The organism is Photobacterium indicum (genome assembly GCF_003026215.1).
Taxonomy (GTDB): Bacteria; Pseudomonadota; Gammaproteobacteria; order Enterobacterales; family Vibrionaceae; genus Photobacterium; species Photobacterium indicum.
Genome location: NZ_PYOC01000020.1, coordinates 1 through 52,158 on the forward strand (window position 1 = coordinate 1; position 52,158 = coordinate 52,158).

The 52,158-nt window shown below is 42.6% G+C and carries 47 protein-coding genes and 3 tRNA genes; 10 read left to right on the forward strand and 40 right to left on the reverse strand.

All coding sequences use genetic code 11. From position 1 onward, the window contains the following. Positions 1-698: 698 nt before the first annotated feature. Genes cysQ through cysG form a run of 6 tightly spaced genes read right to left on the reverse strand, consistent with a single transcriptional unit; the run spans position 699 to position 7,633 of the window. Entirely contained in the window at positions 699-1,442 is a 744-nt protein-coding gene (cysQ, locus tag C9J47_RS26170) for a 3'(2'),5'-bisphosphate nucleotidase CysQ (protein ID WP_107256894.1), read from the reverse strand. Next, the gene (gene cysC / locus C9J47_RS26175; RefSeq protein ID WP_107256895.1) at positions 1,443-2,078 is read right to left on the reverse strand and encodes an adenylyl-sulfate kinase; all 636 of its coding nucleotides are present in this window, start codon (positions 2,076-2,078) and stop codon (positions 1,443-1,445) included. Positions 2,079-2,113: 35 nt separating this feature from the next. After that, positions 2,114-3,841 (reverse strand): SLC13 family permease, encoded by a 1,728-nt coding sequence (locus C9J47_RS26180; RefSeq protein WP_107256896.1) that lies wholly within the window; start codon positions 3,839-3,841, stop codon positions 2,114-2,116. A 4-nt stretch (positions 3,842-3,845) separates the two neighbouring features. Continuing rightward, on the reverse strand, positions 3,846-5,276 hold the full coding sequence (gene cysN / locus C9J47_RS26185; protein ID WP_107256898.1) for a sulfate adenylyltransferase subunit CysN: 1,431 nt from the start codon (positions 5,274-5,276) through the stop codon (positions 3,846-3,848). A gap of 10 nt (positions 5,277-5,286) precedes the next feature. Further along, positions 5,287-6,195 carry a sulfate adenylyltransferase subunit CysD gene (cysD, locus tag C9J47_RS26190; RefSeq protein ID WP_107256900.1) on the reverse strand — a complete coding sequence of 303 codons (909 nt, stop codon included), beginning with the start codon at positions 6,193-6,195 and terminating at the stop codon, positions 5,287-5,289. Between the two features lie 13 nt (positions 6,196-6,208). After that, entirely contained in the window at positions 6,209-7,633 is a 1,425-nt protein-coding gene (gene cysG, locus C9J47_RS26195; protein WP_107256903.1) for a siroheme synthase CysG, read from the reverse strand. A 411-nt stretch (positions 7,634-8,044) separates the two neighbouring features. On the opposite strand from cysG, the gene C9J47_RS26200 reads away from it, so the two are divergent. The 3 genes from C9J47_RS26200 to C9J47_RS26210 all read left to right on the forward strand — a co-directional run bounded on the left by C9J47_RS26200 (position 8,045) and on the right by C9J47_RS26210 (position 11,233). Further along, positions 8,045-10,009: a bifunctional 2',3'-cyclic-nucleotide 2'-phosphodiesterase/3'-nucleotidase gene (locus tag C9J47_RS26200; protein WP_107256905.1), complete on the forward strand. Its 1,965-nt coding sequence runs from the start codon at positions 8,045-8,047 to the stop codon at positions 10,007-10,009. 100 nt (positions 10,010-10,109) lie between these two features. After that, positions 10,110-10,676 carry a Crp/Fnr family transcriptional regulator gene (locus tag C9J47_RS26205; protein ID WP_107256907.1) on the forward strand — a complete coding sequence of 189 codons (567 nt, stop codon included), beginning with the start codon at positions 10,110-10,112 and terminating at the stop codon, positions 10,674-10,676. Positions 10,677-10,780: 104 nt separating this feature from the next. Beyond that, positions 10,781-11,233: a GNAT family N-acetyltransferase gene (locus C9J47_RS26210; protein WP_107256910.1), complete on the forward strand. Its 453-nt coding sequence runs from the start codon at positions 10,781-10,783 to the stop codon at positions 11,231-11,233. 91 nt (positions 11,234-11,324) lie between these two features. Here the strand turns inward: C9J47_RS26210 and C9J47_RS26215 are convergent, their stop codons facing one another. Next, entirely contained in the window at positions 11,325-12,032 is a 708-nt protein-coding gene (locus tag C9J47_RS26215; protein ID WP_107256912.1) for a LysM-like peptidoglycan-binding domain-containing protein, read from the reverse strand. 122 nt (positions 12,033-12,154) lie between these two features. Between C9J47_RS26215 and bamJ the strand changes: the two genes are divergently transcribed. Both bamJ and C9J47_RS26225 read left to right on the forward strand, forming a co-directional pair. Continuing rightward, the gene (bamJ, locus tag C9J47_RS26220) at positions 12,155-12,775 is read left to right on the forward strand and encodes a BamJ family beta-barrel-assembly machinery protein (protein ID WP_006233778.1); all 621 of its coding nucleotides are present in this window, start codon (positions 12,155-12,157) and stop codon (positions 12,773-12,775) included. Positions 12,776-12,955: 180 nt separating this feature from the next. Next, positions 12,956-13,447, forward strand: a complete 492-nt coding sequence (locus tag C9J47_RS26225) for a DUF2780 domain-containing protein (protein ID WP_107256915.1) — start codon at positions 12,956-12,958, stop codon at positions 13,445-13,447. Positions 13,448-13,610: 163 nt separating this feature from the next. Here C9J47_RS26225 and C9J47_RS26230 read toward each other — a convergent pair whose 3' ends face one another. The 7 genes from C9J47_RS26230 to dusA all read right to left on the reverse strand — a co-directional run bounded on the left by C9J47_RS26230 (position 13,611) and on the right by dusA (position 20,671). Then, positions 13,611-14,372, reverse strand: coding sequence for a phosphoadenylyl-sulfate reductase (locus tag C9J47_RS26230; RefSeq protein WP_107256917.1), 762 nt, complete (start codon positions 14,370-14,372; stop codon positions 13,611-13,613). Beyond that, a complete protein-coding gene (gene cysI, locus C9J47_RS26235) occupies positions 14,365-16,056 on the reverse strand; it encodes an assimilatory sulfite reductase (NADPH) hemoprotein subunit (protein WP_107256919.1) in 1,692 nt (563 codons plus the stop codon). The genes C9J47_RS26230 and cysI overlap by 8 nt, the downstream gene beginning before the upstream one ends. Then, a complete protein-coding gene (locus C9J47_RS26240; RefSeq protein WP_107256921.1) occupies positions 16,056-17,873 on the reverse strand; it encodes an assimilatory sulfite reductase (NADPH) flavoprotein subunit in 1,818 nt (605 codons plus the stop codon). Before C9J47_RS26240 ends, cysI begins: the two co-directional genes overlap by 1 nt. Positions 17,874-18,041: 168 nt before the next feature. After that, entirely contained in the window at positions 18,042-18,275 is a 234-nt protein-coding gene (locus C9J47_RS26245) for a hypothetical protein (RefSeq protein WP_006233784.1), read from the reverse strand. Positions 18,276-18,391: 116 nt separating this feature from the next. After that, positions 18,392-19,042: a TIGR04219 family outer membrane beta-barrel protein gene (locus tag C9J47_RS26250; RefSeq protein WP_107256923.1), complete on the reverse strand. Its 651-nt coding sequence runs from the start codon at positions 19,040-19,042 to the stop codon at positions 18,392-18,394. A 142-nt stretch (positions 19,043-19,184) separates the two neighbouring features. Beyond that, a complete protein-coding gene (pspG, locus tag C9J47_RS26255; protein WP_107256925.1) occupies positions 19,185-19,427 on the reverse strand; it encodes an envelope stress response protein PspG in 243 nt (80 codons plus the stop codon). A gap of 203 nt (positions 19,428-19,630) precedes the next feature. Then, positions 19,631-20,671: a tRNA dihydrouridine(20/20a) synthase DusA gene (gene dusA, locus C9J47_RS26260; RefSeq protein ID WP_107256927.1), complete on the reverse strand. Its 1,041-nt coding sequence runs from the start codon at positions 20,669-20,671 to the stop codon at positions 19,631-19,633. A gap of 501 nt (positions 20,672-21,172) precedes the next feature. Here dusA and zur point away from each other — a divergent pair. Next, complete coding sequence (zur, locus tag C9J47_RS26265; RefSeq protein WP_107256929.1) at positions 21,173-21,619, forward strand: zinc uptake transcriptional repressor Zur; 447 nt, start codon at positions 21,173-21,175, stop codon at positions 21,617-21,619. A 33-nt stretch (positions 21,620-21,652) separates the two neighbouring features. Beyond that, entirely contained in the window at positions 21,653-22,114 is a 462-nt protein-coding gene (locus tag C9J47_RS26270; protein ID WP_107245159.1) for a chemotaxis protein CheX, read from the forward strand. A gap of 97 nt (positions 22,115-22,211) precedes the next feature. Here the strand turns inward: C9J47_RS26270 and pgi are convergent, their stop codons facing one another. The 4 genes from pgi to C9J47_RS26290 form a co-directional block, all read right to left on the reverse strand. Next, the gene (gene pgi, locus C9J47_RS26275; protein WP_107256931.1) at positions 22,212-23,864 is read right to left on the reverse strand and encodes a glucose-6-phosphate isomerase; all 1,653 of its coding nucleotides are present in this window, start codon (positions 23,862-23,864) and stop codon (positions 22,212-22,214) included. Positions 23,865-24,333: 469 nt separating this feature from the next. Next, the gene (locus C9J47_RS26280) at positions 24,334-25,584 is read right to left on the reverse strand and encodes a BamA/TamA family outer membrane protein (RefSeq protein ID WP_107256933.1); all 1,251 of its coding nucleotides are present in this window, start codon (positions 25,582-25,584) and stop codon (positions 24,334-24,336) included. Between the two features lie 24 nt (positions 25,585-25,608). Beyond that, positions 25,609-26,688: an alanine racemase gene (gene alr, locus C9J47_RS26285; RefSeq protein WP_107256935.1), complete on the reverse strand. Its 1,080-nt coding sequence runs from the start codon at positions 26,686-26,688 to the stop codon at positions 25,609-25,611. A 28-nt stretch (positions 26,689-26,716) separates the two neighbouring features. Further along, positions 26,717-28,114 carry a replicative DNA helicase gene (locus C9J47_RS26290; RefSeq protein WP_006233795.1) on the reverse strand — a complete coding sequence of 466 codons (1,398 nt, stop codon included), beginning with the start codon at positions 28,112-28,114 and terminating at the stop codon, positions 26,717-26,719. A 246-nt stretch (positions 28,115-28,360) separates the two neighbouring features. On the opposite strand from C9J47_RS26290, the gene C9J47_RS26295 reads away from it, so the two are divergent. Continuing rightward, the gene (locus C9J47_RS26295) at positions 28,361-29,113 is read left to right on the forward strand and encodes a DUF481 domain-containing protein (protein ID WP_107256937.1); all 753 of its coding nucleotides are present in this window, start codon (positions 28,361-28,363) and stop codon (positions 29,111-29,113) included. Positions 29,114-29,230: 117 nt separating this feature from the next. Here the strand turns inward: C9J47_RS26295 and rplI are convergent, their stop codons facing one another. The 7 genes from rplI to nsrR form a co-directional block, all read right to left on the reverse strand. Further along, on the reverse strand, positions 29,231-29,683 hold the full coding sequence (gene rplI, locus C9J47_RS26300) for a 50S ribosomal protein L9 (protein ID WP_006233797.1): 453 nt from the start codon (positions 29,681-29,683) through the stop codon (positions 29,231-29,233). A gap of 37 nt (positions 29,684-29,720) precedes the next feature. Further along, the gene (rpsR, locus tag C9J47_RS26305; RefSeq protein ID WP_006233798.1) at positions 29,721-29,948 is read right to left on the reverse strand and encodes a 30S ribosomal protein S18; all 228 of its coding nucleotides are present in this window, start codon (positions 29,946-29,948) and stop codon (positions 29,721-29,723) included. 3 nt (positions 29,949-29,951) lie between these two features. Then, the gene (priB, locus tag C9J47_RS26310) at positions 29,952-30,266 is read right to left on the reverse strand and encodes a primosomal replication protein N (protein ID WP_107256939.1); all 315 of its coding nucleotides are present in this window, start codon (positions 30,264-30,266) and stop codon (positions 29,952-29,954) included. Between the two features lie 8 nt (positions 30,267-30,274). Continuing rightward, the gene (rpsF, locus tag C9J47_RS26315) at positions 30,275-30,700 is read right to left on the reverse strand and encodes a 30S ribosomal protein S6 (RefSeq protein ID WP_107256941.1); all 426 of its coding nucleotides are present in this window, start codon (positions 30,698-30,700) and stop codon (positions 30,275-30,277) included. Between the two features lie 230 nt (positions 30,701-30,930). Beyond that, positions 30,931-31,668, reverse strand: a complete 738-nt coding sequence (gene rlmB, locus C9J47_RS26320; RefSeq protein WP_006233801.1) for a 23S rRNA (guanosine(2251)-2'-O)-methyltransferase RlmB — start codon at positions 31,666-31,668, stop codon at positions 30,931-30,933. Beyond that, positions 31,668-34,229, reverse strand: a complete 2,562-nt coding sequence (gene rnr, locus C9J47_RS26325) for a ribonuclease R (RefSeq protein WP_107256943.1) — start codon at positions 34,227-34,229, stop codon at positions 31,668-31,670. Before rnr ends, rlmB begins: the two co-directional genes overlap by 1 nt. A 117-nt stretch (positions 34,230-34,346) precedes the next feature. Then, positions 34,347-34,781 (reverse strand): nitric oxide-sensing transcriptional repressor NsrR, encoded by a 435-nt coding sequence (nsrR, locus tag C9J47_RS26330; protein ID WP_107256945.1) that lies wholly within the window; start codon positions 34,779-34,781, stop codon positions 34,347-34,349. Positions 34,782-34,883: 102 nt separating this feature from the next. Here nsrR and hmpA point away from each other — a divergent pair, with 102 nt between their 5' ends. Beyond that, the gene (gene hmpA, locus C9J47_RS26335) at positions 34,884-36,068 is read left to right on the forward strand and encodes an NO-inducible flavohemoprotein (protein WP_107256947.1); all 1,185 of its coding nucleotides are present in this window, start codon (positions 34,884-34,886) and stop codon (positions 36,066-36,068) included. 155 nt (positions 36,069-36,223) lie between these two features. Here hmpA and motX read toward each other — a convergent pair whose 3' ends face one another. The 12 genes from motX to C9J47_RS26395 form a co-directional block, all read right to left on the reverse strand. Next, positions 36,224-36,850 carry a flagellar protein MotX gene (gene motX / locus C9J47_RS26340; protein ID WP_107256969.1) on the reverse strand — a complete coding sequence of 209 codons (627 nt, stop codon included), beginning with the start codon at positions 36,848-36,850 and terminating at the stop codon, positions 36,224-36,226. Between the two features lie 189 nt (positions 36,851-37,039). Next, positions 37,040-38,356 carry an adenylosuccinate synthase gene (locus C9J47_RS26345; RefSeq protein ID WP_107256949.1) on the reverse strand — a complete coding sequence of 439 codons (1,317 nt, stop codon included), beginning with the start codon at positions 38,354-38,356 and terminating at the stop codon, positions 37,040-37,042. A 121-nt stretch (positions 38,357-38,477) separates the two neighbouring features. Next, the gene (locus C9J47_RS26350; RefSeq protein WP_006233807.1) at positions 38,478-38,672 is read right to left on the reverse strand and encodes a DUF2065 domain-containing protein; all 195 of its coding nucleotides are present in this window, start codon (positions 38,670-38,672) and stop codon (positions 38,478-38,480) included. A 92-nt stretch (positions 38,673-38,764) separates the two neighbouring features. After that, entirely contained in the window at positions 38,765-39,760 is a 996-nt protein-coding gene (gene hflC, locus C9J47_RS26355; RefSeq protein ID WP_107256951.1) for a protease modulator HflC, read from the reverse strand. A gap of 2 nt (positions 39,761-39,762) precedes the next feature. Continuing rightward, positions 39,763-40,926: an FtsH protease activity modulator HflK gene (gene hflK / locus C9J47_RS26360; RefSeq protein WP_107256954.1), complete on the reverse strand. Its 1,164-nt coding sequence runs from the start codon at positions 40,924-40,926 to the stop codon at positions 39,763-39,765. A 42-nt stretch (positions 40,927-40,968) separates the two neighbouring features. Then, the gene (gene hflX / locus C9J47_RS26365; RefSeq protein ID WP_107256956.1) at positions 40,969-42,258 is read right to left on the reverse strand and encodes a ribosome rescue GTPase HflX; all 1,290 of its coding nucleotides are present in this window, start codon (positions 42,256-42,258) and stop codon (positions 40,969-40,971) included. 29 nt (positions 42,259-42,287) lie between these two features. Then, positions 42,288-42,545 carry an RNA chaperone Hfq gene (hfq, locus tag C9J47_RS26370; protein WP_107256958.1) on the reverse strand — a complete coding sequence of 86 codons (258 nt, stop codon included), beginning with the start codon at positions 42,543-42,545 and terminating at the stop codon, positions 42,288-42,290. A gap of 95 nt (positions 42,546-42,640) precedes the next feature. Next, positions 42,641-43,576, reverse strand: a complete 936-nt coding sequence (gene miaA / locus C9J47_RS26375; protein ID WP_107256960.1) for a tRNA (adenosine(37)-N6)-dimethylallyltransferase MiaA — start codon at positions 43,574-43,576, stop codon at positions 42,641-42,643. Beyond that, positions 43,569-45,722: a DNA mismatch repair endonuclease MutL gene (gene mutL, locus C9J47_RS26380; protein WP_107256963.1), complete on the reverse strand. Its 2,154-nt coding sequence runs from the start codon at positions 45,720-45,722 to the stop codon at positions 43,569-43,571. The genes miaA and mutL overlap by 8 nt, the downstream gene beginning before the upstream one ends. 2 nt (positions 45,723-45,724) lie before the next feature. Continuing rightward, complete coding sequence (locus C9J47_RS26385; RefSeq protein WP_107256971.1) at positions 45,725-47,404, reverse strand: N-acetylmuramoyl-L-alanine amidase; 1,680 nt, start codon at positions 47,402-47,404, stop codon at positions 45,725-45,727. Positions 47,405-47,448: 44 nt separating this feature from the next. Next, positions 47,449-47,913, reverse strand: a complete 465-nt coding sequence (gene tsaE, locus C9J47_RS26390; protein WP_006233815.1) for a tRNA (adenosine(37)-N6)-threonylcarbamoyltransferase complex ATPase subunit type 1 TsaE — start codon at positions 47,911-47,913, stop codon at positions 47,449-47,451. An 8-nt stretch (positions 47,914-47,921) separates the two neighbouring features. Beyond that, on the reverse strand, positions 47,922-49,412 hold the full coding sequence (locus C9J47_RS26395; RefSeq protein ID WP_107256965.1) for an NAD(P)H-hydrate dehydratase: 1,491 nt from the start codon (positions 49,410-49,412) through the stop codon (positions 47,922-47,924). Positions 49,413-49,858: 446 nt separating this feature from the next. Here C9J47_RS26395 and queG point away from each other — a divergent pair, with 446 nt between their 5' ends. Then, positions 49,859-50,992, forward strand: a complete 1,134-nt coding sequence (gene queG, locus C9J47_RS26400; RefSeq protein ID WP_107256967.1) for a tRNA epoxyqueuosine(34) reductase QueG — start codon at positions 49,859-49,861, stop codon at positions 50,990-50,992. 822 nt (positions 50,993-51,814) lie between these two features. On the opposite strand, the gene C9J47_RS26405 is transcribed toward queG, so the two are convergent. The 3 genes from C9J47_RS26405 to C9J47_RS26415 all read right to left on the reverse strand — a co-directional run bounded on the left by C9J47_RS26405 (position 51,815) and on the right by C9J47_RS26415 (position 52,145). Then, positions 51,815-51,891: transfer RNA gene (locus tag C9J47_RS26405), tRNA-Met, on the reverse strand. A gap of 70 nt (positions 51,892-51,961) precedes the next feature. After that, a tRNA-Gly gene (locus C9J47_RS26410) sits at positions 51,962-52,037 on the reverse strand. A gap of 31 nt (positions 52,038-52,068) precedes the next feature. Next, positions 52,069-52,145, reverse strand: a tRNA-Met gene (locus C9J47_RS26415). Positions 52,146-52,158: the final 13 nt, after the last annotated feature.

Genomic DNA, 52,158 nt, shown 5'->3' on the forward strand with positions numbered 1-52,158 from the left:
AAGAAATGAAGCATAAATTGACTGTGTCATCTTGCGATGATTAAGGTCACTCAGTTCATTGATAAATCTTTCGACTTAAAATTTCACGAGTGCCCACACAGATTGCATGGTCAAATTGTTAAAGAACGTTGACTTTCAATGCCTTGGCGTTGAACGCTTCAGCAAGTCAGGCTGCGTATAATACGCTGCAAATTTATTAAGTCAACAAGTATTTTCGAAATATAATTTCAAACCCTTGTAGACTCTAGCTTGAGTAAAGAAAAGTTAGAGTTTTAACACTTAAACCAACATTACTTGAGCTGGGCGGCAATTTTAGATAAAAACAAAAGCATGTCAAGCATCCTTTATGACGTTTTTATTTACCACCTTAAATATCGACAAGTTATACACAGCTTACAAATAGCTTACTAACCGTGATACATCCTGTTGATGTGGCTGTATTATAGGGAGCTCTGGCATGATAACAATAGTTTTATTGTCTTTTTTGCCTGTTTGCTGATTAATCAAACCAAAAGCATCAAAAGAAACAAAAAAGCAGCTATCAGCGAGCAGGCGAAACTCCACATATAGTGTTAAAAGACACAACCTTTGATTGAAAGGGACTTTAAGCTTAGTTGAATACGATAAAAGTAGCGTCTTAAGATAGAGGAAATAAGACAACTAACATTCTAGTTGCCTTACTTATTAACAGAAGGTGGTTAAATGATGGAAACTATAAAGGAGGGGTTTAGTAATTTGTCTCTATGGTACTGAAGCTCTTCGCCATCTAATTGTAAAACGGTCGCTCCCGCACTTTCAGCAACACATTGCCCAGCAGCTGTGTCCCACATCATCGTTGGACCTAAACGGGGATAAGACTGAGCTACCCCTTCAGCAATAAGACAAAATTTTAACGACGATCCTACTTCGACCATATTATGATCGCCCACCTCTTGTAGATAATTCGCCATGTCAGGGCTTGGATGAGATCGACTTCCAACAATGGTCGGTATAGTTGCTGCTATCGCTTTAATTTCATTGCGTCCAGATGCCGTGTCTAACCACGCTGTTGAGCCATCTGCGAGCCAACTTTTATTTAATGCTGGCGCATGAACAACGGAGAGAGTTGGTTTTCCCTCTTCTATTAAAGCAATGTTAACGGTGAACTCCCCATTTTGGCGTAAGAACTCTTTAGTGCCATCTAAAGGGTCCACCAGCCAAAATGCAGTCCAGCGTTGTCTTTCAGACCAAGACGTATGTGCTGACTCTTCAGATAAAACGGGAATATCAGGTGTTAGCGTCATTAATCGTTCAACGATAATATCATTCGCTGCTACATCAGCAGCAGTAACCGGACTGTGGTCCACTTTTTCTTCGACATAAACATCAGAGTGATAGTGATTCATGATCGCCTTGCCTGCATCCAAAGCAATTTCATAAATAGACTCAAGTAAAATACTCACTCATAACTCCTTTAAATCGCAAATGATCGATCGTTTCCGTAATGAATGTAGCGACAACTCAACTAGCTCCGAAACAGTTTTATCGCCGGCTGGTAAATGGATTTCAGGATTAGCAGGCGCTTGATACTCGGAATCAATACCGGTGAACTGTTTTATTTCCCCTGCACGTGCTTTTTTATACAGCCCTTTAGGGTCACGCTTTTCGCACACATCTAATGAAGCATCAACAAACACTTCAATAAACTCACCGTCTGGTAGCAAGTCTTTTACTAATTGACGTTCTGCTCTATGTGGTGAGATAAATGCACTTAATACAATAAGGCCCGCATCTGCCATTAGCTTAGCAACTTCCCCAATACGACGAATATTTTCACGACGATCTTCTGACGAAAAACCAAGATCACGACACAGTCCATGACGTACATTATCGCCATCCAATAAATAGGTATGATAGCCAAGCTCAACTAAGCGATTTTCAAGTGCGCCCGCAACGGTGGATTTACCTGCACCACTTAACCCGGTAAACCATAATACACATGGCTTCTGCTTTTTTTGCTCAGCGCGTGAAGACTTATTTACATTATGGCTATGCCAGACTATGTTTTCATTATCATGGGATTTAACAATCGTGGTCATAACAGACTCCGTTCCATCGTTTATGTTCATTCAATTCAAAAAGGAAATAAGATAGGGATTAAAGTGAGTACTACGATTGAGTAAACAATTGAAATCGGTAAGCCGATACGTAAGTAATCCCGTAATTTATAATTACCAACACTAAAAACTAATAAATTAGTTTGATAACCATAAGGAGAAATAAAACTTGCACTAGCACCAAACAACACAGCCATAATAAAAGGCATAGGATCTGAGCCATACCCTAGCGCCAAGCTATAGCTAATAGGAAATGACAAGGCGGCTGCGGCATTGTTTGTTACCAGCTCGGTCAATATTAGAGTCAACAGATATACAGCAATCAAAGCACCGTATATTCCCCACCCATTGAATGACACCATCAACATGGATCCCATTCGTTCAGATAAACCACTGGTGATCATTAATTGAGCAAGAGATAACGCCGAGCCAACAATGACAAAGATATCAATTGGAAACTGACGCCTTAATTCAGTAAAAGAAATGATCCCTGTCGCAAGCAATACCAATATATAAGCTGCTAAGCCTTTGATCAGCGGAAAAACACCAGATAATGCAGCAACAATTACCATTAAAAAGCCAATTAGAACGCCTAAGCTTTTTGTTCCATCTAAGCGAGCACTTGAATCTAAACCATTAACAAGAACAAACTCTCGATTAAGCTTCTGCTTTTTATCATGGAATTTTTTACCCGGAACAACCACTAACGTATCGCCAGCATGTAGCTCTATATTGCCTAAGCCACCAGCTAACCTTTCATGTCCTCGGCGTATTGCAACCACAACCGCATCAAAACGATCTCTGAATTCGACATCTTTTAGCGTCTTACCACGTATACCTGCAGAGTGGCTCACAATTACTTCCATCATTGATTGGCCATTAAGGTGGTGCTGACCAAACAAATGCAATCCGTTGATCTCTTGCAGAGTGGTAACACTTTCTACATCACCACAAAATAATAAGGTATCACCCGCTTGAAGCTTAGTATCTGGACACACTGGTGCAATAGTTTGTCCGTCTCGTAATAACTCAGCTAAAAAGAGACGACGTAAAGCGCGGAGCCCATTTTCTGTTACCGTTTTACCCGCTAAGGGAGAACCACCTTCGACTCTCGCTTCTAAAAAATACGGAAGTTCATCATCCGCACCGTCATCATAGCTAGGAAGGAGATGGCTAAGTGGGATCAGAATAATTAAACCAATAAACAGAACAGCAAGACCAATCATTGTAGGCGCAAAAAAACCGAGGCTAGGTAAACCCGCATCTTCAACAAAGCTATTTATGATTAGATTGGTTGATGTACCAATTAAAGTAAGTGTGCCACCTAATATCGCAGCGTATGACAGTGGGATAAGTAATTTTGACGGGGCATGTGTTTGATTGCGCTTAACGGCACCAATTAACGACACCACTACTGCGGTGTTATTCGTAAAAGAAGAGAGAAACGCCGTTGATAAACCAAGTTTTGCGACTACCAGAGAATGTCCTCCCTCAGAGATTTGTCGCCCAACCCAGCTTATCAAACGGGTTTTTTCTAAAGCAATAGAAGCAAGTACCAACAAAACTAACGTTAATAATGAAGAATTAGTAAAATTGCCTGCCAGTGTTGGCAAATCAATCATTCCCGTTTGAAATCCAATAAAAGCTGAACCTGCAAACAAATATGCGGGTTTAATTTTCGTGGTTATCAAACACGTCACTATCACCATTAGCATGGCCAGAACGACACCTTGCTCCCAGTTCATGCTGCTACCCCAGTAACTTACTAATGTCGTTGGCATTCCAATGAGGGAAGTGCTTACGAACTAATGCATTAAATTCAATTTCAAATGCACTGAAATCACCAGTAGATAATACGGTTTGATCAATTAATGCTTCACGAACCATGCCAGCACCAACCGTCACATTTGTTAAACGATCAATGATAATGAATCCACCAGTATCGATACTGTTTTGATAAGCATCTACCGCAATGGCTTCATTTAATACCACCTCACATAAACCAATACCGTTTAATGGCAATGCCTCGATAGTAAAAGTCTCAAGGTTATTGATATCGACTTGATGACGAATACCTTGTACTGAACCAACCGTCTTCTTACCTGCAACTTTGATATCGTACTGGCGACCAACCTCTAATGGTGCCTCTGCCATCCAGACAATGTCAGCCAACAAGTTATTACTTAATGGAACATCATCATCAGCGGCAACAATTGTATCGCCACGACTAATATCGATTTCATCTTTAAGTGTTAATGTTATCGCTTGCCCAAAGGACGCTTCAGGTAAATCACCATCAAATGTCACGATGCGATCAATCGTCGAGATTTTCCCTGACGGTAATGCTTTAACTTTATCGCCTACCTTCACAAGGCCTGACGCAATCGTACCTGCAAAACCTCGGAAATCTAGATTGGGACGATTAACATATTGCACAGGAAAACGAAAATTGCTGGAATCTTGCTCCTGAACAAAATCAACATCTTCAAGTAACGTTAGTAATGAGTCACCTTTATACCATGGCGTTTTCTCACTAAGACTCACTACGTTGTCGCCATCTAAGGCTGAAAGTGGTATTAATTTGATATCAATATGTTTATTTAGTTTTTCAGCAAATTCTAAATATTCATCGCGAATGGATGTAAAGCATTCTTCATCAAACTCCACAAGATCCATCTTATTAACTGCCACGATAAAATGGCGAATCCCTAAAAGGCTTGCGATATACGAGTGACGACGTGTTTGATCTAATACGCCTTTACGAGCATCGATCAAGATAACAGCGACATCACAGGTTGACGCCCCCGTGGCCATGTTTCGTGTGTACTGCTCGTGCCCAGGAGTATCAGCAATGATGAACTTACGCTTTTTCGTCGAGAAATAACGATATGCAACATCAATGGTAATCCCTTGTTCACGTTCTGCTTGCAGCCCATCAACCAATAATGCGAGGTCGGGTTTATCACCCGTGGTCCCTACCTTTTGGCTATCGGTATGAATAGCAGCTAACTGATCTTCATAAATTTGATGAGAATCATGGAGCAAACGCCCAATCAAGCTACTTTTTCCGTCGTCGACGGAACCACACGTCAAGAATCGAAGCAGTGATTTATGATGGTGTTGGTCTAGATAGGCTTCGATACCTATCTCTGCCACTTGTTGTTCAATAATACTGTTCATTCATCTTTCCTTAGAAGTAACCTTGACGCTTTTTCAATTCCATCGAGCCAGACTGATCGTGATCAATCGCTCGACCTTGACGCTCACTTGAGGTGGCCACCAGCATCTCTTCAATAATGCCGGGCAATGTATCGGCTTTCGATTCAATAGCACCAGTTAGCGGATAACATCCTAATGTTCGAAAGCGGACACTCTTGTGTTCAATCTTCTCACCCGGTTGCAATTCCAATCGGTCATCATCAGCCATGATCAACATACCGTCACGCTCAACAACAGGTCGTATATCCGACAAATAAAGCGGGACGATCTCGATATTTTCTAGATAGATATATTGCCAGATATCCAACTCGGTCCAATTTGACAACGGGAATACACGAATGCTTTCACCCTTTTTAATTTGACCGTTATAGGTTTTCCATAACTCAGGACGTTGATTTTTTGGATCCCAAGTATGATTTTTGTCACGGAATGAATAAATGCGTTCTTTGGCTCGTGATTTTTCTTCATCACGACGCGCACCACCGAATGCCGCATCAAAGCCGTATTTATTCAACGCCTGTTTCAAGCCTTGGGTTTTCATTACATCGGTATGTTTTGAAGAACCATGTTCAAACGGGCTAATCCCCATTGCCATACCTTCAGGGTTCTTATGAACCAGAAGCTCAAAACCATACTTTTCAGCGGTACGATCACGAAACTCGATCATCTCGCGAAACTTCCAATCGGTATCAACATGTAAAAGAGGAAATGGAATTTTCCCTGGATAAAATGCTTTCCGAGCTAAGTGCAACATGACTGATGAATCTTTCCCGATGGAATACATCATCACAGGGTTATCAAACTCAGCAGCTACTTCACGAAGAATATGAATACTTTCCGCTTCAAGTTGCTTGAGGTGAGTTAATCGTTTTGGATCCATGACTCTCTCCATGTTATGCCAGCTTTACAACAGCAGACTGCTGTAGAGACTGCTCCTGTTTTCCGAACCAATGTAACTTTTCTGATAAATTAACCACCTCACCGATAACAATTAGTGATGGTGACTCAGCGTTTTTAGCCAGTTGCTCAAGTTCACTTAACTGACCTTTGATAACTTTCTGATTTTTCTGTGTGCCTCTTACAATAATCGCGATCGGCGTATCACCTGAACGACCATTAATAAGCAGTTGTTGCTGAATATGACCCGATTTCATCAAGCCCATATAAATAATGAGAGTTTGTTTACCGCGCGCTAATGTCGACCAATCCATCTGATCGCTTTCAGCTTTTAAGTGACCAGTAACAAACATTGCGGTTTGGGCATAATCACGGTGAGTTAACGGAATACCGGCATAAGCTGTCGCCCCAGCCGCGGCGGTTATACCAGGCACAACTTGAAAAGGGATATTGGCGTCAAATAACACTTCAAGCTCTTCAGCGCCCCGACCAAAGACAAAAGGATCGCCCCCTTTCAAACGCACAACGCGTTTTCCTTGTTGAGCATATTTAACGATAAGCTGATTCGTCTCTTCTTGGGGCACACTGTGGAAGCCTGCTTTTTTCCCGACACAGACCAGCTCGGCATCTCGACGGACTAAATCCATCACCTCATCAGATACGAGGTAGTCATATAAAACCACATCGGCTTGTTGCATTAACTGCAATGCACGCAAAGTCAATAACCCTGCATCGCCAGGACCAGAACCAATCAGTGCAACTTGGCCTAGAGGTGAAGTAGATAGAGGTGAGATAGATTGTGTCAGGTTAATTAACTCTTGCTTGGCATCTTGCTCTTGCCCAGAAGCGACAAATTCAGCAAAGCGACCATCAAAAGCTTGTTCCCAAAATTGACGACGAGCAGAAAATGAGGTGACTGTTTTCGCTAAGCTAGCACGAAAATCACCCGCAATAGTCGCCATACGACCTAAATGCTGCGGTAATAACGCTTCTAGTTTTTCACGGATTAAACGCGCAAGAACAGGGGCTTTGCCTGATGAGGAAACCGCAACAATAATAGGAGAACGATCAATAATAGAAGGAATAATGAAACTACAACGCTGTGTATCATCCACCACGTTGACTAATACTTGACGCTGATTAGCCGATTGATACACCAGTGCATTAACGGCTTTGTATTCAGTCGCCGCTATAGCAAGAAAAATACCATCAAGATGTGAAGATTCAAATTCATCAGCAACATAGCTGACTTGCTGTTGCTCAATAGCTTGTTGAAACGCTTGATTCAACACTGGTGCAATAACACGAACATCCGCTCCGGCTTTCAATAGCATGCGAGCTTTACGCCATGCCACATCACCACCGCCCACCACGAGGCAAGGTCTACGCTTCAGATCCGTAAAAATTGGCAAATAATCCATTTCCAGTGCCCTACATTTATTAACTTAACTGCACTATAGCTGTAGGGTGATATTACTTGTAATTCTATAATCTAATCTTTTATTCCAAAAAGTTTGATCGAAAGCAAAAAAAGACATCGACGATGAAAATTGAACAATAAAAGCAGAATTTAGCTAAAAAGAGTCCTTATCACAGAACAATTTAGTAATAGAACTAAAATAAACTAGATCCGTTGGACTTAACTTATACCTTTTTTATCTTAGTAAAATGAATGGAAATCGTTTAAATCCCCATCGGTAACAAATTGAATATGCTCTATGCCTCAAAAAAACGAGATACAAAGCACAATAATATGAGAGGCACTAATTACTTCCACGGTATATTTGCTACCTTAAGCATGCTTTCCCATGCCTAACCTTCTGGAGAAATACATGAAATTATCTGCCAAGCCACTGTCATTAGCCATATTGGGTGGTCTACTAATGATGGCTGGTCCTGCTACTGCTGAAACCATTAAGCTGCGTATTTTAGAAACAACAGATATCCATACAAATATAATGGATTATGATTACTATAAAGACGCACCAACAAAAAAAACTGGCCTTGTTCGTACCGCGACATTAGTAAAAGAAGCACAAGCAGAGGCAACTAACAGCGTATTGGTAGATAACGGTGATTTGCTGCAAGGTAGCCCAATGGGTGACTACATGGCAGCAAAAGGGATTAAAGCCGGCGAAGTTCACCCTGTATATAAAGTAATGAATCAGCTTGGTTATGAAGTGGGAAACTTGGGTAACCACGAATTCAACTACGGCTTAGACTTCCTAAAAACATCTATTGAAGGGGCTAACTTCCCTTACATCAACTCGAACGTGATTGACCTAAAAACAGGTAAAAACATGTTCACACCATACATTATTAAACCTTACATGTTTAAAGATACTGATGGTGTAGAGCACGAAATTAAAGTGGGTTATATCGGTTTTGTTCCACCTCAGATCTTAATCTGGGATAAGAAAAACCTAGAAGGTAAAGTTGAAGCGTTAGACATCAAGCAAACTGCTGAAAAGTTTGTACCACAAATGAAAGCAGAAGGTGCAGATGTTATTGTGGCGATTCCACACTCAGGTGTATCAACCGACCCGTATAAAGTGATGGCTGAGAATTCTGTTTATTATCTCACAGAAGTAAAAGACATCGATGCTATTGCATTTGGTCACTCACACGGTGTATTCCCAAGTAAAGAATTTGCCAATGTTCCAAATGCCGATATTGAGAAAGGTACCATCAATGGTGTCGCTGCTGTTATGCCGGGTCGTTGGGGTGATCACCTTGGTGTCATGGATTTAACACTTAATAAAGAAGGCGATTCTTGGGCTGTTACTAACGCGCAAACAGAAGCTCGTCCAATTTTTGATAAATTCGAAGGTAAGCCAATCGTTGAAGCCGATGCAGAACTAGTCAAAGCCGTTAGCGAAGATCATGACGCTACACGTACATTTGTAAACCAACCGATTGGTAAAGCAAATGATGTGATGTATAGCTTCCTTGCATTAGTACAAGATGATCCAACCGTACAAATCGTCAACTTGGCACAAAAAGATTATGTTGAGCGCTTTATTCAAGGTGACCCTGATTTAGATGGTACACCAGTGCTTTCTGCCGCAGCACCCTTTAAGGCGGGCGGGCGAGGTAATGATCCTACCAACTTTTCTGAGGTTGAGTCAGGCCAGCTAACATTCCGTAATGCCGCAGATCTTTACTTATACCCTAATACCCTTGTTGCTATGAAAGTAACGGGGAAAGAAGTGAAGGAGTGGCTAGAGTGTTCAGCAGGACAATTCAATCAAATTGATCTGACGAGCTCAGCTCAACAAGGTCTTATTAATTGGGATGGCTTCCGTACTTATAACTTCGATGTAATGGACGGCGTTGAGTACGGAATCGATTTATCGCAACCAGCACGTTATGACGGTGACTGTAAGTTAATCAATGCCGATGCAGAGCGTATTACTGGTTTAACCTTCAATGGTAAGCCCGTTAACCCTAAACAACCGTTTATTATTGCGACGAATAACTACCGTGCTTACAGTGGTAAATTTGCGGGCACAGGTGAAGACTTTGTTGCTTTCGCAGCGCCCGATGAAAACCGCACAGTTGTTGCCGATTACATCAGCCGCGTAAGTAAAGAAGAAGGTCAGGTTGTACCAAGTGCTGATAATAACTGGCACTTCACACCGCTGAAGAGTGATAAAAAGTTAAACATCACTTTTGAAACGTCACCAAGTGAAAAAGCCGCTGATTTCATCAAAGAAAAAGGTCAATATCCAATGAAGAAAGTGGGTACAGACAAAGTGGGCTTTGCGGTTTACCAGCTAGATATTCAAGCTAAATAAACATTCATTCTTCATAAAATGAATACATCGACATACCGCGGCTTAGGCTGCGGTATTTTTTTGCTATGATACTTAAAAAGCAAAATGAATCGATATAATTATGAAAGAAGCACTGGATCACTTTTTACTGCAGCTAGGTGCCACCAGCGAACAAGCACACTGCATATCAGAACAGGCGAAGTTACTAGAACTTCCCACTCGTCACATATTACTCAATCAAGGGGAGTATTCAGAACATTGCTTCTTTTTGCTTGATGGGATTTGTCATGCATGTTATTTAACAGAAGACGGCAATCAGTTCAGCAAAGAGTTTTATTGGGATCAAGACGTTTTATTAGGGTTTGAAAGCCTTATAACCCACCAAGCATCACCATTTTTATTGGAAACACTTTCTGCCTGCCAGCTGCTTTCTCTACCTATCCAATTATTAGAGGAATGGCGAGAACAAGGAAACCCTCTTTACATCAAGCTCGTTGAACGCCAGCTAATCTACAAAGAGCAAAAAGAACGCTTTATGCTAATGCATACACCTGAAGAACGCTTCAAGCTCTTTAGCGAGAACTTCCCAGCTTTATTAGAGCGTATAACAGATTATCAGGTAGCGTCTTACCTTGGCATTAGCCCTATAAGCTTAAGCCGTATAAAAAAGCGAATAAATGAAGAATAATCGCAGAATACATTAACAATTGTTAAGGCGGATCCGCCACGAAACCATTATTTTATAAGTATCTATCTCGATTATCTAATAGCCTCATCCAGGAGCGATAACGTATGCAGTGGCAATGCCTTTCTTTCAATCAATTATCAACCGACCAGCTGTACGACCTGATTAAACTACGGGTCGACATTTTCGTTGTTGAACAAAACTGCCCTTACCATGACCTCGATAACCACGACCGAAAAGATGGCACTCACCACTTACTTGGTTATAAAAATGATGAATTAGTCGCTTATCTCCGTTTATTACCCGCAGGTACAACTTACGATAATGTCAGTATGGGTCGTGTGGCGACCTCAGCTTCAGCGCGAGGCACAGGCATTGGGCATCAGTTATTAATACAAGGTCTTGAGCATGCTGAATCGCTTTGGCCAAAACAAGATATCGATATTGGTGCACAAGAGCACTTACAAGCTTATTACAAGCAGCATGGTTTCAATGCAATTTCAGCCATGTACTTAGAAGATGACATTCCACATGTTGATATGCGTTTAGCGAAAAGCTAATCCTACGAATTAAGCATCATTATTTATTCGTGCTCCCATATAAAAAGGTCACCAATGTGACCTTTTTATACAAAGAACTTGCAATTATAGACTACTTCCCTCGAGCAAAACTTCCATCAGAGCGACGGAAATACATTGTAGAGCCAGCACTGCTTTCAATCTGCAGCGCATCAAGTTTGCCATCTGGGGTTTGCTTATAGCGCAACCATTGCCCTGATTTAATCTGACTTAATGGCTTACCTTCTCCTTCTATTGCGGCAACCGCATATAAATCCGATAACGGCAGTGATTTTTCGCGGAAAATATTCGATAGAGTTTCACCTTTCTGCACTTGGTGTTTCGCCCACTCACTCGAAATAGCACTAGAACTCTTCGCCGTCTTTACTGGCGGTGGTACAGCAACAGCCTTAGGTTTAACGGTATTCAATGGCTGAATATTATTTGTAATGGCACGAACTCGCTGTTCAACAGGCTCTTCAAACGACGCTGCCTCTTCGTTTGTTGTCACTTCTTCACTGGTAATATTTAACGCAATATCTCGTCGAACAGAGGTGTCTTGTTCTCCAATGTCATTATTGAGTTGCTCTGTTGTTGGAAGTATAAGCAACACCAATACAACAGGAACAAGAATCAATAATACACGGCGGTGCAAAACAGGAAATTTCTGCCACCTATTTACTAGCGGTGTCATTTTTTCTTGTAATGAGGCTTTTACTTTACTGAAATTCACTTTATCAAAAGAAAATTCAGGTAGTTTAAATTCACTTTTCTTCGCTGAACGGCGTTTGGCCTGTCCCATATACAACACTCCCGTGCTTCTTAAGCTGCACAATCAAGGAATACTAATTCAAACATTTACCCACTGGGGTCGAAACTGTTATCCTTCCTGCTTTAATTCACTCTACATTAAGAGATGACAAAATGTCTGACGTTAAACTAGATACAGTTGAAACTAAAGCAAGCTACGGTATTGGTCTACAAATGGGCCAACAACTAGCACAAAGCGGTCTTGAAGGCCTAAACGTTGCTGCTATTGCAAAAGGTATCGCTACTTCACTAACTGGTGATATGCCAGAAATCGAAGTTGATGAAATCAACAATGCACTGCGTGAACTTCACACAACTGCTGACGCTGCTCGTCAAGAGCAAGCTAAAGTTGCAGCTGCTGACGGTGAAGCTTTCCTAAAAGATAACGCACTACGCTCAGAAGTAACAGTAACTGAGTCTGGTCTTCAGTTTGAAGTTCTTGTTGAAGGTAACGGCGAAATCCCGACTTCTGACAAACAAGTACGTGTTCACTACCACGGTGAGCTAACTGACGGTACTGTATTCGATAGCTCAGTAACTCGCGGTCAACCTGCTGAGTTCCCTGTAACTGGCGTAATCGCTGGTTGGGTTGAAGCTCTACAGATGATGCCTGTTGGTTCTAAGTGGAAGCTATGCATTCCTCAAGACCTTGCATATGGCGAACGTGGCGCAGGTGCTGCAATTCCTCCATACGCAGCGCTAGTATTCGAAGTTGAATTACTAGACATCCTGTAAGCTACCCTCGGTAACTTCCAGTAGATTACAAAGAAGACGAGACAGTGTTCACATTGTTTTGTCTTCTTATTCCCCTCGCTCTGCTTTACCCTCTAGTTAATCACATTTAATAACCTATATTAATTATAACTTTCACACTTTCTCCACTAGGATTATGAAATAACCTATCAGGAGAATGACATGGATAACATTCAGAAAGTAACCCGCCGTTTCTTCAGCTTAACAACACTTTTCGTTCTACTGGTTTCCAGCCCAGTGAGTATGGCATTTAGCCTTTCTGACATTTTTGGTGGTGGCGATGAAGAGCAAGCCTCTGTTGCAACGAATCCTCTTACGGAATTACTCGCCGGACAGCTTGGCGTTTCAACAGAACAAGCAGCTGGCGGTGCTGGTGCACTTCTCTCAATGGCCAGTAGCCAGCTTTCAGGCGATCAAGCCACTGAACTTGCCAATATGATCCCCGGCGGTGATGCTCTAACCAGTGCTATTCCTGCAGGGTTAGGCGGCTTACTTGGTAACACCGAGGGGTTGAATCAAGTTTTCTCCGCACTTGGTATGGATGCCAGCATGGTCAGCCAATTTATACCCGTCGTTTTGCAATTCGTCGGTGATCAGGGCGCAAGTGCTGGGCTCGTTGAAGCGCTAGGAAAAGTGTGGAGCCCTACAAGTTAATCATATCCCAAAAATTTCACGCCAAGATCATACAAGTAAAAGATTTTATCTTGTCATGAACACGTAAAATAATGGCATTAAAAAAGCCTTATCTATTAATAGGTAAGGCTTTTTAACTTAAAAAGTGTCAGCACGGGTCAAAGAAAATATGACACATGAACGGTTAAATACCGGAGCCATCAGATTCCGCATCATCTTCATGTAAACCACACTCTCGCTTTAAGCCAAAGAAGCGGGTTTCTTCCTCCGTCATTCCAGGCTCCCACTTTTTGGTCGTATGTGTATCCCCCATAGAAAGGTAGCCTTCATCACGAAGAGGATGATAAGGAAGATCATATTGATTCAAGTATTGCTCGATATCATTATCCGTCCAATCTATAAGAGGCAGAAATTTAAATACACCGTTTTGAATCGCCAACACCGGCAGTGATGCACGAGAACTCGATTGTTCACGGCGTAATCCTGAAAACCATGCGCTTACATTTAATTCATCCAATGCACGTCGCATAGGTTCGACTTTATTCAAGCGGTTATATTGTTTAATACCGTCAACCCCTTGCTCCCACAACTTACCGTATCGTGCCTCTTGCCATGCCGAGCTTACTTCTGATCGGTACACATAAAGGTTTAATGATAGACGGCGAGTCAGCTGATCAATAAATTGATAGGTTTCAGGAAACAAATACCCCGTGTCCGTTAAAATAACCGGGACTTTAGGGAATTCATTCGTGACCAAGTGCAACATCACAGCTGATTGAATACCAAAACTAGACGCAAGAGCAAATTCACTACCAAGATTCGCCAGTGCCCAACGAACTCTTTCCTGTGCAGAAAGCGCTTCAAGTTCAGCATTAATCTCAGCCAATTGAAGGATCTGTTCTATCTTCGTTTTTTCCAGTAAATCGGCTAATGCATAGTTAGGCATAAAAATCTCTCTTAGATACTAGAACGGGTTCAATAATGCCAACACGAACAGTAAAATCGCCAAAGTCTTCGCCGTCTTCACGTTCATTGGCCCAGCGACCAACAAGCAGATCTATTTCATCCATGATTTGTGGCACTGTTATATTTTCACGGTACATTTTAGGAACGCGGGTACCGTTACGATTACCACCAAGATGCACGTTATAACGGCCAGGGGCTTTACCTACTAAACCGATCTCAGCCAACATGGCACGACCACAGCCGTTCGGACAGCCCGTTACACGTAAGATGATATTGTCGTCTTCCGCAAGGCCATGCTTGGCTAACACACCTTCGACATCCGTGACAAAGTCAGGTAAAAAACGCTCCGCTTCTGCCATCGCTAGCGGGCAAGTCGGAAAAGCGACACATGCCATCGAGTTTTTACGCTGCTCACTGACACCATCGTCGATCAAACCATGATCGCGAGCGATCTGCTCGATCTTATTCTTATCAGCCGCAGGTACACTTGCCACAATTAAGTTCTGATTCGCCGTCATGCGGAAATCACCTTTATGAATTTTGGCAATTTCAGCAACACCTGTTTTCAGCGGTTTTCCTGGCGTATCTAACAAGCGACCATTTTCGATAAATAACGCTAAATGGTGCTTACCATCGATGCCTTCAACCCAGCCAATACGATCGCCACGGTCAGTAAACTCATAAGGACGAGTCGCTTCAAAGGCAATACCAGCGCGTTTTTCAACTTCCGCCTTAAAAACATCAACCCCAACACGATCTAAGGTGTATTTAGTTTTCGCATTTTTACGGTTAGAACGGTTACCCCAATCACGCTGCGTCGTAACTACCGCAGCTGCTATATCAAGCGTGTTAGCCAAAGGGATAAAACCAAAGTCATCGGCACGACGTGGGTACGTCGTTTTATCACCATGAGTCATGGCCAAGCCACCACCGACCAACACATTAAAGCCGACTAGCTTGCCATTATCAGCAATCGCAATGAAGTTAAGGTCATTGGCATGTACATCAACATCATTCTGTGGCGGGATCACCACCGTCGTCTTAAATTTACGTGGTAGATAATTGCTGCCTAAAATAGGCTCTTCATCTCCCCCTTCGACCTTTTCACCATCGAGCCAAATTTCAGCATACGCACGGGTTTTAGGCAGTAAGTGTTCACTGATCTTTTTTGCCCACTCATACGCTTCTTGATGTAATTCAGATTCAACAGGGTTAGTGGTACAAAGTACGTTACGGTTCACGTCTCCAGCAGTCGCAATTGAATCAATGCCTATGCTGTTCAGTGTTTGATGCATCAACTTAATATTGGGCTTCAACACGCCATGAAACTGAAATGTTTGACGAGTTGTTAAACGAATACTGCCGTATAAACTGCTTTCTTCAGCAAACTTATCGATTGCCAGCCACTGTGTTGGAGTAATGATGCCACCGGGCATACGCGCACGCAGCATCACATTGTGCAAAGGCTCTAACTTTTGCTTTGCACGCTCAGCACGAATATCACGATCATCTTGTTGATACATGCCATGAAAGCGAATTAACTGGAAGTTATCAGCCGTAAAGCCACCCGTTATACGGTCTTGAAGGTCATCAGCAATGGTGCCACGTAAGAAATTACTTTCACGTTTTAGGCGTTCGTTATCTGATAGTTTTTGTTCAGTCATTAGTACACATCCTTTTGATAACGCTTGCTCTTACGTAGCTCATTTAAATATTGTTCAGCCTGCTCACGGCTTTGCTTCCCTTGCTGTTCAATCACGGTCAGTAATACGTCGTGTACATCTTTCGCCATATGGTTCATATCCCCACAAACATAAACATGCGCACCTTCTTGTAACCATTGCCATACCTGCTCGGCATGTTCTAACACACGGTGTTGTACGTATACTTTCTCAACTTGGTCACGACTGAATGCCACATCAAGTTGCTGTACAACGCCTGATTTCAGGTACTTTTGCCATTCGACTTGATACAAGAAATCATCAGTAAATGTACGGTCGCCAAAGAATAACCAATTCTTACCTTCAGCTTCTCGGTTGTCCCGCTCTTGTACAAATGCACGGAAAGGAGCGATACCAGTACCAGGACCAATCATAATCACCGGGGTATTGTCATCTGCAGGCAGTTTGAAATTATTGTTTTCTTCAACAAAGACTTTTACCGTTCCGCCTTCTTCTAGACGGCGAGATAAGAAGCTAGAAGCACCACCTTGACGACTTTCTTCACCTTTTTCGAATTCAACCACGCCAACAGTTAGATGAACTTCTTCGCCAACCTCTTCCTGACTAGAAGAAATAGAATATAAACGAGGCGTTAAACGACGTAATAAACTAATAAGTTGTTCAGCACTTAATTGGGTTTTCTTTTCAGCTAACACATCAATGATTTGAGTATTACCCGAGTATTCACGAAGCTTATTTTTATCTGCCACCAGCTTTTCTAACTTTTTACTCTCAGAAAGCGCAGCAAATTTCGTCACCAGCTGTGGGTTCGCGGAAGTAATTTCATATTGGCTAACTAAAGCCGTTACAAGTTGGATGCTTTCACCATCAACCTCAACCAGCTCTTCACCACTTAACCCCACTTTAGCAACGATGGCTAACGCTAATTCAGGATCATTTTCATACCATACGCCTAGTGCATCACCAGCTTGGTAGGTTAAGCCTGAACCTTCTAAATCAATTTCAATATGGCGAACATCTTTACCAGAATTACGACCAGTGATCTTCTGGCTAGTCAGCAGTGTCGCAGCATACGGATTCTGCTTGGAGTATTGCGACACAGCCTGTTGAGGTTGAGTTACAGGCAGCTGCACAACGTCGGCATCACCTGCTGATAATGTCTCTTTGACTTTGGCTAATGCCTTCACTCGCCATTCCGCAGCAGGTGCATCATAGTCAACATCACAATCTAAGCGATCTAACATCGGCAGAGCGCCAAGCTTGCTTAAGTAACCATCAAAGTCTTTCGCCGTTTGGCAGAAGAACTCATAACTTGAATCACCCAAGCCAATAACAGCATATTGTAGGTTAGGCAGTTTGGGGGCTTTCTTCGATTGCAAGAATTCATGTAAGTCGATCGCATCATCAGGCGCTTCACCTTCACCATGGGTAGAAGCAATAATAATGACATGGGTTTCTTTCGCGAAGTTTTTACCTTTGTAATCACCAGCTGATACTAACTCAACAGCAATACCCGCAGCAGTCGCCTCTTCCTTTAACGCAATGGCAACCCCTTTAGCATTACCCGTTTGTGACGCATAGATAATGGTTAATTTACCAGCAGGTTGCGCAGCGGCAACAACGCCGGGCTGTGATACAGATTGAAGATGAGTTGAAGCCTGAGTTTGACTTAGCCCCCAAAAGTAACCACTTATCCATGCAAGCTGCTGTGGTGATGATTCTGCAGCGGCTTGTTGTAACTGATCTATTTGTTGATCATTGAGTGGGCTGGCTACAGCCGATAATTCCTTAAGTAACATGACACGACGTTCCCTATACATTGCGTTATGTTAGATTAGCCACTGAATGAAATAACAAGAAAGAATAGATGAGAATGTTTTATAACTTTTAGTTAGGTGCAGGGGTGTGAATATGCAGCTTAATGGGTTACTAAGCATGCAATGTGGCGAATAAGTAGAAAGAATACGTTAGAAAGCGTCGGCAATTCTCACTTGATGAAAACCGACCTCAAACGCACTTTCTGTTGCAGAATCGACATCCTGATAGCATTTTTCACTACCAGTATGGTCAGTTAAAGGGACTAATCCGCCACGACGGTGACGAAATTCCACAATCCATCCGTTAGTTTGGATTGACGGCTCGACAACAGCTTCCACTAAATCGCTGGTTAAATATAAGCGCTGTAATTCATCTATAGTCATAATCCTGTTTCCTGATGAATGTGTCACTTATTAAAAATGGTACAAAAACAGAGAAACAGGCAACAAAAAGCCACGAATAATTCGTGGCTTTTTAATATTCATACAATTAGTCAGGCTTAGAAATCTAATTCAACACCAGCAAACCAACCGTCAAGCTTCACGCTATCACTGTTTTTAACGCTATCAAAATCGTAATCCATCACGCGGTAACCACCACGAACGTTTAGATCAAGCGCAACTAAAGGAATAGACCACTTAACACCCGCTTGACCATCAACAGTACTGTTGCTGTTGAAGCTACTGAAGTTTAGATCACCAAACACAAATAGTGGTGTCATCGGGATGCCCACTTCTACGTTACCGTAGATGCTAGGCTGCCACTCATCAAACGTATCATTCTTATCACCAAGAGTAACGTTACCCGATCCGAACTTCGTCATTGTAAGACCAAGATCGAATGCAATCGCATCGTTATCTAAGATTTCGTAGTAAGCAGTTAAGTCTGTTTGTTCGAAAGCAACAGCGCCAGTATCGATGTCGTTGTAACGAAGACGGAAGTTAGGCACTAATGGAATAAAGTGCTCAAATGCTACGTAAAATGAAGGGGACGTGTCGTCACTTTTGTCGTTAGTAGTGCTATTGACTTTCGCATTAGCAGCCCATACGTCAACGCCGGCTTTAACTCCTAAAAGTGCTGCAGCTTGTGCTGGTACTGCTACAGAAAAAGCTACAGCAGCCGCTACAGCTGTAAGCATTAATTTGTTCATTCGAGTCTCCGCTCTTATAAGTATTTTAAAAAATCGGCAAGACTATAGCAGAAGCTGTACAAGAAAACCGCACTTCATTCGCTTTGCTGAATTATTGAGCCCAAAAATACTTATTGTTGCTATACAAATTGACTCGATACCGCTAGTAACGACGGCGGTATGTTGATCTCTCGCGGTGAGACTTGTCTGCTTTTTTCTCGCGATAAAACCACACAACAATCGCAATCAATGCAATCCATGGTAATAGCTTAAACACAATTCCAATCATACCCGCGACTGCCATAATGGCAAAACCAGCAGCCACAGCAAGTAATACGCCAATCATACTGACACCGGTAAAAATCAGTACTAATGAAAAAGCAATTAAAAATAGAAACTCGATCATATTCATTCCCCTTTATTATCTACATATAACCATTGCACAAAGTAAGCCATTATTTGAGTCAGAACATAATTCATTGTATTTCAACATGATACAAAAAAGCGTAACCTCTCATTAAGATTACGCTTTCTAAACTTGGTCAAAATAGCCATTTGTTATGGTTAATATTGCCAACCTTTAATCAGTCTGAATAATACTAATATTAGTTATACATCTAGATCATGGGGAACTTTGTCTAACGCGTGTTGCACGACCTCAATTCCAGAGCCTGATTTATGCGCATTCTCACTGATATAACGACGCCATTGACGTCCACCAGGTATACCTTGGAAAAGCCCAAGCATATGACGGGTAATATGGCCCAGTTTAGAGCCATTCGCCAACTGGCGTTCAATATAAGGAAACATTGCTTCTGCAGCCTCACGACGTTTAATAATTGGCTTTGAACTGCCAAATAAACGTTGATCGACTTCTGCCATCAAATACGGATTTTGATAAGCCTCGCGACCCACCATTACCCCGTCCATGTGCTTTAAATGCTCTTCCATCTCATCAAACGTCTTAATGCCACCATTAATCGCCATGATAATATTTGGGAAGTCACGTTTTAATTGATAAACACGCGGGTAATCAAGCGGTGGGATCTCACGGTTCTCTTTCGGGCTAAGCCCTTTGAGCCACGCTTTACGCGCATGTACCGTAAAATTATCACAGCCACTCTTCTCGTTGACGGTACCAATGAAATCAACCAAGAACTGATAAGAATCCTGCTCATCAATACCAATTCGAGTTTTAACGGTAACAGGAATATCAACCACTTCACGCATTGATGAAACACATAAAGCCACCAGATCTGCTTCACCCATTAGGCAAGCTCCAAACCGTCCATTCTGAACACGATCTGATGGGCAACCTACATTCAGGTTAATTTCATCATAGCCACGTTCTTGAGCTAGTTTCGCACAGTGCGCTAAATCAACAGGGTTTGAACCACCCAATTGTAATGCGACAGGATTCTCTTCTTCATTAAACGTCAGAAAATCGCCTTTACCATGAATAATTGCCCCTGTTGTAACCATCTCGGTATAAAGCAAAGCATTTTCACTTAATAGACGATGGAAATAACGACAATGACGATCAGTCCAATCGAGCATGGGTGCAACGGAAAAACGCTGCATTGGATAACCAGAATTATCTTGCGTTTTTATTTCATCATTTTGGTTATTCAATAAAGCATCAGTGACCATTGTCATACCTTCATTCTAAGTAGAGCTATAAATACAAAATATTGCCAATAGGCTTTTCAATACTTCAAAAAGTAAAAAGCACAGTGTTTATTAGCAAGGTGCGCTAGTTTACGCGATTTATTAACGAAGCCCAAGATAGAAACTAAAACCAGATAACAACCAATCCACCTCCCCCATTAAAAACTGTAAAGGCGGATATACTCATACATCACCTCACGTTTTATTTCAAAGGGTTAAAATTAACATTGTTACTCAACCTTCTCGCCATTCTTTACAAACCCTTCCCGAATACACTTACGTTATAAAGGTCTATTACAAGCCGGTGACATTCTAGAAAAACGCTATTAATCTGCATATCACGTTATTTTTATTGAATACATACGGTAGCGTGATCAAACTCGCGAAATATTCTCCTGATTGTTCTAGAATTTAGAGACCAGACATACGTTTATCGAATGCTGTGATAAACTGTCTGACTTATCGCTGTTTTCTGAGGTTTTAATGGCTAATCAAACGCAACTGCTGAATAAAGCACAACAGCTTTGCGAACAACGAGGAGTTAGACTTACACCTCAACGGTTAAAAGTTCTTGAGTTAATTATTGAGCACCACAGTTCAATAAGCGCTTATGAGTTATTAGATTTACTTAAAGTAACCGAGCCTCAAGCAAAGCCACCAACAATATATCGCGCGCTTGATTTTTTATTAGCTCAAGGGTTCGTTCATAAAGTTGAATCCACTAATAGCTATATTGCTTGTTGTGTACTTGGGCACGCCGATCATTGTTCGCAATTATTGATTTGTGATGAATGCGGCTATGTAGAAGAATCTCATGATGATGATTTAGCAAAATTATTACGCCAAAAATCAGAAAAATACGGCTTCAAAATTAATCATCATGTAGTAGAAAGCCACGGTATTTGCCGTAAGTGTCAAAGCAGCAAATAATATTTTAAATTTTCATAGGCACAATACGTAATTATGCGAGCAGAATTCGTAAACCCTTTCTTAGCATCACTTTTGAATGTTCTGAAAACCATGGCGTCAATGGAATTGGCCCCACAAAAGCCACGCATTAAAAAAGATGAAGTGGCACGCGGTGATGTATCAGGTTTAATTGGTTTAATTGGTCCACAAACGAAAGGATCAATGTCGATTACCTTTGATGAAAACCTCGCTTTAGAAATCATGCAGCGCATGCTAGGTGAGCGCCCGAATGGTATCAACGAAGAAGTCACTGATATGGTTGGTGAAATTACCAACATGGTAACGGGCGGGGCTAAACGTATTTTAGCCGATAAAGGGTATAACTTTGAAATGGCAACCCCTGCAGTAGTCTCAGGGCGAGGTCATACAATTACCCATAAGACGGATGGTGTCATCATCATCATGCCTTTCAATTCTGAATACGGTAAAGCGTTCATCGAAATCTGTTTTGATTAACCCTACTTCACCATTGAAACAAAGCCATAACTATCAGATAAAAAAAACACCGCCAATGCGGTGTTCTTATTTCTAACAACTATTTCACAACGTGAACTTATTTACGCCATTGTTTGAACGCGTTAATAAGACCATTCGTTGAGCTATCATGGCCAGTAATGCTGTCTGCATTATTTAGTTCAGGTAGAATTTGGTTAGCTAGCTGCTTACCTAATTCAACACCCCACTGATCAAAACTAAAGATATTCCAGATAACACCTTGCGTGAAGATCTTTTGCTCATACAGAGCCATTAAAGAACCCAATACTTTCGGCGTTACTTGTTTAATCAAGATAGAGTTAGTTGGACGGTTGCCGTCAAAAACTTTAAACGGTACTAAGTCTTTCACTTCATCTAAAGTTTTACCTGCAGCAACAAACTCAGCTTCCACTTGCTCTTTTGTTTTACCAAATGCCAATGCTTCAGTTTGTGCAAAGAAGTTAGCCATTAGTTTCGGATGGTGATCCGTTAATGGGTTATGGCTAATCGATGGTGCAATGAAATCACATGGAATTAACTTTGTTCCTTGGTGAATCAACTGATAGAAAGCATGCTGACCATTTGTACCTGGTTCACCCCAAATAATAGGACCCGTTTGGTAATCAACAGGGTTGCCACCACGGTCTACACACTTACCGTTTGATTCCATGTTTCCTTGCTGGAAGTAAGCAGCAAAACGGTGTAAATATTGATCGTATGGCAGAATAGCTTCAGATTCAGCACCGTGGAAGTTGTTGTACCAAATACCGATTAGCGCCAGAATCACTGGTAGGTTTTCTTCTAACGGTGCTTGTGCAAAGTGCAGATCCATTTCATGAGCACCATCTAATAGCTCAACAAAATTGTCGAAGCCAATAGATAAACAAATAGATAGACCGATAGCTGAGCATAGTGAATAACGACCACCAACCCAATCCCAGAATTCAAACATATTGTCTGTATCGATACCAAACTCAGATACTGAGCCTGCATTGGTTGAAAGCGCAGCAAAATGCTTCGCGACATGTGCTTGATCTTGAGCTGTTGCTAAGAACCAATCACGTGCAGAGTGTGCATTCGTCATTGTTTCTTGTGTTGTGAACGTTTTTGATGCAATCAAGAATAACGTTGTTTCTGGGTTCAAATCTTTCAGTGTTTCTGCGATATGCGTACCGTCAACGTTTGATACAAAGTGCATGTTCAAACGCGTTTTATAAGGTACTAATGCTTCAGAAACCATGTAAGGGCCAAGATCTGAACCACCGATACCGATATTAACAACATCGGTAATTTCTTGGCCTGTATAACCTTTCCAATCACCGTCAACGATGCGTGCAGTGAAGGCTTTCATCTTCTCTAGTACAGCGTTAACTTTAGGCATAACGTCTTCACCATCAACAACGACTGATGTATTGCTACGATTACGTAATGCAGAGTGAAGAACAGCACGATCTTCAGTTTTATTAATCTTTTCACCACTGAACATTTCGGCAATAGCCGCTTTTAGTTCAGTTTGCTCAGCTAATGCAAATAGCTTCGTCAGCGTTTCTTCTGTGATAAGGTTTTTAGAGTAATCAAGCAGAATATCTGAGCCGAATGTTGCAGAAAACTTAGCAAAACGCTCGCTGTCGTTAGCAAACAAGTCGCTTAATTGTAGATCTTGCGCATCTTCATAGTGTGCAGTCAGATCTTTCCAAGCTTGAGTATGCGTTGGGTTGATGTTTTTCAACATGGTGAAGTTCCTGATATTTTTAGTTGTACAATCCATCGAGCATTTCGAATCAAATCACTCAATGGATCCCCGATATTCGAATGTTGTTGTGGCGCATACAGTCTGTTTATCAGACTTTTTTGTAATTTTACAACTTATGACAGATTATGACGTGAAGACACATCTACCTTCATTGAGTCAGGTCACGAAAACCAAGAGTAAATAATAGACGTTATTATTACTTCTTGTTCCAGTAACATCTCTGATTGCAACAGAGCTTCAATCAAGACGCAAGAATTAATGTGGTTTCAAAAGGCAACACCAGCTAAAAGTGTAACCCTCGTCCCTATCTAATAACCGATGAAATTGAACAACAAATTACAGAGATACACCAGTTTTATGTTGGTTTAGTACATATTTTCATTCAACAAACATCCACGCGTCTTACCTACATATCGATGAGGAAGAGTGTGTGTAAGCCCGGCAACAATTAAAACGGCTGGTTAATCATTACGCGAAACATATTATCTTCACTACCCCACGCGATTTCAGTACGAACAACCACACCTTCAACTTGGAAACGAATCGCACCACCGGCGCTCCATTTCATATCTTTATGTAACTCAACTAAATTATATTCATCCGCAACACGGCCGATATCAACGAAAGCCACCCACTGCCACCATGGTACGTCATACCAATCAAAAACGGGCCAGTCACCTAAGGGTTGCCAGTCAGGCAAGACTCGATATTCCATGCTGTAACTCAATGCTGAACGATCAACATAACGACCGCCTTGGAAGCTACGTAAACGATATAGACCACCTAGCCGAGTACCTGCATATTCTGGCGGGCGATTATATTCATCTTTGCCATTGATATTTTGGGTATTATTCCAACTAGGGGTATCGCCGGTATAAACATTAAAAGCAAAGACTTGTTGATCAATAAGATCTTTAAATGCACCTAAATCCCAAAACCAGCTTTGGCTCAGTTCCCATCTCCACCACTCCGGACTATCAGTATCACCGGGGGAATAGGTTACAGAAAACTGGCTACGGCTACCTTCTGTAGGATTACGGGTATTATTACGGTTATCCCAATCAAAACGTGTTTCAAGCCCCCACACACTGGTCGGCTCTTCAAAGCCTATATCACTAGCTGTAGAATCGGTAAACTCTCGACTTTGATAAAATGGCCGAAATTCTAATGACGATACCCCACTCGTCCATGGGCTGCTTCCTGTCAGAGTACGTGCTGGCTTAATCGCAGCCATGAAACCCTCAGATTCCCCCGCTCCAAACGGTAAAATATAGCGAGCAGTCAAACGGTATTGGGCTTCTTTACCATCAGCAATAATGGCATCGTCTTGAGAAGAATCATTCAATGTGCCGTCACCCACATAATAATCAGCCTGATTAAAATCAGCAGCGTACAGCTCAGCACCAAATAACCATCGACTATCTTGTGACAACACATAATTGTTCGCAGCAAGAAAGGTTATCCACGAATTTTTATCGGTAATAACACCCACACCAAGCAATGATGCCTGAGGCTGCCCAGCACTTTTAATCAAGCCTGCCGCACCAACCGCGAACCCTAAAGAGTCACTGGAAAAAGCAAACGGAACGGCCGCAAAATCAGGGGGATATTTTTTTTGATGCTCATCAGATAAAACTGATGCTGAATGCAATAAAGCCGTAGCAAGGGCTACGGCTTTAATTTTTTTATAGAAATTCAAATTAATCTGTTCTTCACTTTGCGATTATAAATAGGTCATATCAACTCGTGATGTTAGCTTGGTCACTAACTCGTACGCGATTGTGCCAATATGCTCAGCGACAACTTCTGCAGGTAAACCATTGCCCCACAAAACCGCTTCATCACCGACTTTATCTTGCGCATTAGGCCCAAGATCGACAGTCAGCATGTCCATAGACACACGCCCAGCCATGGGTACGATACGACCATTAACTAAAACTGGGGTGCCATTCGGCGCTGTACGTGGGTAGCCATCACCGTAACCAATCGCAATTACGCCGACTTTTGTATCGCGCTCACTGGTCCATATGCCGCCATAACCGACTTGCTCACCTGCTTTCACATCACGAACTGCAATTAAGCTAGAGGTTAGTGTCATTACCGGCTGCAGGTTAAATGCTTCAGCTGAACGGTCTGGTTCAATAAATGGAGAGACACCATACATAATAATGCCAGGACGAATCCATTCAAGCTGGCTATCAGGCCAAGCCAGTATTCCCGCCGAAGCAGCCAAAGAACGCTCGCCACTGCAGCCTTCCGTTAACGATAGGAAGGTATTAATTTGTTGGTTAGTGACATTACTCGTCAGATCATCAGCACAACCAAAGTGACTCATATATCGCAATGGTTTAGCGACATTATCGCAGGCATGTAAGCGTTGTACAAAATCATCGAGTTGCTCAGGGCGCACACCTAAGCGATGCATTCCCGTATCAATCTTCAACCAAACAACCGCTTGGTTGTCTAATTCAGCCGATTCTAGCGCCTCTAGTTGCTCGATTGAATGGACGACAGTATGAATATTATTCGTAACGATAATAGGTAAATCAGATGCGCCATAAAAACCTTCTAATAATAAGATAGGTTTAACGACCCCCCCTGCACGTAACGTTAATGCTTCTTCAATACGAGCAACACCAAATGCATCAGCATCAGGTAAACTTTTTGCTACATGTAACAAGCCATGTCCGTATCCATTCGCTTTCACTACGGCTAATAATTTACTATTCGGTGCCTGTAAATGCAGTTGTCGAATGTTATGTGTTAGCGCGTCGGTATTGATATAAGCTGTCGCCGCTTTCATCGTTAATTCCTAATTCCTAATTCTAAGATCATTCTTCATCGAATGCAGGTCCTGCATAATTATCAAAGCGCGAGTATTGACCTTGGAACGTTAAGCGAACAGAGCCAATAGGACCATTACGCTGCTTACCAATGATAATTTCTGCAATGCCTTTTAATGCACTTTCTTCGTTATACACTTCGTCACGATAAATAAACATAATCAAATCGGCATCTTGCTCGATCGCACCAGATTCACGTAAGTCAGAGTTAATAGGGCGTTTATCAGCACGCTGCTCCAACGATCGGTTAAGCTGCGAAAGGGCAACAACAGGAACATTCAATTCCTTCGCCAATGCTTTAAGAGAGCGTGAAATTTCAGATATTTCTAAAGTACGATTATCTTGCATGCCAGGCACGCGCATTAGCTGAAGGTAATCGATCATGATCATGCTTAACCCGCCGTGGTCACGAGCAATACGACGCGCCCGTGAACGCAATTCGGTTGGTGTTAAGCCCGAGCTATCATCAATGAACATATTCTTCTTCTCCATCAGAATACCCATTGTTGATGAGATACGCGCCCAATCTTCATCATCAAGCTGACCGGTACGAATTTTCGTTTGATCAACACGAGATAATGACGCCAACATACGCATCATGATTTGTTCTGAGGGCATTTCCAATGAAAAGATAAGCACCGGCTTTTCTTGGTCCATTGCTGCGTTTTCACATAAATTCATCGCAAACGTGGTTTTACCCATAGATGGACGTGCCGCAACAATGATTAAATCTGAACCCTGCAGGCCTGCGGTTTTCTTATTGAGATCACTAAAACCAGTCGATACACCTGTAACACCATCTTGTGGCGTTTGGTATAGCAGTTCAATTCGCTCTAAGGTTTTTTCCAGAATGGTATCAACACTCTGTGGACCTTCATTATCATTGGTGCGCTGCTCTGCAATCGCAAAAACTTTACTTTCTGCCATGTCGAGCAAGTCTTCACTGGTACGCCCTTGCGGATCATACCCGGCATCAGCAATATCATTCGCCACACCAATCATGTCTCGAATTAATGCTCGCTCACGAACAATCTCGGCGTATGCTGCAATGTTTGCCGCTGAAGGCGTATTTTTAGCTAATTCTGCAAGGTAAGCAAAACCACCCACATCTTCTAATTTATCTGCACGCTCTAAATGTTCAGACAACGTAATAAGATCGAGGGGCTGCCCGCCCTCAAGTAACGCTGCTGTAGCTTCAAAAATAATACGATGAGGACGACTATAAAAGTCTTTTGAGACAACCTTCTCCGCAACGCGATCCCACTTTTCATTGTCCAACATTAAACCGCCCAGCACAGACTGCTCGGCTTCTAATGAATGTGGAGGCATTTTGATTGCATCCATCTGGGTATCTTTATATTTTTTCGGTTTACTATTATCAGCCATAATGATCGCGCGGTTACCTGAAACGAAGCCTGTTAGTATACCTTATTCATGTCATCTCTACGCATATCTCGTACAGGATAAATAGAAAGATGCCTTTTTGTTGATAAGATGATTATGACGCTTTTTCTGCGAGCAAGATGTATCCCTTTGCTATTCTTGACCAAAAGCTGACAATTTTAAGGTAAACTGCCCGCCAGCATTTATACCGACACGCTATTTAAATAACACTCGAGCAACGGAGGACACTTGGCAAGATACTTACTCGCTTTACTACTGCTTGCCAGTTCTCACGCTTATGCTGATGATGACGATACGCCAAACCTCCCCCCTTCACCGCTATCTACGGAGATAGAGCTTGGTTACCAATCATTGTCGGGTAATTCAGACTCACAATCGTTGAACACGCGGCTTGGACTTACGTATGTAAAAAACCAATTCCGTCACTCAGGTGAAGCAAAGTACTTATTAGTCAATAAAGATGGCGAAGAAGACAAACGTAAAGGTTCGTTAGAATTACAGTCAGATATGAAAATTAATGAGCGTGCCTATCTATTGGGTAATGCTAATTATGTTGACGATCGCTATGGGCCGTACTTTATCGATTTTACCTTAGCAACAGGTATGGGTTATCAGCTCTTTCGTCGCGAAACCGTCTTGATGGAAGTGGAAGCAGGCCCAGGCTACCGGCACCAAGAACCGAACCTGGACGAGATTGATTCCGATGACATCATTGTGCCAGATACGGTCGACGAACTTATTATCAGGGCAAGTACCAAAGTAACGTGGAAGCCGGTTAAAAATATGGAGTTGGATCTACGACTAACAGGCATAGCGGGTAACAGTAACAGTACGTTAGAAAGTGAAATAAATCTGACCAGCTCTGTGACCGAACACATTGCGATAAAGATTAGCAGTTCACAAAAATATAATAGTTGGGTGCCCGATGGTTTGAAAAAGAGAGATTCAACCATGACGGTCAATTTACTGTTTAAGATTTAGCGCGTCGATTTCAGGGAAGAAGTTCTGTCGAACCCGCTAGATTCAGTTATGAATGGCATATTACAGATACAAAAAAACCAGCCCAAAGGCTGGTTTTTTTATTAACACTAAAAACTATTACTCTGCAGCAACAATTGTTAGGTTAACTTTAGCGAATACGTCAGAGTTTAGCTGAATGCTAACTTCGTATTCGCCAGTGTTACGTAGCGCGCCTTCAGGTAGACGAACTTCGCTCTTCACTACTGCTTCGCCTGCCGCTGTAATAGCGTCAGCGATATCGCGAGTACCGATAGAACCGAATAGTTTACCTTCGTCACCTGCTTTAGATGCGATAACGATCGCTTCTAGAGCAGCTAATTTTTCTGCACGAGCTTCAGAAGCAGCTAGTTGCTCAGCAACTTTAGCTTCTAGTTCTGCACGGCGAGTTTCGAACATTTCAACGTTAGCTTTAGTAGCCATAACAACTTTACCCTGTGGGATAAGGAAGTTACGAGCGTAACCAGACTTAACGTTTACTTGATCGCCTAGGCTACCTAGGTTACCGATTTTATCAAGTAGAATAACTTGCATTATCTTGTCCTCTTTATAAGTCTAAAAACTACTACGCTTACAGATGCTTATCTGTGTACGGTAGAAGTGCTAGGTAACGAGAACGCTTGATAGCGCGAGCTAGCTGACGTTGGTATTTAGCACGAGTACCAGTGATACGGCTCGGTACAATTTTACCAGCTTCAGTAATGTAGTTTTTTAGAGTAACTACGTCTTTGTAGTCGATCTCTTGTACGTCTTCTGCAGTGAAACGACAGAATTTACGACGACGGAAGAAACGTGCCATGGGCTAATCTCCTGAACAAATTATTTCAATGTGGTCGGCATGCAACACTAATTTACCTATGCCATTACGGCCGGTTTGGTATGAGATAAATCCCGCTACCTTAGTGTGAATACCAACGGCTAAATCTTGAGTGAGAACTTGTAGACCTTTACCACTGATTACTACGTTGATGTAACAATACACCTGTCGAGGTAAATCAGCTTCCCGTTGGTAGGAGCGATGCTCAAGCACAAAGTGACAATGAGGCACACCTGCCGGGGACTGGCTTCGTTTGGGGTCTTTGGCGATAACGCCAGATAACTCCAGACGATTGGTCATATTACAAATTACTCAGCTGCAGCTTCGTCTTCAGCTTTTGCTGGAGCTTCTGCACGTGGCGCTTCTGAACGGTCAGAACGCTCTTCGCGGTCGTCACGCTTAGTGAAACGCTCTTCTTTAGCCTTCATCATTGGAGATGGCTCAGTTACAGCGTTTTTCGCACGCATGATCATGTTACGGATCACAGCATCGTTGAAACGGAAAGTCGTTTCAAGCTCGTCAACTACAGACTGCTCAGCTTCGATGTTCATAAGAACATAGTGTGCTTTGTGCAGTTTGTTGATTGGGTAAGCCATTTGACGGCGGCCCCAATCTTCTAGACGGTGAATTTGACCACCAGAATCTTTGATTGAACCAGTGTAACGTTCGATCATGCCAGCAACCTGTTCGCTTTGATCAGGGTGCACCATGAATACGATTTCGTAATGACGCATTGGTTGCTCCTTACGGATTAATCAGCTTCCAGATTTGGCTCGGTTAACCAGAGGAAGCAAGGAACTAAAAAAAGAACCGAGAATTTGGACACCGAATAGTATAGAGAATACCCAATTGAAGCAAGAGCTTTTAGGTATTAATCCCAGTAAAAATGAAAATAAAAAAGGGCAGTGAAAATCACAGCCCTTTTATGTACTTCATAATGTCGCTATCTAGCTAAAATAAAAGGCTAAATCTGACGTTGACGTACAGCTTCAAATAAACAGATACCTGTCGCGACAGACACATTAAGACTTGAAACAGAGCCAGCCATTGGGATCTTGATTAAGTCGTCACATGTTTCACGCGTCAGACGACGCATTCCCTCACCTTCAGCACCCATAACAATGGCTAGTGGCCCTGTTAGTTTACTGTGGTAAATATCATGCGTTGCTTCACCAGCAGTACCGACAATCCACACACCTTTGTCTTGTAGTGCACGCATGGTACGCGCCAAGTTCGTTACACGTACCAGAGGCATCACTTCAGCAGCACCACAAGCGACTTTACTTGCGGTTGCAGTCAGCTGTGCTGCACGGTCTTTAGGAATAATTACCGCAGCGGCACCAGCAGCATCAGCATTACGTAAACAAGCACCTAGGTTATGAGGATCAGTTACGCCATCTAAAATCAATAACAGCGGATTTTCAGAGCCTTCTAAGATGGCATCTAAATCGTGTTCATTCAGCTGTTTTGCAGGCTTAACACGAGCAATAATACCTTGATGAGATGCGCCTTTAGCTTTGTCGTCTAATGCTTTACGACCTGCTTGCTGAATAGTAATACCTAAGTCTTTCAATTCAGTAAGTAGCGGCATTAAGCGATCATCTTGACGATCTTTTAGCACAAATACTTCGATTAAACGTACCGGGTCTGTCGCTAAAACAGCTTTTACGGCATGAATACCGAAAATCATGTCATTACTCATTAATTAGCCTTCTTCTCTAACCGTTCTTTTTTACCAGCACGCTGTTTCTTTCGTGCCTTGCTTGATTTCTTCACTTTACGCTTAGGGTCGTTCGCTTTCTTTGACTTTGGATCCCCCGTAGCAGGACCTTTATCACCCTCAGCCAATGGTACAGCACCTTCTTTCAGCTTTTGGCGCACCGATGAGCGTACTCTCTTTGATTTCGAACGATGTGCCGTTTTTGCTTCACCATCTTCAACAATGAACGCTTTCTTAACTGGGTTCCCGCCGAATGAGCGCATACCTTCTGCTTTACGCATTCGCTGTTGTTTTTTCTTTGCTGTTTTACCTTCACCACGCGGTTTGCGGTTACTACCAGCAATATCAAAATCAATCTGGCGATCATTCAAGTTAATGGCAGCAACCTTCACCTGAACCGTGTCGCCTAAACGGTATACCAGACCAGAACTGTCACCAATCAATCGCTGACCAATCGCATCATATTGGTAGTAATCATTCGCTAGATTCGAGATGTGCACCAAGCCATCAATGTTCAGCTCTTTTAAACGAACAAAGAAGCCAAAGCCTGTTACATTCGCAATCACACCTTCGAATTCATCGCCGATATGGTCTTGCATGTACTCACATTTCAGCCAATCAGCCACATCGCGTGTTGCATCATCTGCACGACGCTCTGTCATTGAACATTGTTCGCCGATTTTATCAATATCATCGAATGAGTAATGATAACCGCCAGTTGGTGTCACACGATCTTCGTTCTTACCTTCATTTTTCGCAATTAAGTACTTAATTGCGCGGTGTAAGGTTAAATCAGGGTAACGACGAATTGGCGACGTAAAGTGCGCGTATTGCTTCAGTGCTAAACCGAAGTGGCCGATATTATCTGCTTGATACAAAGCTTGCTTCATAGAACGAAGTAGCATAGTTTGAATCAATTCTTTGTCAGGGCGATCATGAATTAGCGTCGCCAATGCCGCATAATCACGCGGTGTAGGCTCAAGGCCACCTGATAGATGCAGGCTCAACTCACCCAAGAAATCACGGAAACCCTGTAAGCGTTCTTCGCCAGGAACATCGTGTGCACGATACAATGCAGGCTCTTTGGCTTTTTCAACAAAACGCGCTGATGCAATGTTGGCTAAAATCATACATTCTTCGATGATTTTATGTGCTTCGTTACGCTCTGCAGGCACAATGCGGTCTATCTTACGATCTGCATTGAAAATAAACTGCGTTTCGATTGTTTCAAACTCAATCGCACCACGCTCTTCACGTGATTTTTTCAGCACTTTATACATGCCAAAGAGTTCTTCTAAATGAGGAACTAATGGCGCATAACGTTCGCGTAACTCTTCATCACCATCCAACATTTTACTCACTTTCGTGTAAGTAAGACGAGCATGAGAATTCATTACCGCTTCGTAATGCTTATAACCTGACAGGTTACCTGAATCAGAAATAGTCATTTCACAAACCATACACAAGCGATCGACTTGTGGGTTCAGTGAACATAAACCATTCGACAATACTTCAGGTAACATCGGGATCACTTCGGAAGGGAAATAAACCGAGTTACCACGTTTAGTTGCTTCGTTATCTAATGCTGAAGCAGGGCGAACGTAATGGCTTACGTCAGCAATGGCTACCCATAAACGCCAGCCACCTGACTTTTTACGCTCACAAAAAACAGCATCATCAAAGTCACGGGCATCTTCACCATCAATCGTAACTAATGGTAAATCACGTAAATCAACGCGTCCTGCTTTCGCTTCTTCAGGTACTTCTTCGCCTAGCCCCTGAATTTGCTTAGTGACTTCAGATGGCCATTCGTTTGGAATATCATGGGTACGTAGGGCAATTTCGATTTCCATACCCGGCGCCATGTTTTCGCCCAACACTTCGACGACTTTACCTACCGCGTTATGCTGACGAGTGGCACGTTGATTGATTTCAACCACCACAACATTTCCCATACGAGCACCCATGCGGAAGTCGTTCGGGATCACGATATCTTGCGAAATGCGGGAATCGTCAGGCACCACGTAACCCATGCTGTCTTCAATGAAGAAGCGACCCACAATTTGCTTGGTACTTTCTTGTAAAATACGAACAACACGACCTTCACGACGTCCACGTTTATCAACACCTGACACTTGCGCCAAAATGTAATCACCGTGAATCACACCACGCATTTGGTGGCTAGGCAGCATGAGGTCTTCTTTGTTTCCTACACCTTCAGGGCGCACGAAACCAAAGCCATCACGATGACCAATAACATGACCTTTAATGAGGTCGAGACGCTCAGGTAAGGCGTAACACTGACGACGGGTAAAAATAAGTTGACCATCACGTTCCATCGCACGTAAGCGACGGCGTAAACCTTCGTAATGATCATCCCCTTCTAGCTTTAATTCAGTAAATAACTGATCACGGCTAACAGGAGTAGAAAAGCCACGAATCACTTCAAGTAGAAGTTCACGGCTTGGAATTGGGTTTTCGTAATTTGATGCTTCGCGATCGCGGAAAGGATCGACCGGTAAATCGGTTGTACCTTTGGACATAAGCTGATCCATGTTGGCAAAATATACGTTAGGTATACTCAAACCATAGGTGAACAGACGGGAGCAAAGCAAAAAACTTTACTCCACTAATAAGATGGGAAGTTATTGTTATATGCGTTATTCCGTTACAGGACGATCGAGCAATACAAGTAACGGTGGATTATTATCAATTAAGCTTAGCAAAGTATGTTTATCAAGCTCAGCTAAAAACGCACTTCTTGCTGATGCCAAAATTCCTTTTAGTTGGCAAGCTGGCGTAATATGACAAAAGTCTTCACTGCAATTAACGATCTGCAGTGGTTCAGTTGCACGCACAACATCGCCCAGAACAATTCGGTTAGCAGGCATTCCTAAACGAATACCACCGTTTTTTCCTCGCACAGTATCCACATAGCCAAGTTGACCTAATTTATTAATGATCTTAACCATGTGGTTACGGGATACACCATAAACTTCAGTCACTTTACTAATACTGGTTAATTCGCCCTCAGGCAAAGTCGCAAGGTATATCAAGGCACGAAGGCCATAGTCTGTAAAACTGGTTAACTGCACAATAACTCCTCTTTCGCCCATTTTAATCTTGTTATTGACTAAAAGATACAGATCAGATACAACTTATAAGGTGCATTATAAATATAACTTTAAGAGAAAGTCATGATAAGTCAACAAACTATTGATATTGTTAAAGCAACAGCACCTGTTGTCGCTGAAACAGGCCCAAAGCTAACCGCGCACTTTTATGAACGTATGTTTAGCCATAACCCTGAACTCAAAGATATTTTTAACATGAGTAATCAGCGTAACGGTGATCAACGTGAAGCATTATTTAATGCAATTTGCGCTTATGCGAACAACATCGACAATCTAGCAGCCTTATTGCCTGCTGTTGAAAAAATTGCTCATAAACACACAAGTTTCATGATTACAGCTGAACAATACCAAATTGTTGGCGGTCATTTACTGGCAACAATTGATGAATTGTTGTCACCAGGACAAGAAGTATTAGACGCTTGGGGTGAAGCATACGGCGTGCTTGCCAACGTATTCATTACTCGTGAAGAAGCGATCTATCAAGAAAAGGAAGGAAAAACGGGTGGCTGGCGTGGAACGCGTGAATTTACATTAATCGAAAAAACACAAGAAAGTGATGTTATTACCAGCTTCACTTTCAAGCCAACAGATGGCGGTACGGTTTCAAACTTTAAACCGGGACAATACCTAGGTATCTACCTCACTCCTGACGCTTTTGAATTTCAGGAAATACGTCAATACAGCTTATCGTCTGCGCCACGTACCGATAACTACCGAATCTCGGTTAAGCGTGAAGAAGGCGGTAAAGTCTCTAATTACCTGCACAATGAACTCACTGTTGGTGATACCGTACAACTTGCCGCACCTGCAGGCGATTTCTTTTTAGATGTATCGGCAACTACACCCGTTACACTAATTTCAGCTGGTGTAGGTTTAACACCAACATTATCAATGTTAGATGCGCTAACAGAACATCAAGCATCGGTGCATTGGTTGCACGCAACTGAAAATAGTCGTCACCACGCCTTTAAAGATTATGTAAATACACTTGCAGATAAGTACGATCATATTAGTGCAACAATCTGGTATCGTGAACCACTAGCCACAGATCGTCCAGCTGAAGATTTCGATTACCAAGGCATGATTGATTTGAATGCTGTTGCACCGCAATTAATTGACCCTGCAATGCATTATTACTTCTGTGGCCCAGTTGGTTTCATGCAGCATGTTGCAAAACAGCTTATCGAGCTCGGTGTGCAGGAAGACAATATTCACTACGAATGCTTTGGTCCACATAAAGTACTATAAAAGATACTGTGGAAACATGCTGAAGCTGCTCACTGATTCAGTATGTGCGATAAAAGCGAAGTGTCATAGTTCAAAAGCGTAGCCAATGGTTACGCTTTTTTTATTGCGACATAGAATGGAATTAGAAGCAGGGAGCCTTGCAAGAAGATAAATATTTACCAAAAAGTATCACGACGTTTTGCTCGTGCAATAATATTTTCAGGCATCCGGCGTTCAAGCCCCATACGTAACTGGGCAATTTTTCGATGCGAGCTCTTACTGGCAGTCACTGTGTTATACAACCAGCGGTATGCATCTTCAAAATCCAGTGGGCTGCCGTAATTATTCAATAATAACTCAGCGAGTTGAATGCGGGCATCAACATTTCCCATTGCAGCCGCTTCGCGTAAGTATGGGATAGCCCGTTCACGATCTTGTTGGACTAACGTGCCTTTTGCATAATAACGACCAAGCTGTTCCAGTGCAGCAGGTGAACCTTGATGCGCAGCAGACTGCATGTAATATACGCCTAACTCAACGTCACGCTCAACACAAACGCCCCAAGCCAACATATCGCCATACAAGAACTGGTAAGAGGGGGACTCTACGCGTTTCGCCCGTGCTTCAATATCTTGCACCAACTGGCAATCATCTGCTTTTAGCTGCTGCAGATGGGCATTACTTTCAAACAACTTAATCAATTGAGAGTCAGTATAAACAGGTACAGCATCACCTACATCTTCCAATGCATATACAGGTGTAACTACCAGTAATGTCGAAAATAATAAGTGGCGCAGGTTCATCAACGAATCTCTCTTAAGCCGTAAATAGCTTATCGACCATACCATTTCAGACTTTAGAGAAAAGCGATAAAAAGCGGCAACTTTTTGCCACTCAAAAAATAGACTAGAGGGTAACATCAAATGGCAGGCAATAAAAAGCCAACCTTTCGGTTGGCTTTCATCAAACATTATCAATTACCTTATAGGTAATTATTCACCGTATGGGTGAACCTTGATAATAGTTTCATTACGATCTGGACCAGTCGAAATGATATCGATTGGTACACCCGTTAATTCTTCAATACGAGCAATATAATTTAATGCTGCTTGTGGAAGCGCGTCAAGTGTCTTTGCACCAAACGTGGTTTCAGACCAACCAGGCATTGTTTCGTAAATTAGCTCTAGGTTCTCGTAAGCATCAGCCGCCATTGGAGAAACACTTAAAGTTTTACCGTCTTGAGTTTTGTAACCAGTACAAATCTTGATCTCTTTTAAGCCATCCATTACGTCTAGCTTAGTTAGGCAGAAACCAGAGATTGAGTTGATCTGTACTGCACGGCGCATAGCCACTGCATCAAACCAACCAGTACGACGTAGACGACCAGTCGTTGCGCCAAACTCGTTACCAACTGTACCTAGGTGCTTACCTACTGGGTCTTGTTTCTCTAGACCATCGTATAGCTCAGTCGGGAATGGACCCGCACCTACACGTGTGCAGTATGCTTTCGCGATACCTAGGATGTAACCTAGGTGACGAGGACCAAAACCAGAACCTGCAGCAACACCACCAGCAGTCGTGTTAGAAGACGTTACGTATGGGTAAGTACCGTGGTCGATATCTAGAAGCGTACCTTGTGCACCTTCAAACATGATCTTGTCGCCACGTAGACGCGCATCATCAAGTTCTTTAGTTACATCGATAACCATCGAAGTTAGTAGGTCAGCTTGCGCCATCACACCGGCAAGAACTTCTTCATAGCTTACTGGTTCAGCATTGTAGTAATGCTCAATTTGGAAGTTATGGTAAGCCATTACTTCTTTAAGCTTCTCAGCAAATGCTTCTTTATCGAATAGATCGCCAACGCGTAGACCACGACGAGCAACTTTATCTTCGTACGCAGGACCGATACCACGACCCGTTGTACCAATTGCTTTTTTACCACGAGCAAGCTCACGCGCTTGATCAAGTGCGATGTGATACGGAAGAATTAGCGGACAAGCTTCTGAAAGGAATAGACGTTCACGAACAGGGATACCACGCTCTTCTAGCGGGCCCATTTCTTTCATTAACGCGTCTGGAGAAAGAACAACACCGTTACCAATAATACATTTAACGTTGTTACGCAGAATGCCTGATGGGATCAGGTGCAAGACAGTTTTTTCACCGTCAATGACTAGGGTGTGACCTGCATTGTGTCCGCCTTGGTAGCGAACCACATATTTTGCATCTTCGGTTAATAGGTCTACTATCTTACCTTTACCTTCGTCACCCCATTGGGTGCCAAGAACGACTACATTATTTGCCATCTTCTTCGTCTATCTGTAGTTAAAAAAGGATTCTAGCACCTTACTGTACGCCTTGCAGTCATTTTTTAACGGTAAGGAATATTTCAGCAAGAAGGGCATCACGAATATATACTTGCCCGATTTACATGCTGCGATACATCATGTAAGCAATAACACTGCCAGTAACAACAAGGCACCCGCCAATGCGGCGTAAGTTGTTATCATTCTGTTGGCTTAACTGGCTCACCATATCTCGCCATCCCTTAGGCGCAAGCAGTGGACCTAACCCCTCAACAATTAAGACTAATCCTAGTGCCATCCAAATCGTATTCGACATATTCTATTTCTCGCAATAACACCGTGGCATTGTTGCCACAAAAAAAAAGACAAGGCTAATGCCTTGTCTTCTTATCTATCATTAACCGCGTATTAATTTACGCCGTTCGACTCTTTCATGTACTTAAAGAACTCTGTATTCGGATCGACGATCAGAATATCGCTCTTAGAACTAAAGCTCTTCTCATACGCTTTTAGTGAACGTAAGAAGTTATAGAACTCTGGATCTTGATTAAATGCATCAGCATAAATCTTAGCAACAGTTGCGTCTGCACTACCACGAAGCACTCGTGCTTCACGATCCGCTTCAGCAAGAACTTTAGCAACTTCAAGTTCAGATTGAGCACGGATTACTTCAGCTTTCTCTCGACCTTGAGCGCGGTGTTTACGTGCAACAGACTCACGTTCAGCACGCATACGGCGATAGATAGATTCACTGATTTCATCCGGAAGGTTGATTTTCTTCATACGAAAATCAATTACTTCAACACCCAAGTCTTTCATTGCACTTACTTTTGTTTCAGCAAGTACATCAGCCATGATTTGATCACGCTGACCTTCCACTTCTTTACGAGGTGCAACTTCAGCAATAATCTCATTCACAACCGCTTCTGCTGCAGCTGGTTCTTCTGCAACTTCAACGGCAGATTTACGCTCTGGACCTGAGACGATTTGCTTGATTTCTTTCGAACCAATTTCAGCACGAAGATTATCAACAACTTTACGCTTTAATAGTGCTTCAGCAGTCGACTTATCACCACCACCTGTTGTTAGGTAATACTGACCAAAATCACTGATACGCCACTTTACGTAAGTATCGATGATTACATCTTTTTTCTCTGCTGTTACAAAACGGTCTGCTTGGTCATCCATTGTCTGTATACGTGCATCAAGTGTACGTACGCGGTCAAATAATGGCACTTTAAAATGTAGACCAGGCTCGTAAATACGAGCAACTTCAGTATTGTTGTCTTTCAAGATACGACCAAAACGTACCACAATACCGCGCTCACCTTCATTCACTACGAATAAAGACATTAGTAACAGAGCGATAAAGATGACAACCACTGGGATCATTAATTTACGCATGATTAATATCTCCCTTGACGGCCGGTATCAGAACGTGGAGACGTCGATACAGGAGTTGGGCTTTCAACCTTTTCAAGCTCGATACCATATGAACTGCTTGATGTACCGGTCTTACTCTTAGTTTCACCAGATTGATTCATTAGTTTATCAAGCGGTAGATACAACAAATTACCATTCGACTTAGAGTCAATCATCACTTTGCTAGTATTGCTGTAAACACGCTCCATCGTCTCAAGGTACAGACGGTTGCGCGTCACTTCTTTAGCAACTTCATACTCTGGCAATAATTTCTCAAATTGAGCCACTTCACCTAGAGCACCATTGATGGTTTTCTCAGAGTAACCTTGTGCTTCTTTCTTCAAACGCTCTGAACGACCCGTTGCTTTCGGCAAAATATCATTGCTGTAAGCTTCGGCTTCACGAACAAAACGCTCTTCATCTTCTCGTGCTGCAATCGCATCATCAAAAGCATCTTGTACTTCTGATGGTGGACGTGCTGACTGGAAGTTCACATCAACAACAAGGATACCCATGTCGTAGCCTTGAATGATCTTCTCAATCGCTTCTTGAGTATTCGCACGAATAGCCTGACGACCTGTTGTTAAGGCCTCATCCATCGACGAATCACCAATAACGGCACGCAATGCAGAATCTGTTGCTTGGCGTAAACTATCATCAGCGTTCGTTACGCTGAATAGGTAGTTTTGCGCTTCAGAAACACGGTATTGCACATCCATTTCAACTTTCAATACGTTTTCATCTTTGGTTAGCATTAAACCAGAGCTGCGTAGTGAACGAATTGCTTGAACGTTTACCGGTGTAACTTCATCAACAAATGTTGGCTTCCAGTTAAGGCCAGGATCAACCATTTCATAAAACTTACCAAAACGTAATACTACGCCTCGTTCAGCTTCACCAATGGTGTAAAAACCTGAAAAACCCCAAACTGCAGTAGCCAGCACTGCAACCACCCCTAAACCAATAGCGCTGCCACCAGTTGAAGGACCTTTTTTATTTCCATTCCCAAAAATACCACCAAGTTTACGACTTAGTTTTGAAAAAACCTCGTCTAGGTCTGGTGGTCCTTGCTCACGTCCGCCGCGATTCTTATTACCCCAAGGGTCTTTATCACGGCCGTCGTTGTTACCAGGCTCATTCCACGCCATTATAGAACTCCATCAATATGATATGACGACAGTTTTAATCCATTAAGCAACGATAAAGTCATCTAACAAATTACTTTCTTTTTTTTGTAACCGTGACCAATCAGCCAACGGTAATCGAATATCAACCATTAGGCATCCATCAGATTCATACTCTTCACGCAAAATACAGCCAAGCTGATAAAACTTACTTCGATATCGACCAGCATTCTCAGGCGGTAAACGCAAAGTATGTTTTACCATGGTGCCAGAAAGACGTTCAGTTAACGCTTGGAACAATAGGTCTATACCTATACCTTCCATTGCAGATACCCAAACACAACGGGGAAGCCCGTCTTCATCTCTTTCTATGCGAGGTTCAGCACCTTCCAAGCAGTCAATTTTATTCATGACTATCAAGCGAGGTACATCACCAGCATCGATTTCATCTAGCACTAAATGAACTGCGTCCATGTTTTCACGGAAACGCTCATCACTGGCATCAACCACATGAAGCAACAACGTCGCTTCTTGGGTTTCTTTCAGTGTTGCTTTAAATGCAGCCACTAAATCGTGGGGTAAGTGACGAATAAATCCTACTGTATCAGCCAGAATTGAAGTTCCCACATCAGCTACATCTATTTTACGTAATGTAGGATCCAGTGTTGCAAACAGCTGATCGGCTGCGTACACCCCTGCATCTGTAATGCGATTAAACAAAGTGGATTTACCAGCATTGGTATAACCAACCAGAGAAATAGTAGGAATTTCAGCACGGTTTCGTGCTCGTCGTCCCTGCTCTCGCTGTTTTGACACTTTATCTAATCTACGTAAAATTGTCTTAATGCGATCACGCAGTAAGCGGCGATCCGTTTCCAGCTGAGTTTCACCCGGGCCTCGAAGACCAATACCACCTTTTTGACGCTCAAGGTGGGTCCAGCCTCGAATTAATCGAGTTGAAATATGACGTAACTGAGCAAGTTCCACTTGAAGTTTACCTTCGTGGGTACGTGCACGCTGGGCAAAGATATCAAGGATCAAACCTGTTCTATCTATCACCCTACATTGACACAATTGCTCAAGATTACGCTCTTGCGCTGGAGATAGGGAGTGGTTAAATATGACAATTTCGGCTTCTTCAGCACGAACTGCATCGGCAATTTCTTGCGCTTTACCTTCTCCCACATAGTACTTAGGGTGGGGAGTTTTTCGGCTACCAGTGACAACACGTAGCGTATTCACTCCCGCAGAGGAGACCAGCATTTCACATTCGCTTAGATCTTCCCATTCCCCGTCTTGCGTGAAGTTGATATGAACAAGAATCGCCTGTTCACCGGCTTCATAACGGTCAAACAAGCAATCAACTCCTTACTTTGAATAAAATATTATTCTTCTGTTTTTTCTGGGGTAGCTGGACGATCGCTCGCATGGTGATGATTCACCGGACGAGCTGGAACAACTGTAGAAATTGCATGCTTATAAACCATCTGGTTAACAGTGTTTTTAAGCAGGATCACAAACTGATCAAATGATTCAATCTGGCCTTGAAGTTTAATGCCGTTCACCAGGTAAATTGAGACCGGTATTCTTTCACGACGCAGCGCATTCAAAAACGGGTCTTGTAGAGATTGCCCCTTAGCCATTCTTTTTTTCCTTATTTATTTATTTATTTGTAGTTGTAATTAGCAACGAACACAAACTAAAAAATACGCAAAACAATTCAGAGTATACACGCGAATCAAACATCACATCTAATTGAGTTTGTGACTGTTTGTAACGCAGCATCCCCATCATTGCTATCCAACCACGTCAAATCTTTCCAGCCGCGTAGCCAGGTAATTTGACGCTTCGCCAATTGACGGGTTGCACAGACACCACGGAAGACCGCTTCGTCTAAATCACAATTCCCGCCCAAGTAGTCCCACATCTGTCGATAACCAACACAGCGAATTGATGGCAGGTCGGGGTGAAGATCACCTCGCTGATACAAAGCACGTACTTCTTCTTCAAAGCCAGCTTCGATCATGTTCTCAAAACGTTGTTCGATCCGTTGATGTAAAACAGCCCTATCCTTGGGTGCTATTGCAAATTGATGAACCCGATATGGCAATGGTTCACCTTGAGTTTTCGTCAACTCAGTTAATGTTTTACCTGAGATACGAAAAACTTCTAATGCTCGAGATAAACGTTGTGGATCATTAGGATGAATCCTAGCGCCCGAAACTGGGTCAATCCTTACTAATTCCTCGTGCAAAAATTGCCAGCCTTTCTCTTGTGCTTCTCGTTCTATCCCCGCTCGAACATCTGGGTCCGAAGCTGGTAAAGGTGACAATCCTTCAAGTAAAGCCTTGTAGTACAACATAGTACCACCGACCAACAAGGGTATACGCCCTTCTGCAACTATATCAGCCATTTCTTTAAGTGCATCAGTACGGAAGTCTCCAGCAGAATAACTTTGCGCTGGATCACGAATATCGATCAAACGATGCGGTGCTAACGTAAGTTCTCGCTCATCCGGCTTTGCTGTTCCGATATCCATTCCCTTATAAATAAGGGCGGAGTCGACACTAATCAACTCTACAGGCAATTGTTCTCGCAAACGAATCGCAAGATCCGTTTTACCTGATGCTGTTGGACCCATAAGAAAAATAGCTTGGGGTAATGGCTTACTCATATAAAAAGGCTTCTATTGCTGTACTAACATCTACAGGACGAAGTAAATATTGATTATGTTGTTCAATATCACTTCCCCATAGTTGTTCTAATTCGGTCACTAATTGGATCGCCTGAGACAAACTAAACGTATCAACGGGCATCACACACTGTGTTGCTAACCAATCCCATAATTTATCCCAGCCCTGTGCGTCAGGATCTTCTGCGATAGATAACAAGTAGGTTAACAAATTTGGGATAAGCTGTTGTAAGTTTTGCTGCCTTAAAGGCAAACAAACCGACAAAATAATTAATCCAGACTTACCTTTCGCTTTTAAATTGATACCTAACTGTTTTAAAAGCAGTGCATGTTGCTCTGCACATGCTATCAAATCTGACTCAACGGGCACTGAATGTGGGATCAATAACGGCTGAGGTTTCAATCCTTCCGTTGCTGCTAAGCGTAACTGGCCTTTATGATGCAAGCGTTGAGCATGATCGAGTGACAGTACATGAATACCATCATGCCGACTAACCAATAAATAACGCTCCGCCACAATACTCAGAGCTTTGCCTAACCCGACCCCAACTTGTGTATCAACCACATTTTGTCGAGTTACAGCAGTGGAACGGCTCTCACCAGTTAACGTTGTACTCGCTTTTGCTGGCGCACCTACCGATGAAGCGTGTGAAGGTATTGATGGTGGTGTTTGAATTAGTCGTTGATAAGCCGCTACTTCCTGCTTTGAAGGCGCGCTTTCTGGTTGATATCCAGCATTATTACGTCGTTGAGCTGTATCATAACTCGATTGCGAACTTCGCCCTGATCCGCTATTTCCATTACTCTGTGGTGAAAGGCTATCGATAGCACGCTTACCATTTGTATAATCTGAACGCTCTACTGCACGATCATTGCGTTCTCGCTTATCATTTAGTTCTTGGTGTTGTGTGTTCGATGCTGACTCACTCGCCACAGAAGAAGACAACCATTCTTCAGGCTGCGCTTTATTCGGGTAGTTTGGGCTGTCTGCAATTGCCTGTAATGCGGGCGCGGCTTCTGCTATTTGGTGAGAGTGAGCACTCTCTACCGATTCAGAGGCAGTATCAGCATAAGGTGTCGCTATTGCACTTGCACGCTGTGGCGCATGATAACTCTGTTGGTCATCCATCGCCCCTTGCTGAAGAGCACTTTGAATTCCCTGATAAATAAAATCATGCACTAACCGAGCTTGGTGAAAACGCACCTCATGCTTAGCTGGATGTACATTCACATCCACCTGATGAGGGTCAACTTCAATAAAGAGCACATATGCTGAGTATTGATCGGAGGCTAAGTTGGCCTCGTAGGCTTGACGAATAGCATGATTGATCAGCTTATCTTTCATCATGCGACCATTCACATAACAGTACTGAACATCATTTTGTGACCGTGACCCTTGCGGCGTGCAAATCCAGCCTGATAGTTTTAAATCACCATGCTCAAGCTCCACTGCTAATGCATGTTGCAAAAAGCTTTGACCACATGCCGATACTAAACGACGCTCTTTTTGAATTTGTGTTTGGGAAGTGCGATATTGACGAATGGTCTTGCCGTTATGACGCAAGGTAATCGACACATCGAAGCGACTAAGCGCTATGCGCTTTAGCAGTTCATCAATGTGATTAAATTCTGTTTTTTCAGTTCGTAAAAATTTACGACGAGCAGGAGTATTGAAAAAGAGGTCAAGTACTTCAATTGTGGTGCCAATTGGGTGTGCTGCTGGTTTTAACTGCACATCCATATCTCGCCCTTCAGCATAGGCAGACCAAGCTTCTTCTTGAGTTGCAGTGCGTGAAGTGAGGGTTAAACGCGAGACAGAACTAATACTGGCCAATGCTTCACCACGAAAACCGAGGCTAACAATGGCTTCTAAATCATCTAATGAAGATATTTTAGAGGTTGCATGGCGACTAAGTGCCAGCCCGAGTTCATCCTTCGCAATACCTTTACCGTTATCGCGAATACGGATCATGCGGCTACCACCTTTATCGATATCAATATCAATACGAGTGGCACCGGCATCCAGACTGTTTTCAACCAGCTCTTTAACCACAGAGGCTGGTCGTTCTACGACTTCACCTGCTGCAATCTGGTTTGCCAGCCGAGCAGGTAAAATTTGAATCGGCATAATTAACTTCTTGGTATAATTAACGTCTGACCAACTGCTAGTTTATCAGACTTTAGCTTATTAGCATTACGTATGCTAGCTACCGAGACCCCATAACTGGTTGCAATTTTACCCAGAAATTCACCACGCTTAACTTTATGGCTAATCGACTTAGGCGCATCCACTTCCACTTTTAACTTCTGTCCGACCATAACATTGTCAGACTTTAGGTTATTAAGCTGACGAATACTGTTCATTGTAACGCTGTATTTACTGGCGATTTTACCCAGGTAGTCACCACGCTGTACCTTATGTATCACCACTTTCTTAACCGTTTTTGACGAAGAAGACACTGATATAGAAGATGTTCTCACCGTATTCGATGCCGAAGAACCAGGAATGATGAGAACCTGCCCAATATGCAAATTATTCGACTTCAAGTTATTCACGGACTTGATCGACGATATCGACACCCCATAACGCTTAGCTATCACACTCAATGACTGCCCTGATGTTACTTTATGCTTCGCACCACCTTTGCGAGAAGCAAATAACGTCCCTTCCGGAGGGTTGGTTTCAAAATACGCCAAGATACCTTTATAAATAGCATTGGCTAACTTATTTTGGTGCGATGACGAATTTAATAAACGTTCTTCGGTTGGGTTAGTTATAAACCCAGTTTCAACCAACAACGATGGAATATCTGGCGACTTCAGTACCGCTAAACTTGCGTGTTCTGGTTTGCTTTTATGCAAACGCGTCACTTTACTGATTTCCTTTAATACATTGGTAGCAACTTCGTAGCCTTCTTTGGTCGAATTGCCGAACTGCAAATCAAGTACCGCCATGCTGAGGTACTGATCATCATTATCACCAGACAGTACATCACCACCACCCAGCAATTCAGACTGCTTCTCTTGCTGCTCTAGCCAGCGACCTATTTCGCTATTTGCACGTCGAGTGTTTAGCACCCAAACCGATGCCCCGCGAGGCTGGGGTTTAGTAAAACCATCAGCATGTATTGAAACTAATAAATGTGATTTATTTTTGCGGGCAATTTCAGAGCGCTTATTCAAATTCACAAAATAATCGCTGCGACGCGTCATTACGGCTTTCATACCTGGTGTCGCATTAATTTTAGCCGCCACTTTTTTAGAAACAGCTAATGTTACATTCTTTTCGTATTTTCTTGTCGGCCCAATCGAACCTGGGTCTTCACCACCATGCCCGGGGTCAATCGCGATAATAATATCATCACGCCCTGATGGTAGCTGTGCTTGTTGGTTAGTGGTTACTTTGCCTGAGGGTCTTTTTTTCTGGACTACAGGGGCTATCTTGCCATGTGGTAAATCTAGCACTAAGCGATAACCATAATGACCATCTGGCGTCGGCGCTAATGTAAATAGCTTGGGAGTCATACCCGTTTTCGTTTCAAAAACAAGGCGAAAAGATCCCTTATCAGGTGCACTGCTGCTACGAATTTTCGTCAATACAGCACTATCACTAACAATAACAGGTAGTTTAGTTTTTAATGATGTTGCTTTTAAATCAACCACTAAACGGTTAGGTTTAGTCAGCGTAAAATAGGAATATGTCGCCTCACTTTTCATATCAAGCACAACACGTGTTTCATCTGGCGCTGGCCAAACTCGAACACCTTTCAATTCATTAGCTGCAACGATGGAGCTAAATAGCCCCACCATGCCTAATACCCAAATCGTTATACAGGTACGAACAGACATCCTTATCAACACATCTCCAAACGCTTAATCAACATGCAGCCATACTCATTATTGGCTGTAATCGTTACTTGTCGCTGTTCACCTTGATAACGTAATTCCAAGTCGATATCAGGCTCCGGTAACAAGCCCTGCCCTTTTTCAGGCCATTCCACTAAACAAATGGCGTCATTTGTAAAGTAATCACGGATCCCCATAAACTCTAATTCTTCAGGATCAGCAAGACGATATAAATCGAAATGATACACTTGCCAAGGTGGTAACTCGTACGGTTCAACCAAGGTATAAGTCGGGCTTTTAACATTCCCCTTATGTCCTAAAGCACGAATAAAACCACGGCTAAACGTTGTTTTACCTGCGCCAAGATCACCATGAAGATAAATCGTTGTCTGGCGTTCACATGCCTTAGCAAGGCTAAGGCCTAAATCTACTGTTGCCTGCTCATCAGCAAGAAAGGTTTCAAATTTTTGCATTATTATCTTTATCTTGGGTTTATTAATTGTCGAATATACGGAAATAGATCACTTGCCAGCATACCACGCTCTCCCTTCTGAGCGCATAAATCAGCCGATTTACTGTGGACCCATACGCCTACACAGGCAGCATCCGCTAAGGATAATCCCTGCCCTAATAACGCGCCAATAATACCTGATAGTACATCGCCCATGCCACCAGTAGCCATTCCTGGATTACCAGCAGTACAAACCCAAAGTTGCTGTCCATCAAAAATAAGGGTTCCCGCACCTTTTAATACCGCCACACCACCGTACTTTTGTTGCAACTTTCGCACAGCAGCAAAACGGTCACGTTCAATCTCGTTAATAGCCATATTTAATAAACGTGCAGCTTCGCCTGGGTGAGGCGTTATTATACGATTCTTTTTATAGTCTGGTGATTGTGCTAATAAGTTCAATCCATCAGCATCAAATACCGTCTTTTTTTCTGTTGATCGTACAATATTGAATAAAGCTTTACTCCAATTACTCGTTCCTAGCCCTGGTCCCAATACGACAACATCAGCCCATTCGACTCTTGAAATACTCTTATGGGCTTTGTCAGACCAACCTTGTACCATTATTTCAGGTCTTGCGGTTACGATTGACAAAATATTGTCAGGTTGTGTGATAACCGCCGACAGTCCAGCCCCTGTTCTTGCACATGCCTCTGCTGCTAACCGAATCGCTCCCGCCATGCCAAGATCTCCACCGACACACAATACACGACCATAAGACCCTTTATGCGCTGAACGATGACGTACAGGTAAACACTGCTTAACATAGTTGTGTTCTACACGAAATACGGTTGGTTTTACAACGGTTGAAAAAGTACTCTCTACTTCAAGATCGGCATACAATAACTCACCACAGTGATGGCCAGCTTGACCAGTACACAACCCTTGCTTTATACCAATAAAAGTCACGGTTAACGTCGCATTAATCGCAATGCCAAGCATCGCACCAGTATCAGCGCAGAGCCCTGAAGGAACATCAACGGCAATAATTGGTTTACTGGCTTGATTCATCATAGAGATATAACGAGCGATATTCGTTCGTACCGCTCCGCTTAGCCCTGTACCTAATAAAGCATCAATAATGATATCAGTTGAAGTAAATGAGGCGGTATCAGAAAGCGCCTCAACTTTACCGCCAGCAGCTAACCACGCATTTCGCGCTCTAGCGGCATCCCCCGTCAGTGCTTTGGCTACATCAAGTTGCAACAGTTGAACATCTAAGCCAGCTTGCAATGCTAAGCGGGCAACAATATAACCATCACCACCATTGTTTCCGCCTCCGCAACAAACCGTTATCGAACGCGCGGCTGGAAAACATTTCTTTAAGGTAATGAACACCGCCTGACCTGCACGTTCCATAAGCTCGTACATATCAATATGTAATATTTTTGCCACGGCTTTTTCACCGTGACGAACTTGTTCCGCTCGGTATAGTTTTGTCGGTAACTGCGCAATCATCATTACCTGCCTTCTAATTTATCGCAAAGTATATAAATGCTCACCATTACGATGGCACATATTAATTGAATAAAAACGCACTCAAACCACAAAGGCTTTCAAGTTAATAAGTAAGTATAAAAAAAACTCAGCATTACACGAGAAAAACAGTCAAAACCTTGAATATATGCCACATCAATTGAAGAATACCAATTCCATTAATTATTTGACCATCCAGTCGTGTTCCCTTTGGGCGAGTTTAAAATACTTTTATACTACGTTAATAAATTTCAATTTAGAGCCACTAGATTTTCAATTTATCTCCTTGTCTAAAAGCATTTTAACTCTCACTGAATTAATCAGATAATTAGTGGATTTGGTATAACTATTTCTTCAGTTCTAGCCCTTTTGGTTTTAATCTTATGTGGTACACTTCGCACCCCATAATTTACGGCTATTCTCTAACTATCATGAGCATCGATTACACCGCACTCACCCAGCAAATAAAGCTATGGGGAAAAGAGCTAGGATTCCAAGACGTCGGGATCTGCGATGTGGATCTGCAAAAACATGAAGCCCAGTTACAACGCTGGTTAGATGCAGGATACCATGGAGAAATGGATTGGATGGCACGCCACGGAATGATGCGTGCTCGCCCAGCTGAATTGCTGCCGAATACCGTTCGCGTGATCAGTGTAAGAATGAATTACCTGCCTCCAGAGGCTGGATTTGCTCAAACACTCAAGCAACCGCTAAAAGCTTACATTAGCCGTTACTCTCTAGGGCGCGATTACCATAAACTCATCCGTAATCGCCTTAAACAACTTGGTCAACGAATTGAAAAAGAAGTTGGTCAATTTGGTTACCGCCCGTTTGTTGACTCAGCGCCAATTCTTGAACGACCATTAGCTGAAAAAGCAGGACTAGGCTGGACGGGGAAGCATTCATTGATTCTAAATAGTGATAGTGGCTCTTGGTTCTTTCTTGGCGAGTTGCTAATTGATCTACCACTTCCAGTTGATACACCTCAAGAGAATCAATGTGGAAAATGTGTTGCCTGTATAACAAGCTGCCCAACTGGCGCCATTGTTGAAGAAGGCATTGTTGATGCACGACGCTGTATTTCTTATTTAACGATTGAATTTGACGGTGTAATACCAGAGGAATTAAGAGAGAAAATAGGAAACCGTATATACGGTTGTGATGATTGTCAGTTAGTTTGCCCATTTAGCCGCAACGGTGAAATCACGCAAGAAACGGATTATCACTGTCGAGACAACTTGTATCAGCAAGACTTAACAACGTTATTTTTATGGGATGAAGCGACATTCCTAAAGAATACTGAAGGCTCTGCTATTCGCCGTATTGGCCATATCCAATGGCTACGAAACATCGCGATAGCAATGGGTAACGCACCTTATAACGTAGACATTCTTGAAGTATTAAACAGTCGATTAGCCCTCAATGAGATACTCGATATACATATTCAGTGGGCAATCAAAAAGCAACACAACAAATACGCCAAGAATGCGATTGATGTACTACCATCAAACACGAAAAGATTAGTTCGCATTGTCGAGAAAGGTCTTCCACGAGACGCTTAACAACACTTAAAATCGCGAGCTCGCATACTGTAATACACTGAAGTTATACACGCAAAATGAGAGGTAGCCTACATTCTTAGTGAATGTGGAAAACATTTTCAACACTTCTCTTTCCTACCTGCTTCTTAAACATTAAACACAGGTGGTGGATAAAAAATTCAGCCTATTACTCCCATAACGAAGCATACTGATCAAGCTGTATATAAGTATAATGAAAATGGCAGCATAGCCATATAAAACAGTGCCTTAACCTGTTAATAATCATTTTGTGGATAATTTAAAAAAAGGAGAAATCAAGGAGAGATATAGAGTTATTCACACCGTATCAGCACATCTAATCAACTGACTTACCCACAGACTATTTTTTGTGGATAACTCTGTGAATTAAGCGCTACTTTTCACTTAACAACAAGGGTATAAAGCCTGAAAACATCGGTTTCCATGCTACTTTATGATCTGAATAAATGAGAGCAGATACGTATTACAAGCTCTTTAGTATAGCGATGCTATGAAAGGCTTATACCGTATTTTGATACCAATGCTTCACAGGATTGGTGACTACAGCGCATCTTATTTACTTTTTATCAGATAAAAAAACCAACCTCATAGAGGCTGTGCTGATATAGAAACTAAGATGATGTATTGAAGCTGATTGCTTCCTATGGTCTTTTAAACCAATGTTTAAAAGCGCTTTGAGGCAACACACTAGATTGTCGGTAATCGATAAATCCAGGAATGCTACATTGTGCTACTACTTTCCAGTAGTAGGTATGCATAACTCACTATGTAAGTATTGCATGTCTTGTCTCTCAACAAGTAAATTGGTTGCGGGAGCTGGATTTGAACCAACGACCTTCGGGTTATGAGCCCGACGAGCTACCAAACTGCTCCATCCCGCGTCCGATTTATATTCACCGTTAAAGTACGGTAACAACTTTCATCTCACAGCTTATCGCTATGAAATCAATTTGGAGCGACACACGAGGCTCGAACTCGTGACCTCAACCTTGGCAAGGTTGCGCTCTACCAGCTGAGCTAGTGTCGCATTTCTGGTCCTTGTCTCTCAACAAGTAAATTGGTTGCGGGAGCTGGATTTGAACCAACGACCTTCGGGTTATGAGCCCGACGAGCTACCAAACTGCTCCATCCCGCGTCCGATTTATATT

What these genes read in the sequence shown, in the direction of transcription:
- queG (WP_107256967.1), top strand. Translation starts at nt 49,859, where the DNA reads ATGAGCATCGATTACACCGCACTCACCCAGCAAATAAAGCTATGGGGA.
- C9J47_RS26345 (WP_107256949.1), bottom strand. Translation starts at nt 38,356, where the DNA reads ATGGCAAATAATGTAGTCGTTCTTGGCACCCAATGGGGTGACGAAGGT.
- C9J47_RS26210 (WP_107256910.1), top strand. Translation starts at nt 10,781, where the DNA reads ATGCAGTGGCAATGCCTTTCTTTCAATCAATTATCAACCGACCAGCTG.
- C9J47_RS26180 (WP_107256896.1), bottom strand. Translation starts at nt 3,841, where the DNA reads ATGAACTGGGAGCAAGGTGTCGTTCTGGCCATGCTAATGGTGATAGTG.
- cysC (WP_107256895.1), bottom strand. Translation starts at nt 2,078, where the DNA reads ATGACCACGATTGTTAAATCCCATGATAATGAAAACATAGTCTGGCAT.
- C9J47_RS26225 (WP_107256915.1), top strand. Translation starts at nt 12,956, where the DNA reads ATGGATAACATTCAGAAAGTAACCCGCCGTTTCTTCAGCTTAACAACA.
- C9J47_RS26205 (WP_107256907.1), top strand. Translation starts at nt 10,110, where the DNA reads ATGAAAGAAGCACTGGATCACTTTTTACTGCAGCTAGGTGCCACCAGC.
- C9J47_RS26270 (WP_107245159.1), top strand. Translation starts at nt 21,653, where the DNA reads ATGCGAGCAGAATTCGTAAACCCTTTCTTAGCATCACTTTTGAATGTT.
- C9J47_RS26250 (WP_107256923.1), bottom strand. Translation starts at nt 19,042, where the DNA reads ATGAACAAATTAATGCTTACAGCTGTAGCGGCTGCTGTAGCTTTTTCT.
- C9J47_RS26230 (WP_107256917.1), bottom strand. Translation starts at nt 14,372, where the DNA reads ATGCCTAACTATGCATTAGCCGATTTACTGGAAAAAACGAAGATAGAA.
- alr (WP_107256935.1), bottom strand. Translation starts at nt 26,688, where the DNA reads ATGAAAGCGGCGACAGCTTATATCAATACCGACGCGCTAACACATAAC.
- C9J47_RS26385 (WP_107256971.1), bottom strand. Translation starts at nt 47,404, where the DNA reads ATGGTGGGGCTATTTAGCTCCATCGTTGCAGCTAATGAATTGAAAGGT.
- priB (WP_107256939.1), bottom strand. Translation starts at nt 30,266, where the DNA reads ATGACCAATCGTCTGGAGTTATCTGGCGTTATCGCCAAAGACCCCAAA.
- pspG (WP_107256925.1), bottom strand. Translation starts at nt 19,427, where the DNA reads ATGATCGAGTTTCTATTTTTAATTGCTTTTTCATTAGTACTGATTTTT.
- hflC (WP_107256951.1), bottom strand. Translation starts at nt 39,760, where the DNA reads ATGCGTAAATTAATGATCCCAGTGGTTGTCATCTTTATCGCTCTGTTA.
- cysG (WP_107256903.1), bottom strand. Translation starts at nt 7,633, where the DNA reads ATGGATTATTTGCCAATTTTTACGGATCTGAAGCGTAGACCTTGCCTC.
- hflK (WP_107256954.1), bottom strand. Translation starts at nt 40,926, where the DNA reads ATGGCGTGGAATGAGCCTGGTAACAACGACGGCCGTGATAAAGACCCT.
- rplI (WP_006233797.1), bottom strand. Translation starts at nt 29,683, where the DNA reads ATGCAAGTTATTCTACTTGATAAAATCGGTAACCTAGGTAGCCTAGGC.
- cysI (WP_107256919.1), bottom strand. Translation starts at nt 16,056, where the DNA reads ATGACTGAACAAAAACTATCAGATAACGAACGCCTAAAACGTGAAAGT.
- C9J47_RS26245 (WP_006233784.1), bottom strand. Translation starts at nt 18,275, where the DNA reads ATGACTATAGATGAATTACAGCGCTTATATTTAACCAGCGATTTAGTG.
- cysN (WP_107256898.1), bottom strand. Translation starts at nt 5,276, where the DNA reads ATGAACAGTATTATTGAACAACAAGTGGCAGAGATAGGTATCGAAGCC.
- C9J47_RS26350 (WP_006233807.1), bottom strand. Translation starts at nt 38,672, where the DNA reads ATGTCGAATACGATTTGGATGGCACTAGGATTAGTCTTAATTGTTGAG.
- cysD (WP_107256900.1), bottom strand. Translation starts at nt 6,195, where the DNA reads ATGGATCCAAAACGATTAACTCACCTCAAGCAACTTGAAGCGGAAAGT.
- hfq (WP_107256958.1), bottom strand. Translation starts at nt 42,545, where the DNA reads ATGGCTAAGGGGCAATCTCTACAAGACCCGTTTTTGAATGCGCTGCGT.
- mutL (WP_107256963.1), bottom strand. Translation starts at nt 45,722, where the DNA reads ATGCCGATTCAAATTTTACCTGCTCGGCTGGCAAACCAGATTGCAGCA.
- miaA (WP_107256960.1), bottom strand. Translation starts at nt 43,576, where the DNA reads ATGAGTAAGCCATTACCCCAAGCTATTTTTCTTATGGGTCCAACAGCA.
- dusA (WP_107256927.1), bottom strand. Translation starts at nt 20,671, where the DNA reads ATGGTCACTGATGCTTTATTGAATAACCAAAATGATGAAATAAAAACG.
- rpsF (WP_107256941.1), bottom strand. Translation starts at nt 30,700, where the DNA reads ATGCGTCATTACGAAATCGTATTCATGGTGCACCCTGATCAAAGCGAA.
- C9J47_RS26290 (WP_006233795.1), bottom strand. Translation starts at nt 28,114, where the DNA reads ATGGCTGATAATAGTAAACCGAAAAAATATAAAGATACCCAGATGGAT.
- rlmB (WP_006233801.1), bottom strand. Translation starts at nt 31,668, where the DNA reads ATGAGTAATGACATGATTTTCGGTATTCATGCCGTAAAAGCTGTTTTA.
- bamJ (WP_006233778.1), top strand. Translation starts at nt 12,155, where the DNA reads ATGTCTGACGTTAAACTAGATACAGTTGAAACTAAAGCAAGCTACGGT.
- pgi (WP_107256931.1), bottom strand. Translation starts at nt 23,864, where the DNA reads ATGTTGAAAAACATCAACCCAACGCATACTCAAGCTTGGAAAGATCTG.
- hmpA (WP_107256947.1), top strand. Translation starts at nt 34,884, where the DNA reads ATGATAAGTCAACAAACTATTGATATTGTTAAAGCAACAGCACCTGTT.
- motX (WP_107256969.1), bottom strand. Translation starts at nt 36,850, where the DNA reads ATGAACCTGCGCCACTTATTATTTTCGACATTACTGGTAGTTACACCT.
- C9J47_RS26240 (WP_107256921.1), bottom strand. Translation starts at nt 17,873, where the DNA reads ATGTTACTTAAGGAATTATCGGCTGTAGCCAGCCCACTCAATGATCAA.
- tsaE (WP_006233815.1), bottom strand. Translation starts at nt 47,913, where the DNA reads ATGCAAAAATTTGAAACCTTTCTTGCTGATGAGCAGGCAACAGTAGAT.
- C9J47_RS26215 (WP_107256912.1), bottom strand. Translation starts at nt 12,032, where the DNA reads ATGGGACAGGCCAAACGCCGTTCAGCGAAGAAAAGTGAATTTAAACTA.
- zur (WP_107256929.1), top strand. Translation starts at nt 21,173, where the DNA reads ATGGCTAATCAAACGCAACTGCTGAATAAAGCACAACAGCTTTGCGAA.
- C9J47_RS26200 (WP_107256905.1), top strand. Translation starts at nt 8,045, where the DNA reads ATGAAATTATCTGCCAAGCCACTGTCATTAGCCATATTGGGTGGTCTA.
- C9J47_RS26395 (WP_107256965.1), bottom strand. Translation starts at nt 49,412, where the DNA reads ATGATGATTGCGCAGTTACCGACAAAACTATACCGAGCGGAACAAGTT.
- rpsR (WP_006233798.1), bottom strand. Translation starts at nt 29,948, where the DNA reads ATGGCACGTTTCTTCCGTCGTCGTAAATTCTGTCGTTTCACTGCAGAA.
- rnr (WP_107256943.1), bottom strand. Translation starts at nt 34,229, where the DNA reads ATGTCCAAAGGTACAACCGATTTACCGGTCGATCCTTTCCGCGATCGC.